This window comes from Ruegeria sp. E8 (assembly GCF_056533985.1).
Genome location: NZ_JBQFOY010000001.1, coordinates 168440 through 223268 on the forward strand (window position 1 = coordinate 168440; position 54829 = coordinate 223268).

The window sequence follows — 54829 nt, forward strand, 5'->3', positions numbered from 1 at the left end:
CACCACAAGGGTGACGGCATGCAGGTTCTGTTTCATGGGATGGTTAGCCCTTGGTCGGGTGACGGTCTGGAAGCTGGATATTTGCGACTTGTTCGGCAATCGGAGCGGCAGACAGGGGATGCTGTGACGAGCCGCAAAACGCGTTCGGGTCGCTGATCTTTTGCCACTGACCCTGCACATAAGCCTCAAGCCCCGAAAACTTGGCTTTGTAGCCCATCTTTGGGCTGCCGGGGACCCAGTAGCCCAGATAGATATAGGGCAGGCCGGCTTCGCGCGCGATGTCAATGTGATCCAGTATCATATAGGTGCCCAGAGAATTCTGAGGCTGATTTGGATCATAGAAGGAATAGACCATGCTCAGCCCATCATCGAGCACATCGGTCAGGCTGACAGCGATAAGGTCACCTGTTTCCGGGTCGGCATATTCCACGACGCGGCTTCGGATCGGAGTTTCTTCGATCATGGCCGCGAATTCGAACACGTCCATGTCGGCCATACCACCATCGGCGTGCCGGGTGTCGAGATAACGGCGGAACAACTCGTATTGCTCGTCCGTGGCCCAGGGCGAAGTTGCGCGGCGTTGCAGATACCCATTGCGTTTTACCGCGCGTTTCTGGCTTTTGGTCGGGCGGAAGGCCGAGACGTCGATCCGGGCTGACAAGCAGGCTGCGCAATCGGTACAAGAAGGGCGGTAGAGCACATTCTGGGATCGCCGAAATCCCTGTTGCGACAGGGAATTGTTCAACTGTTCCGCACCGTCGCCCTGCAGTGCGGTAAACAGCTTACGCTCCATCCTGCCGTCAAGATACGGGCAGGGTTGCGGGGCCGTGACATAGAATTGTGGCGCAATTGGCAGCGTGTGTCGCATGAAGATCCCATGTAGCCTCGGGACGGATGATAGCAACCGTTCCCGAGGCCGCCAAGTGATTCACGCAACTGCGCCTCAGGCTCTTTGATTGATCATGACCGTGCCCAGAAAACTGTCGGTCAGACCCTGGCCGCGGGCGCTGGTCAACATCATGATCACCGAGATGATCTGGATCACGGCGAAGGCCATGCTGACGAAATAACCGGCTGTGTGGGCGATCGCCTTGCCCATATCCATCCGCTCGCCAAACGCGTCACGAAGCTCGATCCCCATGAAGCGCATCCCCAGCGTGGCTGAGCCGTTGGTGATTGTCACCACGCGGTAGACGAAGCTGACAATTGCGTAGATCAGGGCCAGAAAGAACAGACCCAGGCCGGCCGTCAACAGGATCGCCACCGTGCAAAGCAGCGAGATAAAGGCGACATCGAACAGCCACGCTACAAAGCGCTTGGTCGTAACAGAATCGTAGAATTCCGGTTGGGTGTCCGGGTTAGGCAGGTGGTTCATACGTCAGGTCCGAAAAAAGGGTCAAATTACCCTGTCCCAGAATGCGGGGACAGGGCAAGGTCTGTCAGGCGGGTTCGCCTTTGCCGTCTTCTTCATGGTTGTCGCGGGCGCGTTCATCCATGAACTGGTCGAACTCGGCCTTGTCCTTGGCATCGCGAAGGCGGCGCAGGAAGGCTTCAAAGTCCTGCTGTTCGCGTTCCAGGCGGGCCAGGGTATCCGCTTTGTAAGCGTCAAAAGCGCTGTTGCCTGATGGCTTCATTGCGCTCATGTGGCTGTGCCAGGATTTGCGACGGCTGCAGGATTTGCTGAACATGCGTTTGCTCCAGATCATGTAAGCCAGAAGGGCAAGGCCCACGGGCCAGAAGAAGATGAAACCAAGGACCATTGCGGCGATCCAGGCCCCTTTGCCTTTGTCATCCAGCCAGGCCTCAATTCGGTAAAGCCATCCCGGATTTGCGGGGACGGCGGGGTCGGACAGTGCGGTCATGAAAGCTCTCCTGGGTTGATGTAAATTCGTTTCACATTGTCTAGATGGGGTGTCTGTTTGACGTTGCAAGGGGATAATGTGAAAAAGATTTACATTCCGAAATTCGGTTGACGACGAAGATCTTCAGCCGCAGGTTGCCGGAATGGATGTAGCGCGCCACGGTTTCTTTCAAATTTTGACACGGTTGTTTGCAGCAACTCGTTTTGGCGAATTTCGGTCTAGTAGCGCGCTGTTGGTATTTCCGGCCGGGTAGGGAAGCCGTCGGGGGCTGGGACGTTGTTCGCCGTCAGCCACTCTTTGATCCGAAGCCATCTGTCCTGCGATCCCGCTGTAAAACGGAAGCTTTCCAGAGTGGCCATCTCTCTTTTCAGATCCGCGAACCATAGGAGCTTCAGGTGGAGCTTGTGGGTTTTGGCCCAGGCACGTAGGGCGGACTGCCAGTCCATCGCATCGCGCGCCTGCATCTCGCATTCCAGGTCGTAAGGGATGGTATTGGGCCACTTGCGCACGTCTTAGTTTCCTTCATTCAGGCGGGCTTGGTGTTTAACTGGCGTCCGGTGCGACCGTTTCAACGATCTCTTTAAACGGTGCTTGTGGGGTCGAGGCGCAGGATTTAAACACATTCTCTTTAAACGTCGCCGCTGACAAACTCGCGCCCTGGGCGGTGCGGTAGCCTTCCAAAAAGCCGATCGCTGCGCCCAGATAGGCGATCCCGGAAACGGGGGATGACAGCCCGGTGTTGTCCATCGGGTTGTCAATTCGCTTCAGCACATCGGCGCATGTGGCCTCAGTGATCCACGCATCCGGTGCCGCGTCCTGTGCGGCAGTTTGGGTTGTGGTCAGAGCGAGTGCCAGAGCGGCCGATGTTGCCATTTTCATGAAACGGGGTTCCTTCGTTCAATCAGTCGAGTTTGAAATTGGAGGCACGCAGATCGCCTAGTTTGGCCTGTCCCAACGAAAGAAGTGGTCAGATTCCTGTAGCGAACGCTTCTGGAGCAAATTCTTGTTCTTAAGTTCTTTCAGGCCAAATTTAGCCTTTCCTTGGATCCTGCTCGGTCGCACCGATGCGTATGACGGTTGTGTGTGTCACTTGAGGAGCGGGCTTTGGATCGAACAGCTCCACATCACCTTGATCAATTTCTACGGTTTCGTCGTCAAAACGAAAAGGGCGTTCCGAATATACAGAATTCGGAGAACTTGGATGCGCAAACAAACGAACTTTTTGTTTCACCTGCGCGGAAATCCCGCCGTTACCATGGTCCACACGTTCCAAAAGTTGAACACCAGATTGAGGTACCCACGAACTAAAAATATGGAGGCCGTTCATTGAAAAGGCACTGATGTTTCCATCTCGAATGTCACACATTGAGAAACTTGTGTTATCCATTTTTTCCACGCGAAAATCGGCTTTGCGTGCCGTTACGGAAAACCGAGCATCCGACAGGTCAGAACCTGAAAAACTACTCCCAGAACACTCACTGCTAAAGAAGTGACAACCTTCCATGTGATGAATATTTGTTGCTGACCCTCCTTCAAAGTTGCAACAAAAAAAGTCTGTTCGTGTCAGCACGGCATTGTCGAGTTGAGCCCCTATCAACGAACAGAACTTAAATCTGACGCCTGTAAGATCGGAACCTTGGAAATTGGCTCCGTCAAGCTGACACTCTTCGAATGTCGCTTCGCACAAGTTAACTCCTGCAAAATCGACTTTCTGCAGATTGGCACCTGTAAACTTCATTGAGGATGTCACGAAAGCAGATTTCTGTCCGCTAAACCTTTCAACGCACCTATTGATAACGGAGATGGCCGCCTGTGTGTCAGGACGGGGTCTTTTCAGTTTCTGCGCCCAGGCACGAGTAGATTCTTGATTAAATGGATCAAAGCGTTTTGCAATCTCAGAGTCATCTTCGTCTGTATTGAACCTGACAAGTGGCGGATAAGGGAATTCGTCGGCTTTGTGAGAGTTGTTGTTTACATAGGTTACTAAAATTTCGAGTATCTGTGCGCGATCTGACGCGCTTTCCTTGGCAACTCGTTCAAGAGCATAGATAGAGCCGATACGTACTTCTAAATTGGGTTCAGTGATTTCATGAAAAATTGGGTTCTTGTAGTCAAGCTGACCTGCTCTGTCGGTGTCATAGAGCGGTATGCCTTTTTTGTTCGTTCTTTGGCGTCTTACGTTTTTTTCAGCACCAAGGCCCTGTACTGCCGTGTTTATTTGATCTGTGATGTGACCCTGTTGCGCAACATCAGCTTGACGCTTTGCGGTCCACGATCTCCATGCCACGAATGGTGCGCCGATTGCTGCCACAATAACCAAACCTATGTTTCGAATAGCCTCATCGGTAGGTTTCCCTTCATATGGGCCTAAGTTGAAAGCCGCCGCAAACAAGTTGTCGAGAATACCGAGGAAGGTAATTGCAAAATACAAACCCAAAATGAATATTAGAAACCCAAGAATCTGACCCAAAATCCGGGTCTTTTCAAAGCTGGTTTCAATGTAGGGCCACAGCCATTTTACGCCGTTCGGTCGGTTCTCTTCGGACATAAACACCTCAAAAATTTCACGTAATATTGCCGCTCGCGTTCAATTCAGCAAGTAAGGACAGCACAACTTTTCCGACGAGAAATTAGCCCGTAAGTACCTGTCGCAAGCTTGCATATCCGTCCCGGTACTCAAACGAACCGAATTGCCCGCCGATCCGCACGGCGACGTAGAACACGACCGACAGAACAAGAGCGGCCGGGATGGCGACCAGGGCGAAAGGCCAGCGTTGCGTCAGCGCGTCTTTGGTCATGGCAACAAAGAACTTCCAGTCACAACGGGCGCGATCCCAACGATCACCGCCGACCACATAGCCGAAGTCGTGGTGCCGCCAGCTTGCATCCTTGAAGAACCAACTGGCGGTGTGCGTGATCAGTTTCCGAATCCTGTCCGGCAGCCAGAACGGGCCGACGCCGTTGCCGAAATTCTGTTTTTGCTCTTCGGTCAGATCGTCAAAACTGGGTCGCTTCATGACTTTGCCTTTTCGTTGTCTCTTTCGGCTTCAAAACTGGTGGTCAGGGTGCTGGCCAAGCGGCGGGTAACACGGGTCACCAGCCATTCGCCTTCCAACTCGGGGTTTACCCCGCGCAAGTGGACCTTTGCCTCGGCCGACAAATCGCCACGGAATCCGGCGAGGGTCATGCTGATCTTACCTGACGCCCGCTTGGCCCGATCCAGCGCGGCCTGAGCGGCGCGGCGCGCTTCCTCGGCCGAGCTGTGAGGGTGACGCAGGGCCAATTGGGGTTGTTTGTCACCGACCTGCACTTTGCGAACCGCTGCCGAACCCAGTTCGGCCCACTCAGCCACGACGCTTCCGTAACGGCGGCGTCCGGTGATTGCGAACGTGCCCCGTGTGAAATCAGACAGGTGAAAGTTGAAGGCGGGCAGGGCGCTGCCATCGCCGGATTTGGCCTCGCCGCGTTTGACGAAGACCAGGGCACCACCCGCCGGTTTCGCAACCGCATCCAGATCCTGCGCAAGCCGCGTCAGGAAGTTCAGATCGCTTTCCGACGTTTGCGCCAGATACTTGAAGACCTGTGTCTTCAGGCTGTCGCTGATAACTGCCTTCAGGCCATGTTCCCCGGCGATCTGCGTTACGATGCGCTCGATCGAGAAACCCGGCCAGTCGCGCGTTTTTCGGGCGCGGATTGCGCCCAGCATGTCAGCCGCCTTTGCGTCGATCGAAATCGTGGCCGGGTTGAAATCGCCCGACAGCTCATCGACCACGAAACGGCCCATCGACACCAGATTGCCGGTAAAGCCCTTCGCTATTTCCAGCGCCGCTCCGGTCCGGGGCAGAGCCACTTGAAAGTTGCGGTTGTCCACGCTGATCCGCGCGGTGTCGGACTTGGACCCGGCTTCGTCCGTGATCGTCATACTGATCAGGCGATCCTGAAAAGCTGATGTGACGTCAGTGCCGTCTGCGAGGATGCGATAATCGACTTCCATGCGTCAGCCCCAGAGCCGCTTTGGCGTCCGAACCGGGTCTTGCTTAACAACCGGCAGGTTGATCACCAGCCCTTTCGGCAGGACAGGCCCCATGGCTGCCAAGCCGGGATTGGATTCGTAGACGACAACGGCAAAATCCTCGCGGCCGTAGTGGGCCTTGCAGATATCATCCACCATGTCACCGTCGATAGTTCGGTACGTTGTCACAGTAGCCTCCCAATCAAGCCTGTGAGGCCCTGAGCATCAGGACCGTAGGATTTCAGTGTCAGAGAAAACTCGATCTGGCGGGGCGCACCGTCAGCCATGAAGTAGCTTTTGCGCTCTTCAACCTGAACAATGACCCAGCGCTTCCAGACCCAGCCCAACCCGTCGACCATCATCAACGGCGTTTTCAACGCGGCCTGCGCACGCATCAATTCCACCTGCCGCAAGCCACCCTTGAAGTGCGGGTAAATGACCCCTTCAATGGTGATTTGCTGGGCGCTTTGGCCTGAGTATTGCAGGGCGGCTTCCCGGCCGATCCGGTTGACCTCGGTCCAGCGATACCCGGCACTGCGCGCCATCTTCTGATAGGCCCCGTTCGACATGCCAAACCGGAACACACCGAGGGCCATCATCACACCGCCAAACTGCATTAGTAATCCACCCCGTCATGAAGGTCTGCGTTGCGTTCCCGTTTCAGACGCTCCAACTCTTCCCGCACCATGCGGGCGATCTCGGCCGGGTCTGCTCCTGGCGGCGGCGCGATCGAGATGTTGAACGTGTCGCCACCTCTCGCGCCACGAAGGCCACCCGACAGGGTCGAAATTGGCGGCCGGGTGTCGATCATACCCGACAGATCGTTTGCGTTCGGTGCCACGCTTGCCACGGAACCGGCCAGAGCTGACGCCGCCAGAGCTGATTGAATGACACGGGTGGGCAAGATCGATCCCGAGACACCGGGCACGAACAGCTCACGACCGCGTTCTCCGACCATGTAAGGGACGCCCGCCCTTACCGGCCCGCCGCTGTCCCGGCCGGGAATGCTTTCTTCGTTGCCGCCACCGACCCAGCCCTGCAGATCGCTGAGCCATTGCGGTTTGAGCGCTGACAGCTTTTCCCCGATCGAGCCGACGAGCTGATCGATCAGGGAGAGCATGCCATCCCACAAGGATTGCATCCAACTGACACCCGTGTCCCACAGGCTGAATTCGTTGAAGCGGGCGATGATCTGTTCGGGAACACCGACCAGCTCCATCAGATAGCCGATCAGCCCCTGCGCGCCTTCGATCATCAGACGCCATGGGTTGAACTCGGCCAGCACCTGAAGAACACCGTTCAACAGCCCTTCGTCAAAGGCCGCGCGGACGCGATCGATCTTCTCGGTGACGTAGGAAACAATCTGGTCCCAGTTGTCATAGATGACATAGGCCAGACCGGCGATGGCTGTGATCAGCACCCCGATCGGGTTGAGACGCGCGATCGCCCCGAGGCGAAGCAAGGCTTTGCCAAGAAGCCCGGCACCCGCGATTGCCCATTTGATCGGCGCAACCGACAGCCACGCCAACAGTCGGCCGAAGCGTAGCAGGTGGCGTGAAAGAAATCCCGTCAATCGCAGAAGGCGGCTGAGCGGGCCAACCGTCAAAGTTGCCAGCAAGCGCCCCATGCGGGGCAGAATGGTCAACAACCAGCTTCCTGTCCGGATCACATGCAGGAGCGGACCCATCATCGATGTGAAGGCGAAGGCCGCAGCCAACGCGCCGAATTTCACGACCAACAGGCCACCCGCCACTTTGAACAAAAGGCTGATCAACTCAGGATGGGCCTGCGCCCAATCTGTGAACATGGTGACAAACGGGGCGACCGTGGCCATCAGCTCGTTAAGCTGGGGCAGGACAACCGTACCGATCACCACAGACAGCCCTTTGAGATACTCAAAGAACTGCTGGCGCTGCGCGTGTGTTGTTGCCGCCTGGCGCTGATATTCCGCTTCCATCAGGCCGACGAGCTGAGACGCATCGGCGGTCTTCAACAGCGCCTCGCGTAGCATCTGGGTGTTTTCGACCAGCGGTGTGATCGCGCCTTTTGCTTCTTCCCCGAACAGATCCCCGATAAGCGAGTTGCGCCGGTAGGGTTCGATGTCCTTGAAGGCTTCCAGCACGGACAGGATTGCCTCGCTGGCATCCTCCTGCATCAGCTTGGACGTAGCCGTCGCATCCAGCCCCAACGCCCGCCAGACTTCCTGCTGTCGCTTTGTGGCGCTTTCGCCTCGGGTCAGGGCGTTGGTGAAATTCTTCAAACCGGTTGCGGCAATCTCGGGCGGTGCCCCGGCCGCGAGCAACGTTGCGCTGAGTGCGGCGATTTCATCCGTCGCCAGACCGGCCGTCTTGGCGACCACGCCCTGGCGATTAATCACCTGAAGAATGTCGGCCTCGTTGGTGGCCATAGTGTTGCCCAGCAGGTTGACGGCATCCCCCAGCAGCATCGCCTGTTCATGGGACAATCCAAGGTTCTGGCGCCACCTAGCCAATGTCTCGCCCGACTCGTCGGCCGAGATCCCGAAGGCGATCGCCATCTTGCTGGCGTCGGCTGCAAACTTCAGCAGCTCGGCGCGCTTCTGGGCGTCGGGCAGGTTTTCGTCGACAACGCCCATGCGACCGGCGGCGGCAACAATGTCGGTGATCCCTTCGGCCGTTGCCCCGACCAGATCAGACGTGACCAGATCCCGGATATCGTCAGCAAGGAGCTGAAAGCCGTTCTCGCCTTTGAAATCGACAACCTTTGAAATCTCCGCCAACCGTCGCTCGGCCTGAATGGCCGGTTCTGTCAGGGCCAGAAGACTGCCGCCCAGGGCAATGACGCCAAGCGCCTCGCCCTGAAGGGCCTGTTGCCGCGCGCGGTTGGCTTCGAGCTGACGGTTTGACCAGTCCACACCGGCGCGGCCGATCTGTTCCGAGGCGTCACCGATCCGGCCCAGAGATCCCAAGACTGTTTTCGCAGGCTGTGTGACCTGGTCCACCAGTTTCAGGATCATCGCAATGTTCAGGTCAGCGGCCGCCATTTGCCATTCCAGTCAGTTGATTCAGAACACCAGGGTCCACCTCAGCCCGCGCTCGTGCCTTTTCACGCCACCGGGCCAGCTCCTCGATCGACATCTTGTCCATCACGTCTGGCGGCCAGTGGAAGATTGAGGCGATGTCAGCCATCGCCTCTTCCACGTCCTCGGGCAGCTTTAATCCGGCGTCTGAAGCTGACCGGGACGGGCGAAAAAAAGCGACGGTTTGACCTGCCAGTTGAGTGAAATCTTCAGTCTCGACCTCGGCCGACAATTGCTGTTCCGAGACAGGCGGCCGAGTGATGCGCGGCAGCAGCTTGAACATGGTAGTGATGTCCATCTGCAGGATGTTCACCATGTTCAGCCCGCGCAGCTCTCCCGCCTTGGGTTTGCGCAGGGTGATCTCGGTGACTTTCTCGCCATCGATCTCAAGTGGATTGGACAGGGTAACAGTGCGGGTTTGGACGGGTTTGGTCATTGTGCAGCTCCGGTTTAAACAGGTTTGAAAAGGGGTGTTTCAGGGCGGATTGAACCGCCCTGATCATGGGGTTCAGAAACCCATGGCTTTGCGCATCTCAGCCAGTTGATCGACGCCGCCGATCACGCGCTTGCCCGCTTCGACATCGATCTCGAACAGTTCTTCACCGTTGCGCAGCAGGCGGAAGTAATCGACCTCTTGCTTGAGTTTCAGAGGCGCGTCCGAACCGGGTTTCAGGTCTCCGAAATTGACCATCGACCAGCGCCCGCCAAGCGTTGCGACAAAGCTGTCGGCCGAGAAATCATGTTCGCCCATTGCGCCGGGTCGCAGAACCAATCGACGGCGGGTGCCAATGATTTTGATCAGTTCGGGTGGCCACTCCATCAAAGTGATTTCCGACTTCAACGCTTCCATGCCCATATCCACCGCGATCGGGGCGTCCATGCCGCCGCCGCGATGGTTGGCCAGTGTCAGGTTCAGTTCGGGATCAAGCCAACAGTTGAAGCCCAGCAAAGCACCCTGATTGACGAGCCCTTGACCAAACGCCTGAACGCTGTCGCGGATGTCCTGGAACAACTGGGCGGACATGGGACGATCCATTGCCCACAAAAGCGCGTTCTCGATGCTTTCGTAGATGATATCGGCAGTTCGGCGCACCGAAAGGAAAGCCCACTGCGGATCGCCCACGATGGTCTGCACGAAATGGACCAATACGATCACCCTTTGGCGGTTTACTCAGTTGTGACATTCGGCGGCAAAACCGTGGCTGGAGGCAGGGCGGTGAGTTGTTCAAGCGACTGGATGGGGTGGACATATATGCTCAATGACGCCCGATGACGGAAGCTGCCCCTCATCCCTGACAATCTGATGGATCATTACCCCGATCAGGACACTCATTGTGAATGCACCAGGCTCGTGATTGACAATGCCAGTCTCGACACTGAGGCGAGGGCACTGGCGTTGAAGGCCGTCGTGTTCGGGCTTTGCAACATTACAGGTCGCCATGGTGGTCAATGGCTTTTGTCCTAGTCGCCAGTCAGCTTTGGCCGCTTGCTGCGATCGATGGGGTACGATGCGATCCCCGTCGGAGAGAAGTACAGCGGCGTTGAAGACGGCCGAGCGTTTAGGGCTTTCAAGATGCTTGGTGACCCGAGCGTCAACAAGCAGTTGTGTAGCTCAATGATGGTCGATCGCAGAGCTGAAGTGGGAACGTCCACACTTTTGGAGCGGTTATTGGCGACTGCCGCATAGCCCAAAATCCGTTCCAAGAATAGCCGAGGGTTACGGCAGCCTCGAGATCAGGCAACCTGTTATTTACAAAGAATAAAACCGTTTTCTGGGAAGTTGCGGCCGAACCGGGTGGGAAATTTCCCGGTTCCGGGCGCTACAAACTCGACGAAAACACCTATGGCGTAACCGATAACTGCGCCTCGTACGCCTTGTTTATATAGGAATTGCCGCAACCTTAGGGTTTGCAGTTTTTGGTGTCACGTTTTTCAGCGCAAAGGCGTAAACGCCCATTTTAACGGCTTTTGAAAACCATTAAGCTTCAAGCCAATTTTGGGGAGGTACTTGGCGATGCGCCTTTATTTCAAACGCCCTTCCGGCAACTTCCGGTATCGTCTGGCCTCTTCCGAGTTCCTGAAATAATAAGTGTCACACAACAATGGATATGACAGAACCCAAAACGGCACCGACACTAACTGAAATTCTCGACCTGGAAACACAGGTCTGGAGGGCGCTGGTTGAGGGTAATGCAAGCGCGGACCGGGCTTTGCTGAGCGCTGATTTTCTGGGGGTTTATCCGACGGGGTTCGCCAATCGTGACGATCACGTTGGGCAATTCGCAGACGCGCCGACGATGGCGGAGTTTGATCTGAGCGACGCGCGGTTGCGCGTTTTGACATCGGAAATCGTATTGCTGTCCTATCGTGCCGATTACTTGCGCCCCGGTACGACAGAGCGCGAGGCGATGCTGATTTCGTCGCTCTGGGAGCGGCGAAACGACGTCTGGATCAACAGTTTCAGTCAGGACACGCCGGTTCAGAAAACCTGATCAGATTGCCCCATTGACGATCACGCGCCGCGATGCGCAGTTTGCGAGCATGACTGACGCTCTTGCCATTACCCGACTTCCACGTGCTTTTGATCCCTCTCTGGGGGATGAGGCGCGGGCTTTGATGCCAGAACTATCTCAGGAGTTAGGGGAGCTGGTGGCGGGCACTGCCGGGTCGAGCCCCTATCTGAAAGGTCTGATCGAGCGTGAAAAAGACTGGTTGCCTGAGGCGCTGATGCACCCGGATCAAGCGCTGGCCGAGGTCATGACCGCCGCGCGTGATCTGCCGCCGGATCAGTTGAAACCCGGCTTGCGGCAGGCCAAGCGACGTATGGCACTGCTTACGGCCTTGGCCGATATTGCAGGTGCCTGGCCATTGGAGAAGGTCACGGCGGCCCTGACTGATTTCGGGGCGCTTGCGGCGGATGTAGCGGCCAAAGCTGAGATCGCAACACTTATCCGGCGCAAAAAGCTGCCGGGGATGACCGAAGATGATGTCGAAACCGCTGCCGGTTTGGTCATCCTGGCGATGGGGAAAATGGGCGCGCATGAGCTGAACTACAGCTCGGATATCGATCTGATTGTCCTGTTTGATGAGACGCGCTTTGACCCCGACGATTTCTACGAGGCACGGCAGGGCATGGTGCGGGCCACTCGGAACTTCTGCGCCACGCTGAGCGAAAAGACGGCCGATGGCTATGTCTTCCGGACGGATTTGAGGCTGCGCCCCGATCCCGCCGTGACTCCGGTTTGCATGGCGATGGAGGCCGCTGAGCGGTATTACGAAAGTCTGGGCCGCACCTGGGAACGTGCCGCGTATATCAAGGCGCGGCCCTGTGCCGGGGATCTGTCCGCGGGTCAGCGGTTCCTTGACAGCCTTCGCCCTTTCGTCTGGCGACGCCATTTGGATTTTGCTGCCATTCAGGACGCCCACGATATGCGCCTGCGCATCCGGGAAAACAAAGGCACGGGCGGTGCGTTATCGATCCCCGGTCACGATATGAAGCTGGGGCAGGGCGGTATCCGCGAGATCGAGTTTTTTACTCAAACCCGTCAACTGATCGCCGGTGGTCGGGATGCCGACCTGCGGGTGCGTGGCACGGTTCCCGGGTTGGCGGCGCTGGCCTCAAAAGGGTGGGTCCCGCAAGACGTGGCCGACAAACTGACCGATCATTACCGCGCCCACCGTGAGGTCGAACACCGCATTCAGATGATCCATGACGCACAGACCCATAAGGTGCCGAAATCACCCGATGGGATCGAACGCGTCGCCTGTCTGATGGGGATCAGCAGCGCCAAGTTGACGCAAGACCTGACGAACCGTCTAACCGAAGTGCATGAGTTGACAGAAGGGTTCTTTGCCCCCGGCCCGGGTGCCGCGCCCGCACAGGTGCAGGATGTGGAGTTCGACAAAACCGTTCTGGCCCGCTGGACGACCTATCCGGCCCTGAGATCCCAGCGAGGCGCGCGGATTTTCGAACGTCTGCGGCCCGAGCTGCTGTCGCGCCTGGCCAAGACCGCCAAGCCTGATGAAGCCTTGATGGCTTTGGACGGGTTTCTGGCTGGTCTGCCAGCGGGGGTGCAGCTGTTTTCCTTGTTCGAGGCAAATCCGCAGCTGATCGACCTATTGACCGATATCGTTGGTACATCGCACGCTCTGGCCTCGCACCTGTCACGCAACGCGTCTGTTTTTGACGCGGTGATCGGAGGCAGTTTCTTTGCTGAATGGCCGGGTCAAGAGGAGCTGCAGGCTGAATTGGCACAGGCTTTGTCAGAAGAAACAGACTATGAAACCCAACTCGACCTTGCGCGGCGCTGGTGCAAAGAATGGCATTTCCGAATTGGTGTGCACCATCTGCGCGGCCTGATCGACGGGATCCAGGCGGGCCAGCAATATGCCGAGCTTGCTCAGTCGGTCATTGCCGCGATCCTGCCTCACGTCACCGAGAATTTCGCCCGCAAACACGGGCCTGCACCGGGTCGTGGGGCCGCTGTATTGGGTATGGGCTCATTGGGGGCAGGGCGGATCAACTCGCAATCCGATCTGGACATGATCGTGATCTATGACCCGCTGGATCAGGACATGTCGGATGGCCCGCGCCCTCTGGCCACACGCACCTACTACGCGCGGTTCACGCAAGCGCTGATCACGGCATTGTCCGCGCCGATGTCGCAGGGGCGGCTTTATGAAGTCGACATGCGGTTGCGCCCGTCGGGCAATCAGGGACCGGTGGCAACCAGTTGGGCCAGCTTTACCAACTACCAACAGAACGAAGCCTGGGTGTGGGAACATCTGGCCCTGACCCGCGCGCATGTTGTTGCCGGTGATGCCGGGCTAGCCGATGAAATTGAAACCTTCCGTACCGAGTTTCTGTCTCGTCCAAGAGATCACGGCAAAGTTTTGCAAGAAGTGGCCGAGATGCGGACACGTCTGGCCGCAGCCAAGGCTCCGGCCGGTATCTGGGATGCCAAGAACGGACCCGGCCGTTTGATGGATATCGAGTTGATGGCCGAAACCGGTGCCTTGCTGGCGGGGTCCGCGCAGCGCGACGTGGCGTCAGGATTGGAGGGTGCGGTCGCAGCCGGATTACTGGATGTCGCGCAGGCGCAATCCCTGAAAGTTTGCTATGACTTATGCTGGTCCGTGCAATGCGCGGCGCGGTTGCTGTCGGGCAAGGTCATCGAGGCCGACAAGATCGGCGAAGGCGGCGCGGCCTTTTTGTGCCGGGCGACCGGGTTCGAACAGGTCGAGGCGCTGCAGGCGGCATTGCAGGAGAGTTACACAACCGCAGCCGATCTGATCGGGGGCGTGATCAAAGGGGGCAAAGATGGCACGCAGCACTGATCCCAACGACCACAAGGGCCTGATCCTTGAAGCCTATCGTATTGATGGCATCACCCTGCCGGAATGCCGCAGCATCTTTCTGGACTGGGCGCTTAGCCTGCCAGCGGAACGCGACCAGAATACAGCGCTGGCGGAACTGCACGCGGGTTACGCAGAACAAAACCCCGATCACCCCATGACGCAGGTCCTGACCGAGGGGCTTCAGGCGGCTCAGGCTCCCAAACGCCGTGGTGGCTGGCGATCCCGTAACCGCTAGGGCTTTTCCACCGGCGCGTTCACGACTATGAGGGCGCCATGACCCAATCTGCTGACCGCCCCCGTATCCGTCTGAAACCCAAGGCCAACGCGCGCGGCCTGCGCCATGGCTTCCCCTGGGTCTACGCCAATGACATCGTCACTGACCGCCGCACCCGCAAGATCCCGGCGGGCGCATTGGCCGTGCTTGAAGACGACAAACGCGCACCCATCGCGCTGGTGGCTGTAAACCCCGAGTCCAAGATCATGTGCCGGGTGCTGGATCGCGATATCGACGCGCAGCTTGATGCGGCGTGGTTCGAGACCCGCTTGCAGCGCGCCCTTGAGATGCGCGAGCGCCTGTTTGACGCCCCATATTACCGCCTGATCCATGCCGAAGCGGACGGTTTTCCCGGTGTGATCATCGACCGCTTTGGCGAGGCCTGTGTCATCCAACCCAACGCGGCCTGGGCCGAGGCGCATCTGGACCTGCTGACCGAAGCTTTGGTCAAGGTCACGGACGTGACCACGGTGCTGAAAAATGCCTCGGGTCGCACGCGCGGGCTTGAGGGGTTGGACGACGTCAACCAAACCCTGCGCGGCACTGCGCCCGATGCGCCGCTGCCGGTGCCCATGAATGGTGCCACCTATATGGCCGATCTGACCGGCGGGCAAAAAACCGGCCTGTTCTATGACCAGCGCCCCAACCACGCCTTTGCCGCGCGGCTTGTGCATCCGGGCGCGCAGGTGCTGGACGTGTTCAGCCATGTGGGCGGCTTCGGTCTTGCGATGCTCGCGGGTGGAGCCGGTCAAGCGCTGAGCGTCGACGGCTCAGCCGCTGCACTGGAACTGGCCGCAAGTGGGGCCAAAGCTTCGGGCCTAGCCGACAAGTTCCAGACCCGACAAGGCGACGCTTTCGATGTGTTGACCCAATTGGGGGAAGAGGGTGCGCAGTTTGATGTGGTGATCTGCGATCCGCCCGCTTTTGCACCTTCGAAACAGGCGCTGGATGCAGGGTTGCGCGCTTATGAACGGATCGCCCGACTGGCCGCGCCTTTGGTCAAACCCGGTGGTTATCTGGGTCTTTGCTCATGCTCGCACGCCGCTGATCTGGGCCGTTTCCGCGACGCCTCGTCCCGAGGGATCGGTCGCGCCGGGCGACAGGCGCAACTGATCCACACCGGGTTTGCGGGCCCGGATCACCCGCAATTGCCGCAACTGGCGGAAAGCGGCTATCTCAAAGCGGTGTTTTACCGCCTATGAAAGCCGTGCTCGACACCTGCGTCATCTACCCCACGGTGATGCGCGAGATGCTATTGGGCGCTGCCCGCCTTGGCCATTTCACCCCGATCTGGTCCGGGCGGATACTCGAAGAATGGGCCCGTGCCGCCCGCAAGCTGGGTCCAACGGGTGAGGCGCAAGCCCGCGCCGAAATCGCGCTGACACAAGCCAATTGGCCAGAATCCAAGCGCGCTCCGAACGAAGGGCTGGAAAACCGCCTGTGGCTGCCCGATGCGGCCGATATCCATGTGCTGGCAACGGCTATCGTGGCGTCCGCCGATATGATCGTTACGGTTAACGCAAAGGATTTCCCCAAAAACATCCTCGCGGAAGAAGGGCTCGACCGCATCGACCCCGACGGCCTGCTGCTCGGCTTCTGGCAATCAAACCCAGAGGGCATGAGCACGCTGGGCACTCAGGTCCTTGCCGAGGCCAACCGTCTGTCAGGCGATCAATGGACCCTTCGCGCACTGATGAAAAAAGCCCGCCTCCCACGGCTCGGCAAAGCCCTCAGCGCCTAAACAGGATCCATCTTCATCTGGCTAAAAATACCTCGGAGAGCGCGAGAGGCTGGCCTCTCGCTGACCGACATCAGCCACGCGCCCAACGCTGTTCAAGCTTCTCAAGCGCCGCAATCCGTTCATCCGTCTTAGGGTGGCTCATCAACCACGCGGGAACAACACCAGCACGCTGCTGTGTCAGGTCTTCCAGCTTGTGAAACAGTGACTTCTGCGGTCCAATTCCGATGCCGGCCTTGGTCAGCAAGGCCGCCGCATATTCATCCGCCTCATATTCATCCCCGCGCGATAGACGAGAGGCCAAAAGGGCAGTCAGCGCGTTTGCGATCATCGCGCCGATGAAGGGGATGAAGCGGTTCAGAACCAAAATCAACGCTGTGCGCATCGCGTTTTGACCGGAAAAATCAATCATCCGCCGCCGCGCATGTCCTAGGGCCACGTGCCCCAGCTCATGCGCGATCACACTTGCCATTTCCTCGGCCGAAACCTCACCGTTGCGGAATTTACGATAAAACCCACGCGTGATGAAAATCCGCCCATCCGGGGCTGCCAGCCCGTTCACCGGGTCGATCTCATAGACATAGACCGGCACCCGATCGATACCCAAGGCCGCAGCCAGCCGGTCCGTCATCCGTTTCAGCGCCGGGTCGGCAAGTTCGGTCGACTTCGCGTCCAACTCGCGATGGGTGCGCCAGACGGATATCCTGTACATCGCCAGACCGTACAGTACAGCCAAAAGGATCGGGGTGAGTTTGATCATTGGCTAGATATGGGGCTGTGATCGTCTAAGGGCAACTGTAAACCTTTTAGTGTTCCGCATTTGGTGAAGGGCGCAACTCAAGACGTCGTGCATGACCTTCGAACAAGGATCAAGCCAACTGAACTAGGTTTCAACAAGGTCGTAATGCTTGATCGTTCTGCTCTCAACCAACTCGGCCTCGGCAGGATCAACATGCGGGTTTGTGTAGTCCTCGCCAACGAACGCTTTCAAGGCATCAAGGCTTTCCCAAACCATTACGAAACTGAATTCTCTGGGGCTTTCCTTACGTGCCGCGCCCGGTAGAACACTCACAATTCCTTTAGTGCCTTTCATCAGCGGAATGGCCGTTTCAAAGAAGAAACGGCTAAACTCCTCCTCTTTTCCAGGGTGCGTCACAACTTGGAAAATTCGGATGATCATCGCGGTAACCTCCCAATAGTGAGAAAGGCTTATGATACCACGATTACTTACCTGGCGCTGGAAGCTCCAGGTTTTCATGTAGGTCAGCCAGAGTTTCGGCGGTCAGCGTGGAACCTTTGGAGGCCTCAAAGAACGCGTGTTCAGCCTCTTTTTGTGCCACGAGGCTATCCGTCCTCAGATCTCTGACATCGGCACGCAGCTCGTCCTGAGCCTCCTCAAAGGTCTGCGCGTCCTGCAGCTCGTTTTCCAAAGTGTCGAGCTTGTCGTTGTAGTCCGGGTCTCCGGGGTCAAGCCTCGCAATATCATCGGCAATCTGATCGCTGCTTCGCCCGTCGTAATTTTCGTTCAGGTCCCGCAAGTCTTTCCGCGCGTCGTTTAACTGATCACGCAGGTCGTAATACTCCGCTGCGGCAGCTTGATAGGTGGCGATCTTGCCAACATTGCTGTTGGGTGCAGCGTTCTGGAAGGCCGGAACGGCCGCCTTTGATGCGTTCAGATTGCGCAGCTTGTCCGAGCCATAAGGATCGGTGATTGCTGCTGCCAGAGGGTCACGATGGCGGTGTTTCTTGCGACCATCCAAATCTGGGGTGCCATCATACCGGGCAACCGGACGCAACGAGCGTTCGATCGGTTTGATCGAGGCAGATTTGTAAGTGCGCGTCTTCTTTGCGGCCTTAGTGTTGGACGTCTTTACAGATTTACCATTGGTTTTCTTCGAAGGCTGTTTCCCAAACAGCTGTTGAACATCTTTCTTAAACTCTCGCCCGAAGTCGCCAAGCGAGACTCGCTTGGCTTTTTGGTTTCCGCCTACGCCAGATTTAGACTTCTTTGCCTTGGCAGCGTGTTGTTTCTTGGAACCAGAACTTTTCTGCGAAACTGAGACCTTGCCTTTGGCTTTGTTTTTGCCCCCACTATTGGCATGGGATCCTTTTGAGGAATTTCCCTTTCCTTTGTCGGCTTTTCCGGAATTCCCCTTACCACCGCCGTTGGCTTGGGATCCCCCTGAAGAGTTTCCTTTTCCCTTGGATCCGCCGCCATTATCGGCTTTTCCGGAATTCCCTTTGCCGTTTCCCTTGTCGTTCTTTGCAATTGCGGTATCCGGCGCGAGTGCAAAAGTCGCTGCTGCCCCAAACGTAACAATCAGTGATGTGGCGGTTGCCATAGATGCAAGAAGATTTCGCAGTTTGAGATTGGTCATGTCTGCCCCCAGCTTCGACCCGCTCGTACCTTATCACGAAACTGTAATTCGAGGAGTCTTAAGGTGTCTTTTGTCCATGTTTCGTGAACGCTGAGTGCTTTGGGAGGCTTAATTTTGATATTTGTTTGTAAATTGGAAACAGTAAGGCGACACTTGACGCCTCAAATTTGCTAACGGGTAAGATCCCTCATGCCCTGTTCCAGACCGGCCAGCGTCATGGGAACCATGCGATCTTCAAAGATTTCGCGGATCATGCCGATGGAGTGGGTGTATTCCCAATATTTCTCGGGCACCGGGTTGATCCAGAGGTTTGATGCCCACTGTTCACGCGCGCGTTCCAACCACACCTGACCGGCTTCCTGGTTCCAATGTTCATTCGCGCCGCCGGGATAGGCAATCTCGTAGGGGCTCATCGAGGCGTCACCGACGAAGATACACTTGTAATCACCGCCATAGGTGCGCAGAACCTCGTGCGTTGGGGTCTGCTGATCCCAGCGGCGGCGATTGTCGCGCCACACGCCTTCATAGAGGCAATTGTGGAAGTAGTAATATTCCAAGTGTTTGAACTCGGTCCGTGCGGCCGAGAAAAGCTCCTCGACCACCTTGATATGCGGGTCCATTGATCCGCCGACATCCAGAAACAGCAGCACCTTGACTGCGTTGTGACGCTCGGGGCGCGTTTTGACATCCAGGTAGCCATGTTCGGCGGTGGCGCGAATGGTGCCGTCCAGATCCAGCTCCTCGGCGGCCCCTTCACGCGCCCAGCGACGCAGGCGTTTCAAGGCAACCTTGATGTTGCGGGTGCCCAGTTCAACTGTGTCGTCTAAGTTCTTGAATTCCCGCTTATCCCAGACCTTGACTGCACGCTGGTGTCGGCTTTCTTTCTGGCCGATGCGTACGCCTTCCGGGTTGTAGCCATAAGCCCCGAACGGAGAGGTTCCGGCAGTGCCGATCCACTTGTTGCCGCCCTGATGGCGGCCCTGCTGCTCCTTGAGACGCTCGCGCAACGTTTCCATGAGCTTGTCGAAGCCGCCAAGCGCTTCGATTTCGGCTTTTTCTTCTTCGGACAGGTGCTTTTCAGCCATTTTGGCCAACCAGTCGCCGGGGATGTCGACGGCCTCCAGCACCTGTTCGAAACTGATCTCGTTCAGCCCTTCGAAACTGGCGGCAAAGGCACGGTCGAATTTGTCGATGTTGCGTTCGTCCTTCACCATCGACACACGGGCGAGGTAATAAAACGCCTCGACATCATAGGTGGCCAAACCCTTTTTCATGCCCTCCAGAAACGTCAGATACTCCCGGAGCGATACCGGGATGCCTGCTTTGCGGAGGTTCTCGAAGAAGGGCAGGAACATCGCGTCAGGCCACCAGCCGGACCAGAACCAGTGAAATCACCAGCCCGACCAAGGCGAAAGCGATTCCGTACCCGGCAGCGTATTGAGCCATATCGGCCCGGTCGCCATTGCGTTTTTTAGCGGTCAGGGCGCCCAGGATTGCACCCAGTATCGCCATTCCCAGAACTACCACCATATGTGTGTCATCCGTCTTTCGTGCTGTCAGAGCTCTGGCGGCCACCACCTTGTACCAGCGATTGAACCACCAGATCCGAGCCAAACCCGTATCGCGCCCATCCTATGCTGTCCAGCCTGACGGCACGTGCCTGCTGCATCTGCCCCGCTTGCTTCAGCGCTTCTGATTTCAGCAACAACAGCGTGGCCAGCAGCGAGGCGTTTTCGGCGCGGGTCATGACATCGATGGCTTTGTCCAACTCCGGCAGAACACTTGGCCCCTGATCCTGCGCCAGTGCAAACGCAGCGGTTTGGGTGGTGACGTAGGCCTGATGTACTTCTGTTCCAGGGGTGGCTTTCAGGAACTGTTGTGCAATCTGAAACTGGCGTTGGGCCTCTTGCGGGTCCTGAAACTGCTCCATCCGGCCCATCAGATAATGGGGATAGGCGCGGCGGTGATCCGTCCACCCCAGTTGTTGACCGATCCGCGCCGCCTTTTGCGCAGCCCGCATCTGCTTGGGTGAACCGGGGCCCGGTCCCAGTGATTTCTGAATCGCGTCGATCCATTGGCGCGGCGTTTCTGTGAACGGTTGCGCGGGCAGGCTGTCGCCGCGCGGGTTCAGGCGGCTGAGAACGCCGGGGATAACGGTGGCGACCTGGTCGCGAGTCATACCGGTGCGCAGTTCCGGCGCATAGGCGGCGCGCAGGATCAGCATGTCAAAGCCGGTCAGTACGGTATGAATATTGTCGTCGTTGAATACTGAATCCGGCAGATGGTAGAGGTCGTTCAGCGGCCCAAGCGCTTGTGCAAGTTCTTCATGCAGACAGTCGCGCATTTCCTGTGGACTGACGTCATAAGGAATGAAAATTCCCAGCCGTTCACGCTTTCGCAGTTCGGTCCAACTGCTTTTGATTTTACGGCGGTCGCGACGGTACTCTTCCAGGCTTGAGGCATTCGGCACCACGAAACAGGCCGCATTAGGCAAAATGCGCAGAATGTCTTTCTGGCTGACCGCTTCGATGGTGATATTGGCCTGACCTTCGTTGACCTGCCGTATATCGATACCGGCTTCGCGCTTCAGCCGATCAAGCAGGCGGGTCAGATCCTGCTGCATGCTTGCCGTCGGTGAACCGGTCAGGCGCACCGTGACCGGCGTCTCAAACCGTGTGAAAACGGGCAGGGCCGCACCGCTTTCCAGCTCGAAATGCAAGGACACGAAATCCGAGGCGATGTTTTTGTTGGACCGGGCAGGTGGCGAGGGGCGGGCCGACGAAAACGACTTGGCCGGCGGCAAGGCCACTTCGACAGTTTTGATCTTGTCCGGAAGCTCGATTGTCTCAACCGTAGCGCAGCCAGCGACACCCAGCGCCAGCAATAGGACACCAAATCGCTTCATGAGCGGGCGTATTTGATGAACGGTGTCAGCGTGCCGATGCGATCATACAAGTGTCGCGCTGTGTGGTTGAACTCCTGTGTCAGCCAATAGACCGCTGGGGCACCCTGACGGTCGGCCTCATCGTAAACCGCCTGAATCAGCGCGCGACCTACGCCTGTTCCCCGTGCTTCGGGCCGTGCGAACAAGTCCTGCAGGTAGCAGACATTTTCCGCCTTCCAGGCATGCCGGTGAAACAGATAGTGCGTCAGACCGACCAAGGCACCATCCTGTTCCGCAACAAAACAGGAAAAATCCTGAGGGTCCTCACCGAGCAATCTGGAAAACGTGGTTTCGTAGATGTCATCGGGCAGGGCGGTTTCATAAAACGCCAGATAGTCCCGCCACATATCGGCCCATTGGTCTTTGTCCTCGGCACGCAGGGTGCGGATTTTCAGTGCGTTTGCCAAGCGATGCATCCAGTTCTGTGGGGTTGAAACTCTGTCACGTCAGATAGCCCGATGCTGACATTCGGGTAGGCCCAAGGCAAGCCATGATCACCAACTGTTCACATACCGGCTAGCGTTTGCCGCGCGCCATGAAAGCCAGACGCTCGAACAAATGCACATCCTGCTCATTCTTCAGCAGCGCACCATGCAGTTTTGGTAACGCGCTGGCACCGTCACGCTTCAGATCCTCGGCCGTCAAATCTTCGGCGAGCAACAGTTTCAGCCAGTCCAGCACTTCCGAGGTCGACGGCTTTTTCTTCAGACCCTGCGTTTCGCGGATTTCATAGAATTGTGTCAGGGCGGTGGTCAGCAGTGCATCCTTGATGCCGGGATGATGTACTTCGACGATCCGGCGCATCGTGGCCTCGTCAGGAAAGCGGATATAGTGGAAAAAGCAACGGCGCAGGAAAGCGTCGGGCAATTCCTTTTCATTGTTAGACGTGATGATGACGATCGGACGGTTCTTGGCCCGGATCGTTTCACCTGTCTCGTAGACGTGGAACTCCATCTTGTCGAGCTCCTGCAACAGGTCGTTGGGAAACTCGATGTCCGCCTTGTCGATCTCGTCGATCAGCAGAACGACCTTTTCATCAGCCTCGAACGCCTGCCAGAGCTTGCCCTTGCGGATGTAGTTCGACACGTCGTGCACACGTTCTTCGCCCAGCTGGCTGTCCCGCAGGCGGCTGACTGCGTCATATTCGTAAAGACCCTGCTGGGCACGGGTTGTGGATTTCACATTCCACTCGATCATCCGCAGACCCAGCGCACCGGCCACCTGTTTGGCCAGTTCGGTCTTGCCCGTGCCGGGTTCGCCCTTGACCAGCAGAGGACGCTCCAGTGTGACGGCGGCGTTCACGGCAATGGTCAGATCGTCGGTGGCGACATATTCGGCTGTACCTTGAAAACGTGCGGTCATGGGCCTCTCGTGTGGTTTTTCGTGATCTGCGGGCTGTATGTGTTTTCCGGGTTACAGAGGGGCAACGATTTTGACAACCCGCGTCCCTGCGTCGGCCGAGGCGATTTTTGTAACAACTCCAAGCCCTTTTGGTTGATTCGGGCGCCGAGACTTTTTCTGCGGTTTAATGTCCGCCCTAAAAAGGCCTGTTAAATTTCACAGAAAAACAAGGTTTTGCTGTTGTTTGTCTCATATTTAGACAAAACAACATGGCGGTGTGCTGATGGAACGTTTGTGTAGTGACAATCCATCGCCCGTCGGCTAAACGCTGCGCAGAAGGGGGTGCCAAATGTCAGGTGATACTACCGCGACCGACGTTTCTGGCCATACCGAGGGAGCAAATATGAAGCAGGAAGTTTTTCTGCCGGAAGATTACCGTCCGGCTGAAGATGAACCTTTCATGAATGACCGTCAGCTTGAATATTTTCGCCGTAAGCTGTTGGATTGGAAGAATGAACTTTTGGCGGGCAGCCGCGATACGATCGAAGGGCTGCAGGACAACACTCGTAACATTCCGGATGTTGCCGACCGCGCAAGCGAGGAAACAGATCGCGCGCTGGAACTGCGCACCCGCGATCGCCAGCGCAAGCTGGTCGCCAAGATCGACTCGGCCCTGCGCCGGATTGATGAGGGCGAATACGGGTATTGCGAAAAGACCGGCGACCCGATCTCGCTGAAGCGTCTGGACGCACGTCCGATTGCGACAATGACGCTAGAGGCGCAGGAGCGTCACGAGCGCCGCGAAAAGGTTCACCGCGACGATTGATCGCCGGTTTGACCTGAAAATTCTGAACGCCGGGGCCTGTGGCTCCGGCGTTTTTGCGTTAAGCGGGTGCCATGAATATTGACGGGTTGAAATTCTGCGTGATTGGCGGTGGCATCGGTGGCCTGGCCTCGGCCTTGGCGCTACGGCAGCGCGGGGCGCAGGTCACGGTGCTTGAACAAGCCCCGGCATTGACCGAGGTCGGCGCCGGATTGCAGATCAGCGAAAACGGCATGTGCGTTTTGCGAGCGCTTGAGGTGGCAGATCAGCCAGTCGGGCAGAAATCCGATGGTACGATCCTGCGCGATTACCGAAAGGGCCGCGTCGTCAGCCGGTTACCGGGGCCTGGGGCCGGCCCGACCTTTTACTATCACCGTGCCGATCTGGTGGATCTGCTGCACTTGGCCGCCCGGAAAGCCGGTGTGGATATCCGTTTGGGTACCCAAGTGACCGGCGTGCTAAAGCACCCCAATGAGGCTGAAATCGTTTTGCAGACCGGTGAGCGGGTGCCTGCCGAATGCGTCATTGCAGCCGATGGTGGTCGGAGCACGATCCGCCCTGTTCTGAACGGGCCTGAGACGCCGAAGTTCACGCATCAGGTGGCATGGCGCGCTACGATTCCCTGGCGACCGGGTTCTGAGGCGGCCACGGCCTCCTTGACGATGGGACCGGGTCGGCATGTCGTGACCTATCCATTGCGCGACCAAAGCATGATGAACATCGTCGCGGTCGAAGAGCGTTCGGATTGGCGGGAAGAAGGGTGGAAACTGAAGGGTGAACCACACGAGTTGCGGGGACGCTTTGCCGATTTCGGAGGTCCGGTGCGAGACGTTTTGTCAAAGGTGACCGAGGTGAATCTGTGGGCCTTGTTCCTTCGCCCCGTTGCGCAAAACTGGCAGAATGGCCGTCTGGCCTTGTTGGGGGACGCAGCGCATCCGACCTTGCCCTTCATGGCGCAAGGCGCTTGCCTTGCGCTGGAAGATGCCTGGACACTTGCGCGATCATTCGATGAACAATCGGGTGTGGCCAGCGCGCTTGCAGCCTACGAAGCCACGCGCCGCCCGAGAGCGCAACAGGTGGTCGCGGCCGCCGGTGCCAATGCACGTAACTTTCACCTTTCAGGACCAGCCCGCTTGGCAGCTCAAAGCGTGCTTATGGTCGCTGGTGGGAAACTGTCTCGGCGCTACGAATGGATCTACAGCCATGACGTCACGGCCTGATGCATCATAGGTCGAGATCAACCCAAACAGGTACGTGATCAGACGGTTTTTCATGCCCGCGCACGGCCGCATCGATCTGGCAATCGCGCGTAAGGTCTGCGGCTTGTGGTGTCAGCAGGAAGTGATCGATCCGAATACCGTCATTCCGGTTCCATGCACCGGCCTGATAATCCCAGAATGAATAATGTTCGGGCCCTTGGGTCGTGGCACGGAACGCCTCGGTAAATCCAAGGTTTAGGATCTTACGAAATGCGGCGCGACTTTCGGGGCGGAACAGCGCGTCCTCGCGCCATGCATCCGGGCGTTTGGCGTCTTCCGCCTGCGGAATGATGTTGTAATCCCCCGCCATAAGCGCGGGTTCTTCTGACGCCATCAGGTCCCGTGCGCGGTCGTAGAGCCGTTCCATCCAGGCCAGTTTATAGTCATACTTGGGGCCGGGTACCGGATTGCCGTTGGGCAAATACAACCCACAGATCCGCAGAGCTTTCCTGCCTACAACCGTAGCTTCGATCCAACGGGCCTGTTCATCCTCATCATCGCCGGGAAGACCGCGTGAGACATCTTCCAAAGGCAGTTTCGACAGGATGGCAACGCCGTTGAAACTTTTCTGCCCATGGGTTTCCACGTTGTATCCACGCTCTTCGAACATCTCGCGCGGGAAGTTCTCGTCGACGGATTTGATCTCTTGCAACAGAACCACATCAGGCTGGGCTTCGTCCAGCCAGCGTGGCAGGGCCTCGGCTCGCGCCTTGATGCCATTGATGTTGAACGTGGCGATTTTCATGCGCGATCCTCCGAAATCTTGGGGCAATCTATCGCGCAGATCCAGCCCAACGGCAAGTCGGAGATCGGGCTGGCGAGGCTCTGCCTCGCGCTCCGGGATATTTTTAGCCAGATGAAGAAGCGGATCCTTAACCAATTTTCTTGAAATTGAAGAGGCGGTACAGGCGGGGGCACCGATGACCGCGCCAGATGAAGCTCCCCGACATTTCGGTCAGAGAGCGGATCCCTGCTTCACCTGGTTAAAAGTATTCTGGGGGTGTGGGGGCAAAGCCCCCACCGGTTACATCGAAAACGAAGTGCCACAACCGCAGGACGAGGTGGCGTTGGGGTTATCGATCACAAATCGCGCGCCGATCAGTTCCTGGGTGAAATCAATAACCGCGTTTTCCAGAAATGGCAGAGAAATCGCGTCAACAATAACTTTCTGACCTTTACCTTCAAGAACCAGGTCATCGTCTTTTGGCGTGTCCAACGCGATTTCGTATTGAAAGCCCGAACAACCGCCGCCTTCCACTGCGACGCGCAGGGCCTGACCCTGATCCGCAGCGCCGATCTCGGCCAGACGTTCGAAGGCGCGTTCAGTGACTGTTGGGGGCAGATTCATGCCGCTCTCCAAAGGTTTATTTCCTCAGCAACCTACAATATATGAAACCCAAGGACAGGCCACAAGGACAAGACCTTTGGACAGAGCAGGTTTTGCCTCGGATCCGGCGCGCGCAAGAGGGCGGCTGGTGCCAGAGGATGAGAGCAGTTTCCGGTCGTGCTTTCAGCGTGACCGGGACAGGATCATTCATGCCAGCGCGTTTCGGCGGCTCAAGCACAAGACGCAAGTGTTTGTTGAACATGAAGGCGATAGCTATCGCACCCGCCTGACCCATTCCATTGAAGTGGCGCAAGTGGCGCGAACCATTGCCGGGGCGCTGGGCCTGAACCCGGAACTGACCGAGGCAGTGGCCCTGGCCCACGATCTGGGGCATACGCCGTTCGGCCATACCGGCGAGGACGCCCTGCACGCGTTGATGGAGCCCTACGGTGGCTTTGATCATAACGCTCAAGCCATCCGGATCGTTACCAAGCTGGAGCGCCACTACGCAGGGTTCGATGGTTGCAACCTGACCTGGGAATGTTTGGAAGGCATTGCCAAACACAACGGTCCGGTTGTGGGAGACTTGCCGTGGGCATTGGCCGAGTGCAATCAGAGTTTCGATCTGGAGTTGCACACTCATGCCAGTGCAGAAGCTCAGGTTGCGGCCCTGTCCGACGATATTGCCTATAACAACCACGATCTTTTGGACGGCTTGCGCGCGGGGTTGTTCTCGGATGATGATTTGCGAGACCTGCCGATTGTCGGTGCCTGTTACGCAGAGGTGGATGCGAAATACCCAAATCTGGATCCGTATCGTCGTCGTCACGAAGCGTTAAGGCGGGTGTTCGGGGTCATGGTGGCCGATGTCATCAACACATCCCACGATCTCATTGCCGGGTCCGAGGCGCAGTCGGTCGAAGATATCCGCCATCTCGGCTATCCCGTCATTCAGTTTTCGGATCACATCTGGGCGCAACTACGCGAAATCCGCGCGTTTTTGTTCACTCGCATGTACCGCGCGCGCAGCGTGATGAAAGTGCGCGAAGAGGTCGCAAAGGTCGTGGATGACCTGTTCCCGATCTACCTGAACGACCCCAAACAAATGCCATCGCGTTGGCACGGTGACATTGAAGCCGCCAGGGATGAGACCGCTTTGGCCCGCATTGTATCGGATTACATCGCGGGTATGACCGACCGTTTTGCCCTCCAGGATCATGCGCGTCTGACGGGCTGATCACTCCACAGCGATATAGGCGATGGCCCAGACTTGCTGACCAGCCTGTTTTGCGGATTGGTCGGCATCATCGGTAGGTGGGAACACGATCATCGTCGGGCCATACCCTCCAATCCCCATAGGCGCACCATCGGCATGCGTGGCGACGATTGGTTTGTGCGTGGCAATGCTATCCCACTCGATTTCGGCCTGATATCCATCCAGCGCCATGGGCAGGGCCTTTTTCCCTTCGGCCCCGGCCATACTCATAACTTCGGACAGCAGAGGGCCGGAAAAGGCGTAGTCCCGTTGATTGCCCGGAGGTCCGTAGGGGATATTGATCTCAAACTGCTGCAACCCGTCCAGCATTGCGGCATCAAACCCGGCTGCTCCGTCATGGGTGACTTCCAGGTAGCCCAGCAATCCGCCGTCATTCTCGCCCCGTGCGGGCAGGTTGGTTTCGCTGACAACGCCGCCAAGCGTCAGCAACACGTGGCCCTGAGGTTCCGGCATCTCTGCCAGAACAGGAAAAGCGGTGGTCAACAGCAATGCTAAGGGAAGGGTGCGGCGCATAAGAGGTCTCCGGATGCTCGATTCATGCCGAGATTAGCGTGCCGTGCGTCTAAACCAAGCTTAAACATTAGGCGTCCATTGACCTTGCTGCTTTGCGTGGTAAACCGCCGGGCAAGCAAAAGGACATCCGAAATGAACCTGTTTTCCGAGATCCGCGGCCTGGTATTGGACGCGCTGGCACAGATGCAGTCCGAAGGCGCGTTGCCCGATGGGTTGAGCTTTGACAATGTGGCGGTTGAACCGCCGCGTGATGCGGCGCATGGAGATATGGCAACCAACGCGGCAATGGTGCTGGCGAAACCGGCCAAGATGAAGCCGCGCGACATTGCCGATGTGCTGGCCGGAAAGCTGGCAGCGGATGACCGGATCACCAGTGCAGAGGTGGCCGGGCCGGGATTCTTGAACCTGCGGCTGGCAGCTTCGGTGTGGCAAGGGGTTCTAGCTTCAGTGCTGGAAAAGGGCACTGATTATGGCCGCTCAAGCATGGGGCATGGCCAGAAAGTCAATGTGGAATACGTGTCCGCGAACCCTACAGGACCGCTGCATGTGGGTCATACGCGGGGCGCCGTGTTTGGGGATGCTCTGGCCAGCCTATTGGCCTATTCCGGTCATGACGTGACCCGTGAGTACTACATCAACGATGGTGGCGCGCAGGTGGATGTGCTGGCGCGGTCAGCGTACGAACGGTATCGTGAGGCCAACGGGCTGAGCCCTGAGATTGCCGAAGGTCTCTATCCCGGCGACTACCTGATCCCAATCGGTGAGGCGCTGAAAGAAAAGTACGGCGACAGCCTGATCGACAAGCCCGAGGCCGAATGGCTTGAAGACCTGCGCAATTTCGCAACTGACGCGATGATGGACCTGATCCGCGCCGACCTGAAGGCGCTGGGCGTCGAGATGGACGTGTTTTTCTCGGAAAAATCGCTCTATGGCACGGGACGGATCGAGGCCGCGCTGCAATCGCTGACCGACAAGGGCCTGATCTATGAAGGCGTGCTTGAGCCGCCCAAGGGCAAAAAACCCGAGGATTGGGAGCCGCGCGAACAGACCTTGTTCAAGTCGACCGAACACGGGGATGACGTTGACCGCCCGGTCAAGAAATCGGATGGTTCGTGGACCTATTTCGCTCCCGATATCGCCTATCACTATGACAAGGTGACACGTGGTTTTGACGCGCTGATCGATGTGTTTGGTGCGGACCATGGCGGCTACGTCAAACGGATGAAGGCGGCGGTTTCTGCGCTGTCTGACGGCAAGGTGTCGCTGGATATCAAGCTGACGCAACTGGTGAAGCTGTGGAAGAATGGCGAGCCGTTCAAGATGTCCAAACGGGCAGGGAACTTTGTCACCCTGCGCGATGTGGTTGATCAGGTCGGGCCCGATGTGACCCGATTTGTCATGCTGACCCGCAAGAACGACGCGCCGCTGGATTTCGATTTCGACAAGGTGCTGGAACAAAGCCGCGAGAACCCCGTGTTCTACGTGCAATACGCCCATGCCCGCGTCATGAGCGTGCTGCGCCGCGCGGCTGAGGCCGGGATTGCCGCCGATGATGCAACCCTCGCGGGCGCTGATCTGAGTAAAAACGACCATGCTTCGGAATTGACCGTCGCCAAGAAGCTGGCCGAATGGCCGCGTCTGGTTGAGATCGCCGCACGGACCAACGAACCGCACCGTGTTGCTTTCTATCTCTATGAACTCGCCGGGGATTTCCACGCGCTGTGGAACAAAGGCAACGAAGAAACCCAGCTGCGTTTCATACAGGATGGCGATGTTGCCACAAGCCAGTCAAAAATCGCATTGGCCCGGGCCGTTTCTGTTGTGATTTCAGCGGGCTTGGGTATTCTTGGCGTCACTCCGGCGCAGGAGATGCGGTAACAAATATCGCCCGAACCGCCGGTACGAGGTAGGCAAGAAATGACCCGCGCGCCTTATTTTCAGGCGCGATACGGGCAGTGAGGCGGACATGGCGAGTTACGATTACTCGGGGCACCAAAGCCCCGGGCAGATGCATTACCCGAATCAAGCGCATTCTGAGGATGCGTATGATTATCCCGAAGATATGCCGGACTATGACGCGCCACGCGGTGCCTTTGGGCTGGGTCGGGCGGTCAATTTTCTCGGTGCCATTGCATCGCTGGCGCTGGTCGCCGGTGTCGGAGTTTGGGGATACAAACTTGTCATGCGCGATGTCAGCGGCGTGCCGGTTGTGCGCGCGGCTGAAGGGCCGATGCGGGTGCAGCCCGAAAATCCCGGCGGAACACCCGCCGATCATCAGGGCCTTGCCGTCAATGCCGTCGCCGCCGAAGGCAGCGCAGCCGCTCCGGCTGATCGTCTGATCCTCGCGCCGCGGCCTGTTTCGCTGACAGATGAAGACGTGCCCGCCGCTGATCTGAATCCAACCCCTGCGCTGCATGTGGTGGAAGAACCGATCTCAACCCAGGAAGCCGCACGACTGCGTCAGAATGCGGTGGACGCGCTGGTTGCGGAACTGGCCGGTGAGGCCGCCAAATCGCAGCAAGAGTTCGAAGATGGCGTGCAGCTGGCGTCCTTGTCTACACCCGAGGAAGAGCCTGCAATTGACCCGGCCGACTTTGCGGCTGCCTTGCCGGACCCGGCCATTGCGGAATTGCCGGGCGTGCGCCGGTCTTTGCGTCCCCTGACGCGTCCGGCCCGTGCCGCGCGCAGCCAGGTCTCGCCCAGCGAAAGCTCCGAAGGCGCAATCAATGCGGCTGTGAAAGCTGCGGTTGGGTTGGACGTTGACCCGGACACCCTGGCCAAAGGCACCCGTCTGGCGCAGCTTGGGGCTTATGACAGCACGCAGGTGGCGCAGGTCGAGTGGGACCGTCTGAACGGTAAGTTCGGGGAATATATGTCTGGAAAGCAACGCGTTATCCAGAAAACCTCAAGTGGTGGCCGTACCTTCTATCGCCTGCGCGTGCTGGGATTTGAGGACCTGAGCGACTCGCGCCAGTTCTGTGCGGCGCTGGTTGCGCAAGGGGCCGATTGTATCCCGGTGGCCGTGCGGTGAAATTCGGTGCCACGATCACCGACGCCGAAGGCCTGCGTCTGACGCAGAAGGAAAGAGACCTGTTTCGCCAGATGAACCCGTTCGGGTTCATCCTGTTTGCCCGCAATATCGAAAGCGCCGATCAGGTGCGTGCCTTGTGCGACGATTTCCGCGAGGCCGTTGGGCGCAATTGCCTCATCACCATTGATCAGGAGGGCGGACGTGTGCAGCGCCTGCGCGCCCCGCTGGCCCGCGAATGGTTGCCGCCGCTGGATCATGTGGCAAATGCTGGCGAGCAGGCGGAGCGCGCCATGTACCTAAGGTACCGTCTGATCGCTGATGAACTGTTCGGGCTGGGCATCGACAGCAATTGCGCGCCCATGGTGGATGTCGCGCGGGCTGAGACTCACGCGTTTCTGAAAAACCGCTGCTATGCTTCTGATCCTGAACTGATTTCCCGGATCGGAAAAGCGGTGGCACAGGGTCATCTGGACGGGGGCGTTCTGCCGGTGATCAAGCATATGCCCGGTCATGGTCGCGCGACGCTGGACAGTCATCACGACCTGCCGCATGTCGATTTGCCCTTGGACGAGCTGGAACGCAGCGATTTCGCGCCTTTCCGTGCTTTGAAAGACCTGCCGATGGGGATGACGGCACATCTGGTCTATGATCAGATCGATCCGCAGCCTGCCACGATTTCCAGGACGATGATGGGCGTGATCCGCGAAAAGATCGGGTTTGACGGTCTGATCATGACCGATGACATCGGGATGAAAGCGCTCAGCGGAACACCGGCGGATGTGTCGCGGCAGGCCATAAGCGCAGGTTGTGATGTTGTCCTGCATTGCAACGGCAGTTTTGCGGACCGCGCCGAGGTCATGGAAGCGGCCGGAGAGATGACCGATGTGGCACAAGCCCGCGCAGATCGGGCGCTGGCGATGCGCAAACCTCCGCAGGAACTTGACATCCCCGCCGCCGAGGCGGAACTATCTGCCCTAATGGGCGGGCAGGTATATGAACGATAACCTCTTTAACGAAGACCCTGTCTCGGTCGCGGATCGTCTTGCGGCCGAAGCGCTGATCGTTGACGTCGATGGGTTCGAAGGCCCATTGGATGTGCTGCTGACGCTGTCGCGCACGCAGAAGGTGGATCTGAGGAAAATCTCGGTTCTGGCGCTGGCTCAGCAATATCTGGCCTTTGTCGAAAAGGCCCGCGCACTGCGGATCGAACTGGCCGCCGACTATCTGGTCATGGCCGCCTGGCTGGCCTTTCTCAAATCTCGTTTACTGCTGCCGCCCGACCCCGATGACGAGGGGCCGTCGGGTGAGGAACTGGCGGCACATCTTGCGTTTCAATTGGAACGCCTTCAGGCCATGCGGGACGCTGCCGCGCGGTTGATGGCACGCGATCAGTTGGGTCGCGACTTTTTCAAACGCGGGCAGGGCGAGGATATCACCCGCATCCGAACCGTGACCTATTCCGCCACGCTGCTGGATCTGATGCAGGGTTATGCCCGCATTCGCACCCGTGACGAATTCCGCCCCTTTGTGATGGATCGCGACTCGGTCTTTACGATGGAACAGGCGCTCGAGCGGATGCGCCCGCTGATCGGCTTTGCCGGAACGTGGACCGATATGGAGACGTACCTGCCCGATGGTTGGGACGCCGACCCGGTGCGCCGCAGGTCTGCAACGGCGGCGACCTTCGCGGCCTCGCTGGAATTGGTGAAAGAGGGACATATGGAGATGAAGCAGAGCGAAACTTTCGCTCCGATCCATTTGCGCAAGAGGACCGAAACACGTGACTGACGCCCCTGAAGAGACCGGTACTCTGTTCGAAGCTCCTCCGCTGGCGGAACAAGAGCGCATGGTGGAGGCTGTGCTGTTTGCCAGCGCCGAGCCGGTGACAATCGCGGATCTGGAAGCACGGATGCCCCATGGCAGTGACGCGGCGCAAGCGGTTGAATTGCTTCAGAAACGCTATGAGGGCCGTGGCGTGCGCGTGGTGCGTGTGGGCGAAGCCTGGGCCATCCGAACGGCCCCAGATCTGGGTTTTCTGATGCAGAAAGAAACGGTCGAGACCCGCAAGCTTAGCCGGGCGGCGATCGAGACTCTGGCCATCGTGGCCTATCATCAGCCTTGCACGCGGGCCGAGATCGAGGAAATCCGTGGGGTGTCGGTTTCACGCGGCACCATCGACCAATTGCTCGAGATGGAGTGGATCAAGCTGGGCCGCCGTCGCATGACACCGGGTCGTCCAGTGACCTTTGTTGTAACGCCTGAATTCCTGGACCACTTCGGCCTTGAAAACGCGCGTGACTTGCCAGGCCTGAAAGAACTGCGGGCGGCGGGGTTGTTGGAGAATCGGCCTCCTCCGGGTGCCATTCCGCTGGGCGAAGGGCGCGAGGACGACGCCGACGAAGACCAGACCGAACTGTTCGAGGAAGAGTGATCGCGCAGCCCTTTTGTTGCCGCATAAATCGCCTATCTTTGACGCAAGGACAGGGAGTTGAGCAATGAATGCAAACCGGATCATCGATATGATTGTGCGTCAGGTCATGCGTCGCCTGGTCAACAAGGGCATCGACAAGGGTATTGATATGGCCAGCCGTAAGGGCGGCAGCTCGGGTACAACAAACGGGCCGGGTCAAGCCAGCGCACCCCGTCATGCGCAGAACCTGCGGCAGGCGCAACGCCTGTCCCGGCAAATGCGCCGCTTCATGAAGTTCTGAGGGTCAGCCTACCGCCTTGAAGTGCTTTGACAGTTTCAGACCTTGCCCCTGATAGTTCGAAGCAATCCCCGCACCATAGAGCTGCGTCGGCATCTCGGCCATTTTTTCGTAAACCAGACGCCCCACAACCTGCCCATGCTCAAGCACGAAGGGGGCTTCGTGGCAGCGCACTTCAAGGACGCCGCGTGATCCGGCGCCACCGGCGGCTGCATGACCAAAGCCGGGGTCGAAGAACCCGGCATAATGCACCCGGAACTCGCCAACCATCGCCAGATAGGGCGCCATTTCGGCGGCATACATCGGCGGGATATGCACCGCCTCGCGGCTGACAAGGATATAGAACGCGCCGGGATCGAGGATGATGCAACCATCCTTAGTGCGCACTTCCTCCCAATAGTCCTGCGGGTCGTATTCGCCGATTCGATCCAGATCGATAACGCCGGTATGGGGTTTGGCGCGATAGCCGACCAGGTCGGTATCGGGAAGTTGCAGGTCGACCGAAAAGCCCAGACCATCCTGGATCACAGCGGGGCCATCGACCAGCGGAGACTCGGCGTGCAATGCCTTTAACTCGGTATCCGACAACACGGCCTGACCCTGACGGAACCGGATCTGGTTCAGGCGCATCCCGGGGCGCACCAGAACCGAGAAGGAACGCGGGCAAATCTCGGCATAGAGCGGACCGGTGTATCCCGCAGGCACCCGGTCAAACTCGGTCCCGCCATCAGTGATGGTGCGCGTCAGAAGGTCCAGCCGCCCGGTCGAGCTTTTGGCGTTCGCCACCGCGCTCATGTCTGCGGGCAGGGCGAGCGATTCCATCAGGGGTACCAGATAGACGCAGCCTTTTTCCAGAACAGCGCCTTCCGAGATATCGATGCGATGCATCTCAAACTCGGCCAAACGATCCGTGACGGTCCGACCTTCACCTGCCAGGAACGAGGCGCGTACCCGGTAAGCGACTGTTCCCAGACGTAAATCAAGACTGGCGGGCTGTATTTGTGCAGACAGAACCTCTGGGCTGGCGGCGATCTCATCGCGCGCGATCATCGCCTCTAGTTGCTGGTTTGGGCATACACCTGTCATCTCGATCCCCTCTGGTGCCAGAGTGGGATCTGGCCTGTGTGCCATAAACGTCGGTGTGATTTGGTCGGGCTAGCAGGACTCGAACCTGCGACCTTCCGTCCCCCAGACGGACGCGCTACCAGGCTGCGCCATAGCCCGACGTTGGGGTGTTCATAAAGGTTTTCCCGGCAGGAGCAAGAGGAAAACAATGCCTTTTTTCCTAACCCGTCGCCTGTGTTTCGACGCGATCCAGCCAGCGGCGCAGGTCTTTTGCAACCGGCGCGATGCGGCGTAGCAAATCGTCGTCAAACTCGGCCCGGTTCCACGCCAGTGAGGTGATTCCACCCATCAGCGGCGCGGTATCCAGTTCGGGTTCGGGATGTGCTGCCGCTGCGGGTTGGGCGTCGATCTGCGCCTTTTCCTTCACCTGCGGCTTGGACGGTTCACCCAGATCCATACGAATCTGTTCTGTGCTGGGTGCCGGTTTTGGTTCGAACGGTACTACGGTGTCCTGAACGGGCTCGACCGGGGCAGGGCCCGGTTCGTCCAGAGACGGGGACAGCGAAGCGACATGCGCGACGCCCTGTTCCCGTAGAATGCGTTGAACGCCCTTGATCGTGATACCGTCTTCGTGCAGCAGTTTCTTGATGCCGCCCAGCAGACGCATGTCATTGGGTCGATAATACCGACGCCCACCGGCGCGTTTCACCGGCTTCACCTGCGTGAACCGGCTTTCCCAGAAACGCAGCACATGGGCCTGAACGCCAAGCCAATCCGCAACTTCGCTGATGGTGCGAAACGCGTCGGGAGACTTGCTCATATCCGCGTAACCTCGGGCTTACTTGCGATTCCCGGCTGCGACGCGATCCTTCATCAGATGCGACGGGCGGAAGGTCAGCACGCGGCGCGGCTGAATCGGAACTTCTTCGCCGGTTTTGGGGTTGCGGCCGACACGGGCGGTCTTGTCACGAACACTGAATGTACCGAAGGACGAGATCTTGACCTGCTCTCCGCGCACAAGAGCGTCGGACATGTGGTTCAGAACGCTTTCAACCAGCTGTGCGCTTTCGTTCCGTGATAATCCTACTTCACGAAAGACCGCTTCGCTCAGATCCATTCGAGTCAGTGTTTTGTCGCCCATGCTATTTCCCCTGTTGCTGTTGAAGCATATGGGTATGGCAAATTCGCTGTCAATATCAATGAATTGCGGGCGGCTGTGTAAGCTGGATTGCGCCGGTTACCAGCGCAGAACCACAGCGCCCCAGGCCAGACCGCCGCCAATGGCCTCGGTTACGATCAGATCGCCGGGTTTGATCTGACCGCGTTGCTTGCCCACAGACAGAGCCAGGGGAATCGATGCTGCCGAGGTGTTGCCGTGATCCTGAACGGTCACCACAACGTTTTCCATCGGCAGGCCCATTTTCTTGGCGGTGCCCTGGATGATGCGGATATTGGCCTGATGCGGCACGATCCAGTCTACGTCCGAACTGTTCAGCCCCGCGTGACCCAAAGCCGTTTCGGCTGTTTTGGCAAGTTTTTCAACGGCATGGCGGAATACCTGATTGCCCTGCATGCGCAAATGGCCTGTGGACTGGGTTGAAACGCCGCCATCGACATAGAGAAGGTCTTTATAGCGCCCGTCCGAATTCAGATCGGTTGCCAGAATGCCCCGATCCTCGGCGGTGCCATTGCCGTCCTGACCTTCCAGTATCAATGCGCCGGCTCCGTCGCCGAACAGCACGCAGGTGGATCGATCGGTCCAGTCCATGATCCGAGAGAAAGTTTCGGCCCCGATCACAAGCACACGTTTGGCCTGACCCGAAACAATCAGGGCGTTTGCGTTGGACAGGGCAAAAACGAATCCCGCGCAAACGGCCTGCACATCAAAGGCAAAGCCCTTGGTCATGCCCAACCGGGCCTGAACCATGGTGGCTGCAGAAGGAAAGGTCAGGTCCGCCGTCGAGGTCGCCAGAACAATCGCATCGATATCGTCCGCCGTCAGGCTCGCATCGGCCAGCGCGGCTTCGGCGGCTTTGGTCGCCAGATCGGATGTTGTTTCGTCATCGGCAGCAAAATGGCGGCGTTCGATCCCCGAGCGGGTTCTGATCCACTCATCGGTCGTATCGAGCGACTTTTCAAACTCGGCGTTCGGAACAACACGCTCAGGCAAATAGTGCCCAACACCAACTACAACGGAACGGCCTGCCATTTTGGGTTACTGCCTTTTTTGTTATTTGTCTGTTTGCGGCGCTGTTTGCGCGGCATCTTGTGCAAGCTGGGCAGTGGATGCAACCCGTGCGGCCAATTTTTCGGAAAAGCCGGATTGCGCCAGAGTGAAGGCCAGTTTTATCGCAGCCGAAACACCAGTCGCATCTGCGCCGCCGTGGGATTTCACCACTGTGCCGTTCAACCCAAGAAACACACCGCCATTTACACGCCGCGGGTCGATCCGCTTTTTCAAACGGTTCAGCGACGTGATGGCCAGGATCGAAGCCAGCCGGGACAGGGGAGAGTACTTGAAGGCCTGACGCAGCAGGTCGCCGATCAGGCTGGCTGTGCCTTCGCCGGTTTTGATCGCGACGTTGCCGGTAAAGCCATCGGTTACAATGACATCCGCCTTGTCGCCGGGAATGTCGCTGCCTTCGACAAAACCCACAAAATCGAAATTCGCCTGCTCTGCGAATTCCGCGATCATCGAGTGCGCCTCTTTCAGTTCCGCGCGCCCTTTGTGTTCTTCGGTGCCGACATTCAGCAACCCGATCCGGGGGCGGCTCTGCGCCATGCCGTTGCGCGCGTAGGACGCGCCCATCAGGGCGTATTGCAGCAAATCCTTGGCGTCGGCGCGCACGTCCGCGCCCACGTCCAGCATCACGTTGAACCCCTGCGGGTTGCGTGAAGGCCACAGTATCGCAATGGCCGGTCGGTTCACGCCCGGCAGTTTGCGCAGGCGCATCATCGACAGAGCCATCAACGCACCGGTGTTGCCGCAGGAAACTGCGCCATGGGCTTCGCCCTGGCGTACCGCTTCCAATGTGGACCACATCGAGGTCTGCTTACCGTTGCGCACAACCTGACTAGGCTTGTCCTCCATCGTGACTACGTCGGGGCAATCACGAAAAACGACGCGCCCCTCAAGGACACGCCGTTTGGCGACTAGCTTGCGCAAAACCTGTTCGGGCCCGTGCAGCAAGAACCCGATATCCGGGTTCTTGTCCGCTGATTTCGCAAGACCTGCAACAACGGCTGAGGGACCTGCGTCCCCACCCATAGCGTCGACCGAGATGGTGATCCGTCCGGCGTGCGTGGGCTGTTCAGTCATGCCTTGGTCTGCGCTCGATCAGGCTTAGGCTGCGTCTTCGTCCAGATCGATTTCGTCGGCCTGTGCGACGACTTCGCGATCATCATAGTGGCCGCAGGATGCGCAAACGTGGTGCGGGCGCTTCAGCTCGCCGCAGTTCGGGCATTCGTTCGGGTTTGCAGCAACCAGAGCGTCGTGTGCGCGACGGTTGTTGCGACGCGACTTGGAAACTTTGTTCTGTTGGACGGCCATGGTCTCAACCTTTGTCTGACTGGGGGCCGCAGATTCGCTGCCGACCCGGGTTTCGTAGTTCGTTTTATCGTGGTTTGACGCGCGTTTAGGCGACGAGCCCCGCAATGTCCAACCCAAAATCCGATGAGCGCGCGAAAATACTGCGATTCTCGACATGTTCAAGCGATTTTTCTGACCGCCTGCTATGACAGGAAATCACCCCTCTGTCACTCGTCTTTTTTCAGCGCATCGCGCAATCCCGCCAATCCGGCAAAGGGTTTGACATCTTCGTCCGTCATCGCCTGCTTTCCGGGTTCGGTATAGTCCGCCTGGCCCAGCTCCGCCCCGTCCTTGCGGGGGTATTGCGGCAGGGCCAGCGACAATGCCTCGATCATCACTAAGGCCGGGTCGATTTCAGGTCCCAGGGGCTCGGATTCGTCATCTTCCGGAATTTCGAACTCGGGTTCATCGGGATCGGCCCAATCGGCCAGAAATGTGCGATGAACCGGAACGTCGATCCGGGTTGTGACGGGTTCCAGCGTTACGACACACGGTTGGATGACGGTCGCACCAAGTTTGCCATTCAAAACCCAGTCCCGCTTGCCCTGCGCACGAACCTCGCCTGAAAAGCTGAGTTTGCGCAGCCCCTGCAAACCCAGGTCCTGCCTGATCTCGTCCAAAGCGGCGGTCGTGGGGCGCAGTTCAAAGGGTGTCGGGGCGTTTTGGGGCAAGTCCGCTACCCGAAGTGATGTAACGTTGCTCATTCGTGAGCCTTTCCTGTGTTGAACCGTGGCTGCGGTTTCTGTAATCGGATAGAAGCCGCAAGAGGCCAAGGCAAGAGGGTGCGTATGTTGAAGGTAGTAAACCGGTTGAAACCAGCGACCAAATCGCTTGTGTTTGTTGCCTGTCTGGCCGCGGCCGGGGCTTGTACGCCGATCTTCAAGAATCACGGCTATGTGCCACCGGCCGAGGATTTGGCGGCAATCAAAGTTGGTGTAGACACCCGCGACAGTGTGGAAGAGGCCATCGGTGCGCCGGGCGTTTCGGGTGTTGTGCAGGATTCGGGCTATTACTATGTCCGTTCGCGGATTCGCCATTACGGCCCGAAACGGCCCGAGGTGGTATCCCGCGAACTGGTCGCCATCAGCTTTGATCAGCGCGGTGTCGTCAGAAACATCGAGCGATTTGGCCTGGAAGATGGGGTCGTGGTTGAACTGGAACGCCGCGTGACCGATTCCAACGTTCAGGACAAAGGCTTCCTGCGCCAGTTGCTGGGCAATATTGGCAACTTCAATCCGGCCAATATTCCAGGTGTGAACAACTAATTTGCGCTTGAGCCGTGCGGTGGTCACAAGACAGTCACATGTCTTGTGCTAATGGTGTTGCGACGACAACAATGGGTCAGCAACCGTGGAGGATGCGACCGTGGCGACGGCAGTTTTGTTGAGCAAAGGGCGCTATCGCGCCCGACTGGCGCAGTCGGCCGAGGATATCGCTGCCGCGCGGCGTCTGCGAACGCTGACTTTCGCCACCCGGCACCTGGACGGCGACGACTTTGACGCACGATGCAATCATATTCTGGTGGAGGATATGCAAGCAGCGGAGCGGCTGGTCTGTTGTTTTCGGATGCTGACCATGGATCATGGTGGCGAGATCGGAGACAGCTATTCGGCTCAGTTTTACGACCTGAGCTCGCTGGAGGATTTCAGTGGACGCATGGTGGAAATGGGCCGGTTTTGCATTCACCCGGATCACAGCGATCCCGATATCCTGCGCGTGGCGTGGGGTGCGATGACGGCCTATGTGGATCGGAACGGTGTCGAGATGCTGTTCGGATGTTCCTCGTTTGCCGGAACCGAGACCGGGCAGTATCTGGATGCCTTTGCGATGCTCAAGCATCGTCATTTGGCGCCGAAACGGTGGTTGCCGCAGGTAAAGGCGCCGCACGTGTTTCGTTTTGCGTCGCGACTGCGGCGCAGGCCGGATGTGAAAAAGGCAATGTTGCGGATGCCGCCATTGCTGCGGAGCTATCTGATGATGGGCGGCTGGGTCAGTGATCACGCGGTTGTGGATCGCGACATGAATACGCTGCATGTATTTACCGGTTTGGAAATCCGGGCGATCCCCCCGGCGCGGAAACGTCTGCTACGGGCGGTGGCCGGGTAGATTGAGTATTTCCGAAAAGGTGAAGCAGAGGCGTTGACGCGTTGTGCCAGCCGGTTTAGCTGGCGGGCATGGCGAGAATTCCTTTGTTGCAGATGTCCGGCATATCCCTGACCTTCGGGGGTGATCCGGTGTTTTCCGAGCTTGATCTGGTGGTTCAGCCCGGCGACCGCGTAGCGCTGGTTGGGCGCAACGGGTCGGGTAAGTCTACCTTGATGAAAGTGATGGCCGGATTGGTCGAGGCGGATCGGGGTGAGATTGTCATCCCGCCCGGGAAGTCTGTGGGATACATGGAGCAGGACCCTACGATGCAAGGGTTTGCGACGCTGGGTGATTATGCGTCCAGCGGGTTGGAGCCAGGCGAGCTCTACAAAGTTGAACGTGCGGGAGAAGGGCTGAAGTTCGATCCGTCACGCGCGGTCGAAACGGCCTCGGGTGGAGAGCGGCGGCGGGCCGCGCTGGCCAAGTTGATGGCCGAAGCGCCGGATCTGATGTTGTTGGACGAGCCGACCAACCATCTGGATATCGAGGCCATTGCGTGGCTGGAGCGGGAGCTTGGGGCGACTCGTGCGGCGTTTGTGTTGATCTCGCACGACAGGGCCTTTTTGCGCGCGCTGACAAAGGCGACTCTTTGGATCGATCGGGGGGCCGTACGTCGGCAAGAGCAGGGTTTTGAAGCGTTTGAAACCTGGCGGGACAAAGTTTGGGAGGAAGAAGACCAGCAACGCCACAAGTTGAACCGCCTTATCAAATCCGAAGCGAAATGGGCGGTTGAGGGCATCAGCGCCCGACGCAAGCGCAACCAGGGCCGGGTACGGGCCTTGCAGGCTTTGCGGGCTGAAAAGGCGGCGCAGATCAAGCGGCAGGGCTCGGCTGCGATGACGCTGGAGGCCGGGCCGAAATCGGGCCGAAAAGTGATTGAAGCCAAAGGGTTGGCCAAGGGATTCGGCGACAAGCAGATCGTTCGGAACTTTGATCTGCTGGTGCAGCGCGGTGACCGAGTGGCCTTTGTCGGGCCCAACGGAGTGGGTAAGACAACGCTGCTGAAAATGCTGCTGGGACAGGTGGAGCCGGATGAGGGTTCGGTGTCGTTGGGGACGAACCTTGAGATTGCGGTCTTCGATCAGACCCGTGCCCAATTGGATCCTGAAATGACCCTGTGGGACAGCCTGACCGGCGACCCAGAGATGCGCGTCTCGGGCAAGGCGGATCAGGTGATGGTGGGTGGGCAACCCAAGCATGTTGTCGGCTATCTCAAGGAGTTTCTGTTCGACGAACGACAGGCAAGAGCGGCCGTTAAGTCCTTGTCTGGTGGGGAAAAAGCGCGGTTGCTGCTGGCGAAACTTATGGCGAAATCCTCGAACCTTTTGGTGTTGGACGAACCGACCAACGATCTGGATGTCGAGACGCTGGACCTGTTGCAGGAGCTTCTGGACGATTACGACGGCACGGTTTTGCTGGTCAGCCACGACCGGGATTTTCTGGATCGAGTGGCCACAACGACGATTGCGATGGAAGGGAATGGCCGCGCTACGGTTTATGCCGGAGGGTGGTCGGACTATATCGCGCAACGTGGTGATGTGGCCGGGAAAAAAGAAGAAAAAGCAAAAGCTTCAAAGCCAAAGATAAAGCAGGAAGCGAAGCCGAAAACTGGCCTTTCCTTCTCGGAAAAGCATCGGCTGGAAAAGCTGCCTGCCGAGATTGCACGCCTTGAGGCCGAGATTGCCAAATTGGAAGAGCTGATGTCCGACCCCGAGCTATTCACCCGCGAGCCGGTGAAGTTCCAGAAAGCGACCGATGCGTTGGTGGAGCGGCAGGAGAAACTCTCTGCCGCTGAAGAGGAATGGCTGATGCTCGAGGAAAAGGCAGAAAGCGCTTAAGTTTGTTTTGTACCCGTCGCCACTGGGGCAGTGCTGGGTTTGTACAAAAGAACAGCAGCGGTTTTACGTCCCTCAACGCATCCGCAGGGCACCGTCGATGCGGATGACTTCGCCGTTCAGATAACCCATCTCGACAATGAAACCGGCCAGTCGCCCGTATTCTTTCGGGTCACCCAAACGGGCCGGATTCGGAACGTCAGCGGCCAGCTGTTGCTGAATCTCTTCGGGCAAACCTGCCAGCATCGGGGTCATGAAGATGCCGGGCGCAATGGTCATGACTCGAATTCCGGTCGAGGCTAGGTCGCGCGCCATTGGTAAGGTCATGCCAACGACGCCGCCTTTGGAGGCCGCATAGGCCGCCTGACCTTTTTGCCCGTCATAGGCCGCAATGGAGGCGGTGTTGATGATCACGCCGCGCGCGCCGTCCGGTTCAGGGTCATTTTTTGCCATCTCGGCAGCGGCCAGCCGAGACACGTTGAAGGTGCCGACCAGATTGATGTCGATCGTTCGCTGGAACGCATCCAGAGGGTGGGGACCGTCCTTGCCGACTGTTTTGATGCCGTAAGCGATGCCTGCGCAATTCACCGTCGCGGTGATCTTTCCCATCTTGTCCATGCCGTGACGCACGGCGGCGGCCACCGAGTCTTCGTCTGTCACATCAGTCTGTGCGAAATGCCCGCCGATCTCGGAGGCGACCTGTGCACCGCGATCCGCATCGCGATCCAGAATAGTGACCTGCGCACCTTCTGAGGCGAAGTGGCGGGCCGTGGCTTCGCCCAGACCGGACGCGCCACCGGTAACAAGGGCGGCTGTGGTGGACAGGTGCATGGTGGACTCCTTCCAGAGATATGAACACTTGTTCAATAACGGTTTGGCAGGGGGTGTGTCCATATCTTTGAGGCTGTGGGCGGCAGGTTACCGCAGAAGGTAGAAAAACAGCGGTTCATACGCGGAGTTTCAAGACAACTTAATCCCCGCTTCACGAAAACGCGCCTGTTCGTGAGCGAAGAACCCAGAGCCTTTGTGTGTTTGTTCGCCAGGAGGATCTGTGATGGTAAAGAGTAAGAAACAATTGCTGGGCGTAGTTATTGCTGGTCCCGTTTTGGGAATGGTGATGGTTGGCAGTGCCGCTGCTGCACCGGAAACCTGCAACTGGAAAACGGCGCGAAATCTGGCCAATGCAGGGGATTATGCCGGGTTGTGTGATTGTGTGCAGGTGACGCCGAGTTTTCTGGACAGGCTTCAAAAGCGGTCCGACTTTGCCACGACGCTAAGTGTTACCGGGGCGCAATGCCCGGGGCTGGCCGCGTTGTTGACGGATTTGCCAACGGCAAACTTGACCGGCGCGGCAGAAAATTGGGGCGAAAGCCGAGGTTCTGAACCCGGTGAGTCTGGATTTGCGGATGCGGGTGCTGCTGCTGGTGGTGGAGCCGCTGGTGGTGGCGGCGAGACCGGCGGTGGTGGAGGTGCGTCTGGTGGTGGCGGCGAAACCGGCGGCGGCGAATCCGCTGGCGGTGGAAGTGAGTCCGGCAGCGGCGGCGGTGAATCTGGCGGTGGAGGCGAATCCGGCGGTGGCGGTGAAGCTGGCGGTGGTGGTGAGTCCGGTGGCGGCGGTGAATCCGGCGGAGGTGGTGAATCCGGTGGAGGTGGCGAGTCCGGTGGAGGTGGCGAGTCCGGCGGTGGTGAAGGTGAATCCGGCGGCGGTAAAGGCAAAGGCGAAGGTAAAGGCGGTAAGGGTAAAGGCGGTGGCAAGGGTAACAACGGCCACGGCAATGGCGGTGAAGGCAGTAGCCCGGGCCGCGGCAATAACGCCAACGATGATGAAAGCGGCGACCGGCCCGGTCGCGGCGGCGGAAAAGAACGCAGATAAGCGTGACATTCCAGAAGAAAAACGGCCACCCGCTTGGGTGGCCGTTATTCCTAGACACTATGAGAAATGTTAGCTCAGCTTAACTACAGCGTGACGTTTTTTGCCCGCAGATAACTTCAACTGCAGGTCTTTCGTCGTCTTCAAAATTTGCCCATTTGATCCAACAACACGTGCATGAAATTCACCGGTTGCCGTTTGATAAACCTCAAATTTTGAACCCGAATCTGTTAGCGGTGCGTCGTCCAGTTTGGCGCCGTTTTCCGCGATCAGACGCTTGGCCTCTTTGCCAGATTTTGCCAGCCCGGATTTCACGATTAGCTGCACGATAGATATCCCGTCGCCAATTTCATCGGGTGTAAGCGTAAGCGTTGGCAGTCCGGCCAAAAACTCAGGCGGAAGGTACTCACCGTCGCCTGCGGCGACTTTTTCGAAAACTCCCCTAGCAGTTTTTTCGGCATTTGCTGCCGCTTCGGCGCCGTGCAGCAGGGTGGTCACCTCATTGGCAAGGCGGATCTTGGCCTCGTTGATTTCCGATCCTTCAAGCGCGGCCAGACGGTCGCATTCGTCGACGGGCAGTTCAGTGAAGATTTTCAGGAACCGGCCCACATCCGCATCGGTGGTGTTGCGCCAGAACTGCCAGAACTCATAGGCGCTGAGCATATCTCCGTTCAGCCAGACCGCGCCGCCCTGGCTTTTGCCCATCTTGCGGCCGTCGCTGGTGGTCAGCAGTGGTGTGGTCAGGCCATAGATTTCCTGATCCAGCACGCGGCGGGTCAGGTCGATCCCGTTGACGATATTGCCCCACTGGTCCGATCCGCCCATCTGCAGAACACAGCCATAGCGGCGGTTCAGTTCCAGGAAGTCATAGGCCTGCAGGATCATGTAGTTGAATTCGAGGAAGGACAGCGATTGTTCCCGATCCAGACGCGATTTCACCGATTCAAAGCTCAGCATCCGGTTGACCGAGAAATGCCGCCCGATATCGCGCAGGAAATCGAGGTAGTTCAGGTTGTCCAGCCACTCGGCATTGTTCAGCATCAGCGCGCCGGTGTCACTGTCGTCGTAGGACAGGTATTTCGAGAACACCTGCTTCATGCCCGCGATATTGGCGTCGATCTGTTCGGGGCCCAGCAGCGGGCGTTCATCCGAGCGGAACGAGGGGTCGCCCACCTTGGTGGTGCCGCCACCCATCAGGGTGATCGGCTTGTGCCCGGTCTTTTGCAACCAGCGCAGCACCATGATGTTCATCAGGTGACCCACATGCAGCGACTGCGCTGTGGCATCATAGCCGATATAAGCCGTCTGCACCCCAGAGATCAGCGCGTCGTCAAGGCCCTGATAATCGGTGCAGTCGGCGAGAAAGCCGCGCTCGATCATCGTGGCGATGAAATCCGATTTGGGGTGGTAGGTCATATCGTGCCCTTTGGGTTACTATTGCGGGGCACTGTATAGGCGGCAGCGCGGGTGAGGAAAAGCCACCTTTTCATCTGAGGCGCGGGGTGGGATCAAGGGTGTCGATCCAGACACGCGTCCTGAGAAAAAAGCCTGGTAGCCAGATCAGAACGCTTGCCTTTGTCGCCCAACAGAATGCAGGTTGACTGGGCTGCAACCCAGAGGTGAAACCCCAGACCCGGATGCGGCGGACGATACAGCCAATTCAGGAGGCGGGCTTGGGCCAGACCATCAAAAAACACGGAGCGGTCCGGGCATTGGGCGCGATGTCCGGCACGTCGATGGACGGGGTGGACGCTGCGGTGGTGGAAACCGATGGGCATTCGATCTTTGGCTTTGGGGAGAGCGGGTATCGCGCCTATTCGGATGCCGAGCGAGATGTACTGCGAGCAGCGCTAGGGCGGTGGCATGGTCCCGAGGTCGATACAGCGGCAGAGATGGTGACCTTTGCCCATGCCGAAGCGCTGTCTGAGTTTGAAGACATAGACCTGATCGGCTTTCACGGCCAGACGCTGGCACATGAGCCGCGCGGGCGGGGGACCTTGCAAGTGGGCGATGGCCTCGGGCTGGCGCAGGCGCTTGGGCGTCCCGTCGTCTGGGATTTCCGCAGCGATGACGTTGCGATGGGGGGCGAGGGCGCGCCGCTGGCGCCGTTCTTTCACTTTGCCTGCGCCAAATGGTTCTGTGCCGACCGGCCCTTGTGTTTCCTGAATCTGGGCGGGGTCGGCAACCTGACCTATGTCGACCCGACCTTTGATGGCCCCGAAGCACCCGGCGCGCTGCTCGCCTTTGATACAGGGCCGGCCAATGCGCCGGTTGACGATCTGATGCAGGCCCGGCTGGGGCTGCCTATGGACCGCGACGGGGCGCTTGCGCGGGATGGTACCGTTGAGATGGGCGCGCTGGAGCTGTTTCTGGCCGAGCCTTATTTTGCCCGGATGCCGCCGAAATCGCTGGACCGGAACGATTTTGCGGAAATGATCGGTCTGGTGCAGGAACTGAACGACGCCGATGCGGTGGCCACCCTGACCGGGATGTGTGCCGCAGGTGTGGTGCAGGGGATGGAGCATTGTCCCAAACCACCGTCTTGCCTGCTGGTCACAGGGGGCGGCAGAAAGAACCCCGTGTTGATGGAGATGCTGCGTGTGTCGCTTGACTGTCCGGTCGAGCCGGTTGAAACGGTGGGGCTGGACGGGGACATGCTAGAAGCGCAGGCCTTTGCCTATCTGGCGGTGCGCGTCGCCCGCGGCTTGCCGACATCGTGCCCCGGAACCACCGGCGTTCAGGCGCTGGTCGGCGGCGGGGTTGTCAGTTCGGTGAGCGTGCAGCAGGCGGTTTGATAGCTTGCTCTAAAGCAACGCCGAGGACTACCTGCAAACCGGGCCGCTGCTGCGGCGGGCAGTATCGAAGTGGAAATGCCCTTTGTGATAGCGATCCGCGTCGGGGCCAAGCACGGTTCCGAACACGCCGCAGGCTCCGCTGTGCAGCTCTCGCAAAACGGCGCTTTGGTCGCTGTCGTTCCAGCCATCCTGGACGGTGATCTGCCTTCCGTCCTTTAGAACGAAGGTCGAGATATCGATCGCCTTTCCGCGCGCATGTTCCGAAATGCGCGCGCGCGGCTGGTTGTTCTGGCTCTTACAGGCATAGTGGCCGACGATCCGCATCCCTTTCAGCCCACCGCCCATATCGGCAAAGGCGGGTTTGGCGGTGTTTTCGATCCACGTTTTCAGCGTGACCGCAGTCTGACAGTCCATCAACGAAAATTGGCTGAGCGCGATATCCGCGACCTTGTAAACCCGAACCGGATTGGCGATCCCGCAGCCGCGGACCTTTCCGGCAAGGGGTTTGCGTACCTCCCCCAGAATGGTCCAGTCACCACAAACTGCGCCACGTTCAACCATGCGGGCGCGGCCCACTTCAAATTGCCGGAACTTGCAGGGCCGCAAGGCCGGACGTCTTGAGACCAGCACCGCAGGTTCTATGGCCTCAGCGGCGTCGAGATCCTCGGCGGCGTCTTCCCCGGTCAGTTCCGGTGCGGTCAGATCGGATGCAATTCGGGTTTCAGCGCAGGTGGGCTCGGCGCTTGCGAAAGCAGCGCTTTGACAAAGGAACAGGACAGACAGAAAGACCTGTTTCATTCTCACTCGTTACTCCGGTGCCTGTGACCACGGGTCCAGAATGATCAATAGGCAACTATCTGTAAACTCACCTTTTCAGAGGTCGCTCTGTGACCGGCTATACTTTGGGGATATCGAAACCCGGAGCGGCCAGTTCAAATCCTTCGAACTGAAATCCGGGGGATACCGTGCAGCTGACCAGAGTGTAGCCGCCCGTGCTGCGGGCGGCTTGCCAATGGCCTTGCGGGACGATCAATTGTGGCGCACCTGCGGACAGATCGGGTGTCAGCAAGTGTTCAGAGGCGGGGCCTTCGTCAGTCGCGCTGAGGGACAGCACAAGCGGCGCGCCTGCGTGATACAGCCAGATCTCGGTCGCATCGACACGGTGCCAGTGACTGCTTTCACCTGCTTGCAGCAGGAAATAGATGCAGGTTCCCGTGGGGCGGCCATCGTTTTCGGCGCGCCAGGTCTCGGCATACCAACCGCCTTCGGGGTGTTGTTGCAGGTTCAGGCGGTCGATAATCTCTTGTGCGGTCATGCTGTCCCTCTTGTTTGGGCGCGATTATGCACGGGCAGGCGCGATCCGCTATGGTATTCGTGCGCCCGAGGAATATGTTTGCGACATGACACTGACGATCCCTTTCGATAACACCTATGCCCGTCTGCCCAACGCGTTCTTTGCGCGACAGGCACCGGTTCCTGTACGCGCGCCGAAGATGATTGTGTTCAACGATGATCTGGCGCGGTTGCTGGGGATTTCCCCCGGAGAGGTGCAGGACATGGCCGAAGCCTTTGCGGGGAATAGTATTCCGACGGGGGCTGAACCCATCGCGCAGCTATATTCCGGGCATCAGTTCGGTCAGTACAACCCGCAGCTTGGCGACGGGCGCGCGGTGTTGCTGGGTGAGACTGTCGGCACGGACGGTGTGCGCCGGGACATACAGCTGAAAGGCTCGGGTCCCACGCCGTTTTCCCGACGAGGCGATGGCCGGGCGTGGCTGGGGCCGGTGCTGCGCGAATATGTGGTGTCCGAGGCGATGCATGCGCTGGGCATCCCGACCACCCGTGCGTTGGCTGCCGTGGAGACAGGCGAGACCGTGTTTCGCGAAAGGCCGATGCCCGGTGCGGTGCTGACGCGGGTTGCGACCAGCCACCTTCGGGTCGGTACGTTTCAGGTTTTTGCCGCGCGCGGCCAATTGGACAGCCTGAAACGCCTGACGGATTACGCCATCGCGCGCCACTACCCCGAGGCGGAAGGTCCAATGGGCCTGTTGCGGTCGGTGCGGGATGCGCAGGCCAGCCTGATTGCGCAATGGATGAGCGTTGGGTTCATTCATGGGGTGATGAACACTGACAATTGCTCGATCGCGGGGGAGACCATTGATTATGGTCCATGCGCGTTCATGGACGCGTACCATCCCAACACGGTCTACAGCTCGATTGACCGGATGGGGCGTTATGCCTATTCAAGCCAACCCGACATTGCGGTCTGGAACCTTGCGCAATTGGCGACGGCGCTGATCCAGCAGATGGACGCCAAGGAGGCCGCCGTGGAAGAGGCGACCGAGATCGTCCATGCGATGCCGGACCTCTTGCAGCAAAACTGGATGGCCCGATTCCGTGCGAAAATCGGTCTGACAACCGCCGAAGAGGGCGATCTGGAGCTGGTCACCGACCTGCTGAAGCTCATGGCCGAGGGGCAGGCTGATTTCACCAATACCTTCCGGGCGCTGGGCAGTGACGCGGCGCGGGATCAGTTTCTTGACCCGGCGGGTTTTGACAATTGGGAAGAGGGCTGGCGCGCGCGGTTAACGCGCGAAGAGGCACCACAGGGCGTGATGGCCGCTGCGAACCCAGCGTTCATTCCGCGCAATCACCGGGTCGAGCAGATGATCCAGGCCGCAGTAGCGGGGGATTATGGGCCGTTCCACCGGTTGAACGCTGTTCTGGCGCGGTCTTTTGACGATCAGGGCGATGCGGCAGATCTGAAGCGTCCCCCGGCAGAGAGTGAAGTTGTCCACGCGACGTTCTGCGGGACGTGACGATAGCACCGATCTATTTGCGTACGATTTCAAGTACAGCGGCGCTGACGATCAGGGTGGCGCCCAGAAATTCGCGCAGGCCAAAAGGTTCGCCTGACAGGGCGGCGGCCGAGGCGATGCCGACGACAACCTCGCTCATCAACAGCAGGCCGACCCGCGCAGGGGACAGTTTTGTTGCTGGCCAGATCGTCATGAAAACCATGGGCAGGACATAGAAGGCCGACAACAGGGCATAACCCAAGACGCGGGTCATTTCACCCTGGGCGATGTTCGGCAGGGCTTGGCCTCCAAGCACCGCAAGGCTGAGGAGTGACAGCAAAAGTGCGCCGATGATAAAGGCAAAGACCTGACCCGAGATGGTGACGCTGCCGGCCTTGTACAGACCCAGTGTGCCCAAGGCCCAGCAGATGCCCGACGCCAGTGCAAGCCAGTCGCCTGTATTCTGTGGCCAAGGCACAAATCCAGCGTCACCCAGCACAACAAACAGCCCACCGATCCCGCAAACAAGACCAGCAAGGCGCATCAGGCTGAGACGCTCGCCCAGAAACACGACGCCCAGAAGTGTGCCCCAGATCGGGGTGAGGTAGAACAGCAGGATCGACCGGATCACATCGGTGTAGACAAGGCTGATGGAATACAGGCTGAACGCCGCCCCCGTGAACATGCCACTGAGCATCAGGTCGCGCCATTGACGCACGAGGATACGCCTGTCGGTCCAGATAAAGGGGATCAACGCAATCAGGGCCGCGCAATACATCGCGATGCCGGGCCAGGGGCCGGTGAGCCCCTGATCAAGAAAGAACCGAACCGGGATCCAATACAGCCCCCATAATGCGCCGCCCATCACCAGAACCAGACTGGCGCGGGTGACGTTGTCCGACCGTGTTTGATGCACTTCCATCTCAGGCCCATTTAACCTGCTACGCTACTGCTTCCGGATAGAGCACGGGGTCACCCGGAACAATCCCTGCACAATCTGCCCAGGGTCTTTTGAGGACTTTTTGTGCGTTCTGTGTGGATGCGGGGGATTCACGCGCTTCCTGCCAGCTGAAAGAGAACAGAGGGGTTGCACCCCGCGTCAGGCATGGCACTTTGGGGGCAACCTGTTTTATCGGCTTACCATGCACATTTCGTCCACCCTGCGTATCGCAAGCTATAACATTCAAAAATGCGTCGGGCTGGATTTCCGGCGTCAGCCGCAACGCATTTTGCAGGTCATCGAAAACATGCAAGCGGACATCGTGGTTTTGCAGGAGGCCGACAAACGCCTGCCGCCGCGCCCGGCGGCCCTGCCGCATTTCATGCTGGATGAAGCGGGGTGGCAGATCGTTGATCTGGGGGGCGCTGGTAGTCTGGGTTGGCACGGCAATGCGGTGATCTGGCGGGGCGAGGGCATATCGGTTCGCCAAAAAGGGCACCACGAATTGCCGGGGCTCGAGCCGCGCGGGGCGGTACGTGTCGAGTTCGACACCCCCATCGGGCCGCTGCGTGTAATGGGGATGCATCTGGGGCTTTTGCCCGCATCCCGTCGGCAGCAGATTCTGCACATTCGGCGAAATGACGGTCATTTGGTCCAGATGCCGACGGTTTGGGCCGGGGATTTCAACGAATGGTCGCGTCAGCCGGTTCTGGATCATCTGGCGCCTGAGATGCGCTTTCTGCCCCCCAGACCCAGCTTTCCCGCCGCGCAGCCGCTGGGGGCGCTGGACCGGATCGCGCTGGGCACCGGGGTGCAGGCCGTTGCGCACGGGGTTCACAACGCGCGGCCCGCGCATATCGCCTCAGACCATCTGCCGGTCTGGGCCGATCTGTCACGTGCGGCCTGACGCGCCTGAAAAAGAACAAATCCCTGTAGCGAAACGCGCGCAGACATACTAAGACAGACACCCGAGCAATTCTGAGGGGCAGCATGTCGGAAACGATTATTGGGCGTTGTGAAGCCAAAGGGCTGCGCATGACCGGTCAAAGAAGGATCATCGCGCAGGTACTGGAGCAGAGCGCCGACCATCCGGATGTCGAAGAGTTGTATGCGCGTGCCTCTGCCGTGGACAAAGGCATTTCCATCGCGACGGTGTATCGCACGGTCAAACTGTTCGAAGAGGCCGGGATACTGGAACGCCTGGAATTCGGTGACGGACGGGCGCGATATGAGGATGCCGAGCGTGATCATCATGACCATCTGATCGACATGCAATCGGGTGAGGTGATCGAATTCGTCGACCCCGAGATCGAAGCCCTTCAGGAAAAAATCGCGGCAAAGCTTGGATATAAGCTGAAAGGGCACCGTCTGGAGCTGTATGGCGTTCCACTGGAGCAGGACTGATCCATCACAAAACGCGATTGATCCCCTCACGTTAATTCATCAAGCGTGACGGGAAATGTCTTGCCAGATGCCCTGTGTTGAGGTTGTTGTGCGTGAATAGGCACCAGACGTGCCCCTTTTCCTACGGACGCGCAAATGAACAACGTAAACGGCATTCTGCTGCTCATCGGGTCGATGGCTGCTTTCGCTCTTGAGGACATGTTCATCAAGGTTCTGTCGGGCTCTGTGCCGACAGGCCAGATCATGGTGTTTCTGGGTGTGTTTTGCGGGATGGTCTTCGCGACCATGTCAGTGGTCACGCGCAAGCGGATCTTTGATCCGGTCGCATGGAAGTTATTGCCGATGCTGCGCGCAGGGGCAGAAGGTTTAGGTGCGGTAAGCTTTGTGACCGCTCTGTCGCTGATCGATCTGTCGACGGTTGCTGCCGTGTTTCAGGCCTTGCCGCTGGCTGTCACCATGGGGGCAGCCCTGTTTCTGGGCGAGCAGGTCGGCTGGCGTCGGTGGAGCGCCATCGGTGTCGGATTTATCGGCGTTCTGATGATCATTCGCCCCGGTCTGGACGGGTTCGAGCCGGATTCCTTGTTCGTGGTCCTGACCGTCTTTGCAATTGCCGCGCGCGACCTGATCACGCGCAAACTGGATGCGCGGGTCGCCTCGTCCGTTGTGGCGATGCAGGCCTATATCGCGGTTGCTGCGGCTGGCCTGCTGCTGATGGTGATGTCCGGAGCGTCCTTCGTGCCGCTGCAAGGCGGCCAGACGGGTCCGTATCTGGGGGCCATCGGTTTTGGCGTTTTAGGGTATTACGGCATTGTCACCGCCATGCGGGTGGGAGAAGCCTCGGCATTGATGCCCTTCCGGTATACCCGTCTGGTGTTCTCGATCATCGCCGGGATGCTGATGTTCGGCGAACGTCCCGATTGGGTGATGCTGGTGGGTGCGACGCTGATCATCGGATCGGGTATGTACACCTTTATCCGTGAACGCAGGCTGGCACGCGAGATGGCAATCGCCGCAGCCTGACGGATCGTCGCACGTTGGCGCAAACACCGGTCGGAATGCGTGTTAGCGGTAACAATGACGGTTTACTTTTTGCCGCGTGCTGGTATGAGGCATGCAACTGATTGCATCCACAGGGACCGGCCTCATGAGCACCATCATCGACATTCACGCACGCGAAATTCTGGACAGCCGGGGCAACCCGACGGTTGAGGTGGACGTGATTCTGGAAGACGGCACCATGGGCCGCGCTGCTGTGCCCTCGGGCGCATCGACCGGCGCCTACGAGGCGGTGGAAAAGCGCGACGGTGACAAGGCGCGTTACATGGGCAAGGGCGTGCTTGAGGCTGTTGCTGCCGTGAACGGTGAAATTGCCGAGGAACTGGTGGGGTTCGACGCGACCGAGCAGGTGGCCATCGACCAGGCAATGATCGAACTGGACGGGACCGAGAACAAGGGTCGACTGGGTGCAAACGCCATTCTGGGTGTGTCGCTGGCGACCGCGAAGGCGGCGGCGGACTTCACCACGCAGCCGTTGTATCGCTATGTCGGTGGCACCTCGGCCCGGGTTCTGCCGGTGCCGATGATGAACATCATCAACGGCGGTGAGCACGCCGACAACCCGATCGACATTCAGGAATTCATGATCATGCCGACCGCGGCCGCGAATATCCGCGAAGCCGTTCGCATGGGCTCCGAAGTGTTCCACACGCTGAAACGCGAGCTGTCAGCTGCTGGCCTTGCCACTGGTGTCGGCGATGAGGGTGGTTTTGCACCCAATATCGCATCCACCCGTGAAGCACTGGATTTCATCCTCCAGTCCATTGAAAAAGCGGGCTACAAGCCGGGTGAGGAAATTCATCTGGCGCTGGATTGCGCGGCAACCGAATACTACAGGGACGGCAAGTATGTCCTGTCGGGTGAGAACATCTCGCTGACGTCCGAGGAAAACGCCGAATATCTGGCGGCGCTGGTCAAAGACTACCCGATCATCTCGATCGAGGACGGCATGTCCGAGGATGACTGGGACGGCTGGAAAGCCCTGACCGACGCCATCGGCGACAAGGTGCAGCTGGTGGGTGACGACCTGTTCGTGACCAACCCCGCGCGTCTGGCCGAGGGGATCGAGCGTGGCTGCGCCAACTCGATGCTGGTCAAGGTGAACCAGATCGGATCGCTGACCGAGACCCTGCGTGCTGTCGATATGGCCCACCGCGCGCGGTATACCAACGTGATGTCGCACCGTTCGGGCGAGACCGAGGATGCCACGATCGCCGATCTGGCTGTGGCGACGAACTGCGGACAGATCAAAACCGGCTCGCTGGCGCGGTCGGACCGGTTGGCCAAGTACAACCAACTGATCCGCATCGAGGAATCGCTGGGTGAGGTGGCGGAATACGCGGGCGCGTCGATCCTCAAGCGGTGACCAACGTCGCATAGTGATAGAACACTCCAAGGAACCCTCTTTCATCGAAAGAGGGTTCTTTTTT

General features: G+C 58.6%; 61 protein-coding genes and 1 tRNA gene (1 of these 62 only partly in view). 24 read left to right on the top strand and 38 right to left on the bottom strand.

Translation table 11 applies throughout. The features are described 5' to 3' along the window. The 14 genes from ACR0LF_RS00835 to ACR0LF_RS00900 all read right to left on the bottom strand — a co-directional run. Positions 1–36, bottom strand: the 5' end (the start) of a protein-coding gene (locus tag ACR0LF_RS00835; RefSeq protein ID WP_480573558.1) for a VOC family protein. The gene continues 354 nt to the left of window position 1, outside the view; 36 of the gene's 390 nt are visible here — the first part of the coding sequence; its start codon is at positions 34–36; the stop codon falls past the left edge of the window. A gap of 7 nt (positions 37–43) precedes the next feature. After that, positions 44–868, bottom strand: coding sequence for an arginyltransferase (locus tag ACR0LF_RS00840; RefSeq protein ID WP_480573561.1), 825 nt, complete (start codon positions 866–868; stop codon positions 44–46). Between the two features lie 75 nt (positions 869–943). Continuing rightward, positions 944–1375 (bottom strand): RDD family protein, encoded by a 432-nt coding sequence (locus tag ACR0LF_RS00845; protein WP_480573564.1) that lies wholly within the window; start codon positions 1373–1375, stop codon positions 944–946. A 64-nt stretch (positions 1376–1439) separates the two neighbouring features. After that, positions 1440–1862, bottom strand: coding sequence for a DUF2852 domain-containing protein (locus tag ACR0LF_RS00850; RefSeq protein WP_480573567.1), 423 nt, complete (start codon positions 1860–1862; stop codon positions 1440–1442). Positions 1863–2080: 218 nt separating this feature from the next. Then, a complete protein-coding gene (locus tag ACR0LF_RS00855) occupies positions 2081–2371 on the bottom strand; it encodes a hypothetical protein (protein ID WP_480573570.1) in 291 nt (96 codons plus the stop codon). A 34-nt stretch (positions 2372–2405) separates the two neighbouring features. Next, complete coding sequence (locus ACR0LF_RS00860; RefSeq protein WP_480573572.1) at positions 2406–2741, bottom strand: hypothetical protein; 336 nt, start codon at positions 2739–2741, stop codon at positions 2406–2408. A gap of 151 nt (positions 2742–2892) precedes the next feature. Continuing rightward, positions 2893–4410 (bottom strand): pentapeptide repeat-containing protein, encoded by a 1518-nt coding sequence (locus tag ACR0LF_RS00865; RefSeq protein ID WP_480573575.1) that lies wholly within the window; start codon positions 4408–4410, stop codon positions 2893–2895. Positions 4411–4492: 82 nt separating this feature from the next. Beyond that, a complete protein-coding gene (locus tag ACR0LF_RS00870; protein WP_480573578.1) occupies positions 4493–4879 on the bottom strand; it encodes a hypothetical protein in 387 nt (128 codons plus the stop codon). Beyond that, positions 4876–5856, bottom strand: coding sequence for a contractile injection system protein, VgrG/Pvc8 family (locus ACR0LF_RS00875; RefSeq protein WP_480573580.1), 981 nt, complete (start codon positions 5854–5856; stop codon positions 4876–4878). Before ACR0LF_RS00875 ends, ACR0LF_RS00870 begins: the two co-directional genes overlap by 4 nt. 3 nt (positions 5857–5859) lie before the next feature. Beyond that, a complete protein-coding gene (locus ACR0LF_RS00880) occupies positions 5860–6063 on the bottom strand; it encodes a tail protein X (protein WP_480573583.1) in 204 nt (67 codons plus the stop codon). Beyond that, on the bottom strand, positions 6060–6491 hold the full coding sequence (locus ACR0LF_RS00885; protein ID WP_480573586.1) for a phage tail protein: 432 nt from the start codon (positions 6489–6491) through the stop codon (positions 6060–6062). Before ACR0LF_RS00885 ends, ACR0LF_RS00880 begins: the two co-directional genes overlap by 4 nt. Beyond that, positions 6491–8896, bottom strand: a complete 2406-nt coding sequence (locus ACR0LF_RS00890; protein WP_480573589.1) for a phage tail tape measure protein — start codon at positions 8894–8896, stop codon at positions 6491–6493. The genes ACR0LF_RS00885 and ACR0LF_RS00890 overlap by 1 nt, the downstream gene beginning before the upstream one ends. Further along, on the bottom strand, positions 8883–9368 hold the full coding sequence (locus ACR0LF_RS00895) for a GpE family phage tail protein (RefSeq protein WP_480573592.1): 486 nt from the start codon (positions 9366–9368) through the stop codon (positions 8883–8885). The genes ACR0LF_RS00890 and ACR0LF_RS00895 overlap by 14 nt, the downstream gene beginning before the upstream one ends. A 72-nt stretch (positions 9369–9440) precedes the next feature. Further along, positions 9441–10079, bottom strand: coding sequence for a phage major tail tube protein (locus ACR0LF_RS00900; RefSeq protein WP_480855959.1), 639 nt, complete (start codon positions 10077–10079; stop codon positions 9441–9443). Positions 10080–11040: 961 nt separating this feature from the next. Here ACR0LF_RS00900 and ACR0LF_RS00905 point away from each other — a divergent pair. The 5 genes from ACR0LF_RS00905 to ACR0LF_RS00925 are packed head-to-tail and all read left to right on the top strand — an operon-like array spanning position 11041 to position 16305. Continuing rightward, the gene (locus ACR0LF_RS00905) at positions 11041–11424 is read left to right on the top strand and encodes a DUF4440 domain-containing protein (RefSeq protein WP_480573598.1); all 384 of its coding nucleotides are present in this window, start codon (positions 11041–11043) and stop codon (positions 11422–11424) included. A gap of 49 nt (positions 11425–11473) precedes the next feature. Next, positions 11474–14269, top strand: coding sequence for a [protein-PII] uridylyltransferase family protein (locus ACR0LF_RS00910; RefSeq protein ID WP_480573601.1), 2796 nt, complete (start codon positions 11474–11476; stop codon positions 14267–14269). Then, a complete protein-coding gene (locus ACR0LF_RS00915; protein WP_480573604.1) occupies positions 14253–14525 on the top strand; it encodes a hypothetical protein in 273 nt (90 codons plus the stop codon). The genes ACR0LF_RS00910 and ACR0LF_RS00915 overlap by 17 nt, the downstream gene beginning before the upstream one ends. Before the next feature lie 38 nt (positions 14526–14563). Next, entirely contained in the window at positions 14564–15766 is a 1203-nt protein-coding gene (locus tag ACR0LF_RS00920; protein WP_480573607.1) for an RSP_2647 family RNA methyltransferase, read from the top strand. After that, positions 15763–16305, top strand: coding sequence for an RSP_2648 family PIN domain-containing protein (locus tag ACR0LF_RS00925; protein ID WP_480573610.1), 543 nt, complete (start codon positions 15763–15765; stop codon positions 16303–16305). The genes ACR0LF_RS00920 and ACR0LF_RS00925 overlap by 4 nt, the downstream gene beginning before the upstream one ends. A gap of 70 nt (positions 16306–16375) precedes the next feature. Here ACR0LF_RS00925 and ACR0LF_RS00930 read toward each other — a convergent pair whose 3' ends face one another. The 8 genes from ACR0LF_RS00930 to ACR0LF_RS00965 all read right to left on the bottom strand — a co-directional run bounded on the left by ACR0LF_RS00930 (position 16376) and on the right by ACR0LF_RS00965 (position 22986). Beyond that, complete coding sequence (locus ACR0LF_RS00930; RefSeq protein WP_480573613.1) at positions 16376–17062, bottom strand: M48 family metallopeptidase; 687 nt, start codon at positions 17060–17062, stop codon at positions 16376–16378. A gap of 123 nt (positions 17063–17185) precedes the next feature. Next, complete coding sequence (locus ACR0LF_RS00935; protein WP_480576128.1) at positions 17186–17482, bottom strand: antibiotic biosynthesis monooxygenase; 297 nt, start codon at positions 17480–17482, stop codon at positions 17186–17188. A gap of 43 nt (positions 17483–17525) precedes the next feature. Beyond that, positions 17526–18680, bottom strand: coding sequence for a hypothetical protein (locus ACR0LF_RS00940; protein WP_480573616.1), 1155 nt, complete (start codon positions 18678–18680; stop codon positions 17526–17528). A 170-nt stretch (positions 18681–18850) separates the two neighbouring features. Then, positions 18851–20035 carry a vWA domain-containing protein gene (locus ACR0LF_RS00945; RefSeq protein WP_480573619.1) on the bottom strand — a complete coding sequence of 395 codons (1185 nt, stop codon included), beginning with the start codon at positions 20033–20035 and terminating at the stop codon, positions 18851–18853. A 4-nt stretch (positions 20036–20039) separates the two neighbouring features. After that, positions 20040–20210 carry a hypothetical protein gene (locus ACR0LF_RS00950; protein ID WP_480573622.1) on the bottom strand — a complete coding sequence of 57 codons (171 nt, stop codon included), beginning with the start codon at positions 20208–20210 and terminating at the stop codon, positions 20040–20042. Between the two features lie 7 nt (positions 20211–20217). After that, on the bottom strand, positions 20218–21585 hold the full coding sequence (locus ACR0LF_RS00955; RefSeq protein ID WP_480573625.1) for a DUF2927 domain-containing protein: 1368 nt from the start codon (positions 21583–21585) through the stop codon (positions 20218–20220). Continuing rightward, entirely contained in the window at positions 21582–22031 is a 450-nt protein-coding gene (locus ACR0LF_RS00960) for an N-acetyltransferase family protein (protein WP_480573628.1), read from the bottom strand. The genes ACR0LF_RS00955 and ACR0LF_RS00960 overlap by 4 nt, the downstream gene beginning before the upstream one ends. 109 nt (positions 22032–22140) lie before the next feature. After that, positions 22141–22986, bottom strand: coding sequence for an AAA family ATPase (locus tag ACR0LF_RS00965; protein ID WP_480573631.1), 846 nt, complete (start codon positions 22984–22986; stop codon positions 22141–22143). Positions 22987–23368: 382 nt separating this feature from the next. Here ACR0LF_RS00965 and dksA point away from each other — a divergent pair, with 382 nt between their 5' ends. Both dksA and ACR0LF_RS00975 read left to right on the top strand, forming a co-directional pair. Next, positions 23369–23791 carry an RNA polymerase-binding protein DksA gene (gene dksA, locus ACR0LF_RS00970; RefSeq protein WP_170432517.1) on the top strand — a complete coding sequence of 141 codons (423 nt, stop codon included), beginning with the start codon at positions 23369–23371 and terminating at the stop codon, positions 23789–23791. A gap of 71 nt (positions 23792–23862) precedes the next feature. Continuing rightward, positions 23863–25008 carry an FAD-dependent oxidoreductase gene (locus tag ACR0LF_RS00975; RefSeq protein WP_480573634.1) on the top strand — a complete coding sequence of 382 codons (1146 nt, stop codon included), beginning with the start codon at positions 23863–23865 and terminating at the stop codon, positions 25006–25008. A 4-nt stretch (positions 25009–25012) separates the two neighbouring features. Here the strand turns inward: ACR0LF_RS00975 and xth are convergent, their stop codons facing one another. Beyond that, positions 25013–25792 carry an exodeoxyribonuclease III gene (gene xth / locus ACR0LF_RS00980; protein WP_480573637.1) on the bottom strand — a complete coding sequence of 260 codons (780 nt, stop codon included), beginning with the start codon at positions 25790–25792 and terminating at the stop codon, positions 25013–25015. Between the two features lie 279 nt (positions 25793–26071). Beyond that, positions 26072–26395, bottom strand: a complete 324-nt coding sequence (locus tag ACR0LF_RS00985) for a HesB/IscA family protein (protein WP_170344003.1) — start codon at positions 26393–26395, stop codon at positions 26072–26074. 76 nt (positions 26396–26471) lie between these two features. Here ACR0LF_RS00985 and ACR0LF_RS00990 point away from each other — a divergent pair, with 76 nt between their 5' ends. Next, positions 26472–27611 carry a deoxyguanosinetriphosphate triphosphohydrolase gene (locus ACR0LF_RS00990; RefSeq protein ID WP_480573641.1) on the top strand — a complete coding sequence of 380 codons (1140 nt, stop codon included), beginning with the start codon at positions 26472–26474 and terminating at the stop codon, positions 27609–27611. On the opposite strand, the gene ACR0LF_RS00995 is transcribed toward ACR0LF_RS00990, so the two are convergent. Then, a complete protein-coding gene (locus ACR0LF_RS00995; RefSeq protein WP_480573644.1) occupies positions 27612–28163 on the bottom strand; it encodes a putative pterin-binding protein in 552 nt (183 codons plus the stop codon). A gap of 132 nt (positions 28164–28295) precedes the next feature. Here ACR0LF_RS00995 and argS point away from each other — a divergent pair, with 132 nt between their 5' ends. The 6 genes from argS to ACR0LF_RS01025 all read left to right on the top strand — a co-directional run bounded on the left by argS (position 28296) and on the right by ACR0LF_RS01025 (position 33905). Beyond that, the gene (gene argS / locus ACR0LF_RS01000) at positions 28296–30041 is read left to right on the top strand and encodes an arginine--tRNA ligase (protein ID WP_480573647.1); all 1746 of its coding nucleotides are present in this window, start codon (positions 28296–28298) and stop codon (positions 30039–30041) included. A gap of 88 nt (positions 30042–30129) precedes the next feature. Beyond that, positions 30130–31194: an SPOR domain-containing protein gene (locus tag ACR0LF_RS01005; RefSeq protein WP_480573650.1), complete on the top strand. Its 1065-nt coding sequence runs from the start codon at positions 30130–30132 to the stop codon at positions 31192–31194. Continuing rightward, complete coding sequence (gene nagZ / locus ACR0LF_RS01010) at positions 31191–32198, top strand: beta-N-acetylhexosaminidase (RefSeq protein WP_480573653.1); 1008 nt, start codon at positions 31191–31193, stop codon at positions 32196–32198. Before ACR0LF_RS01005 ends, nagZ begins: the two co-directional genes overlap by 4 nt. Next, positions 32188–32982: a segregation and condensation protein A gene (locus ACR0LF_RS01015; RefSeq protein ID WP_480573656.1), complete on the top strand. Its 795-nt coding sequence runs from the start codon at positions 32188–32190 to the stop codon at positions 32980–32982. The genes nagZ and ACR0LF_RS01015 overlap by 11 nt, the downstream gene beginning before the upstream one ends. Then, positions 32975–33625 carry an SMC-Scp complex subunit ScpB gene (scpB, locus tag ACR0LF_RS01020; RefSeq protein WP_480573659.1) on the top strand — a complete coding sequence of 217 codons (651 nt, stop codon included), beginning with the start codon at positions 32975–32977 and terminating at the stop codon, positions 33623–33625. Before ACR0LF_RS01015 ends, scpB begins: the two co-directional genes overlap by 8 nt. Before the next feature lie 64 nt (positions 33626–33689). After that, positions 33690–33905, top strand: a complete 216-nt coding sequence (locus tag ACR0LF_RS01025) for a hypothetical protein (protein ID WP_480573662.1) — start codon at positions 33690–33692, stop codon at positions 33903–33905. A gap of 3 nt (positions 33906–33908) precedes the next feature. Here the strand turns inward: ACR0LF_RS01025 and ACR0LF_RS01030 are convergent, their stop codons facing one another. From ACR0LF_RS01030 to ACR0LF_RS01065, 8 genes are all read right to left on the bottom strand, one after another. Then, positions 33909–34988, bottom strand: coding sequence for a 2'-deoxycytidine 5'-triphosphate deaminase (locus ACR0LF_RS01030; RefSeq protein WP_480576131.1), 1080 nt, complete (start codon positions 34986–34988; stop codon positions 33909–33911). Between the two features lie 61 nt (positions 34989–35049). Next, positions 35050–35126 (bottom strand) — tRNA-Pro (locus ACR0LF_RS01035). A 61-nt stretch (positions 35127–35187) separates the two neighbouring features. Then, on the bottom strand, positions 35188–35787 hold the full coding sequence (locus tag ACR0LF_RS01040; RefSeq protein ID WP_480573666.1) for a MerR family transcriptional regulator: 600 nt from the start codon (positions 35785–35787) through the stop codon (positions 35188–35190). Between the two features lie 18 nt (positions 35788–35805). After that, positions 35806–36108: an integration host factor subunit alpha gene (gene ihfA / locus ACR0LF_RS01045; RefSeq protein ID WP_152458234.1), complete on the bottom strand. Its 303-nt coding sequence runs from the start codon at positions 36106–36108 to the stop codon at positions 35806–35808. A gap of 96 nt (positions 36109–36204) precedes the next feature. Continuing rightward, positions 36205–37176, bottom strand: a complete 972-nt coding sequence (locus ACR0LF_RS01050) for a beta-ketoacyl-ACP synthase III (RefSeq protein WP_480573669.1) — start codon at positions 37174–37176, stop codon at positions 36205–36207. Between the two features lie 21 nt (positions 37177–37197). Then, complete coding sequence (gene plsX, locus ACR0LF_RS01055) at positions 37198–38286, bottom strand: phosphate acyltransferase PlsX (protein WP_480573672.1); 1089 nt, start codon at positions 38284–38286, stop codon at positions 37198–37200. Between the two features lie 24 nt (positions 38287–38310). Continuing rightward, positions 38311–38517 carry a 50S ribosomal protein L32 gene (rpmF, locus tag ACR0LF_RS01060; RefSeq protein ID WP_008756996.1) on the bottom strand — a complete coding sequence of 69 codons (207 nt, stop codon included), beginning with the start codon at positions 38515–38517 and terminating at the stop codon, positions 38311–38313. 206 nt (positions 38518–38723) lie between these two features. After that, positions 38724–39260, bottom strand: coding sequence for a YceD family protein (locus ACR0LF_RS01065; RefSeq protein ID WP_480573675.1), 537 nt, complete (start codon positions 39258–39260; stop codon positions 38724–38726). An 84-nt stretch (positions 39261–39344) separates the two neighbouring features. Between ACR0LF_RS01065 and ACR0LF_RS01070 the strand changes: the two genes are divergently transcribed. From ACR0LF_RS01070 to ACR0LF_RS01080, 3 genes are all read left to right on the top strand, one after another. After that, complete coding sequence (locus ACR0LF_RS01070) at positions 39345–39821, top strand: outer membrane protein assembly factor BamE (protein ID WP_480573679.1); 477 nt, start codon at positions 39345–39347, stop codon at positions 39819–39821. A gap of 100 nt (positions 39822–39921) precedes the next feature. Further along, complete coding sequence (locus ACR0LF_RS01075; RefSeq protein WP_480573682.1) at positions 39922–40662, top strand: GNAT family N-acetyltransferase; 741 nt, start codon at positions 39922–39924, stop codon at positions 40660–40662. Between the two features lie 68 nt (positions 40663–40730). After that, positions 40731–42539, top strand: a complete 1809-nt coding sequence (locus ACR0LF_RS01080; RefSeq protein ID WP_480573686.1) for an ABC-F family ATP-binding cassette domain-containing protein — start codon at positions 40731–40733, stop codon at positions 42537–42539. Between the two features lie 72 nt (positions 42540–42611). Here ACR0LF_RS01080 and ACR0LF_RS01085 read toward each other — a convergent pair whose 3' ends face one another. Further along, positions 42612–43367 carry a 3-hydroxyacyl-CoA dehydrogenase gene (locus tag ACR0LF_RS01085; RefSeq protein WP_480573689.1) on the bottom strand — a complete coding sequence of 252 codons (756 nt, stop codon included), beginning with the start codon at positions 43365–43367 and terminating at the stop codon, positions 42612–42614. A 223-nt stretch (positions 43368–43590) separates the two neighbouring features. Between ACR0LF_RS01085 and ACR0LF_RS01090 the strand changes: the two genes are divergently transcribed. Beyond that, the gene (locus ACR0LF_RS01090; RefSeq protein WP_480573693.1) at positions 43591–44409 is read left to right on the top strand and encodes a hypothetical protein; all 819 of its coding nucleotides are present in this window, start codon (positions 43591–43593) and stop codon (positions 44407–44409) included. Positions 44410–44478: 69 nt separating this feature from the next. Here the strand turns inward: ACR0LF_RS01090 and tyrS are convergent, their stop codons facing one another. Next, positions 44479–45822: a tyrosine--tRNA ligase gene (tyrS, locus tag ACR0LF_RS01095; protein WP_480573696.1), complete on the bottom strand. Its 1344-nt coding sequence runs from the start codon at positions 45820–45822 to the stop codon at positions 44479–44481. A gap of 305 nt (positions 45823–46127) precedes the next feature. On the opposite strand from tyrS, the gene ACR0LF_RS01100 reads away from it, so the two are divergent. Then, positions 46128–47201 carry an anhydro-N-acetylmuramic acid kinase gene (locus tag ACR0LF_RS01100; protein ID WP_480576133.1) on the top strand — a complete coding sequence of 358 codons (1074 nt, stop codon included), beginning with the start codon at positions 46128–46130 and terminating at the stop codon, positions 47199–47201. 27 nt (positions 47202–47228) lie between these two features. Here ACR0LF_RS01100 and ACR0LF_RS01105 read toward each other — a convergent pair whose 3' ends face one another. Both ACR0LF_RS01105 and ACR0LF_RS01110 read right to left on the bottom strand, forming a co-directional pair. Further along, positions 47229–47999, bottom strand: coding sequence for an extensin-like domain-containing protein (locus ACR0LF_RS01105; RefSeq protein ID WP_480573699.1), 771 nt, complete (start codon positions 47997–47999; stop codon positions 47229–47231). Positions 48000–48096: 97 nt separating this feature from the next. Then, complete coding sequence (locus tag ACR0LF_RS01110; protein WP_480573702.1) at positions 48097–48516, bottom strand: cupin domain-containing protein; 420 nt, start codon at positions 48514–48516, stop codon at positions 48097–48099. Between the two features lie 85 nt (positions 48517–48601). Between ACR0LF_RS01110 and ACR0LF_RS01115 the strand changes: the two genes are divergently transcribed. Further along, positions 48602–50020 (top strand): protein adenylyltransferase SelO, encoded by a 1419-nt coding sequence (locus ACR0LF_RS01115; RefSeq protein ID WP_480576136.1) that lies wholly within the window; start codon positions 48602–48604, stop codon positions 50018–50020. 13 nt (positions 50021–50033) lie between these two features. On the opposite strand, the gene ACR0LF_RS01120 is transcribed toward ACR0LF_RS01115, so the two are convergent. After that, on the bottom strand, positions 50034–50921 hold the full coding sequence (locus tag ACR0LF_RS01120) for a DMT family transporter (protein WP_480573705.1): 888 nt from the start codon (positions 50919–50921) through the stop codon (positions 50034–50036). 220 nt (positions 50922–51141) lie between these two features. Here ACR0LF_RS01120 and ACR0LF_RS01125 point away from each other — a divergent pair, with 220 nt between their 5' ends. The 4 genes from ACR0LF_RS01125 to eno all read left to right on the top strand — a co-directional run bounded on the left by ACR0LF_RS01125 (position 51142) and on the right by eno (position 54765). After that, positions 51142–51846, top strand: coding sequence for an endonuclease/exonuclease/phosphatase family protein (locus tag ACR0LF_RS01125; protein ID WP_480573708.1), 705 nt, complete (start codon positions 51142–51144; stop codon positions 51844–51846). An 83-nt stretch (positions 51847–51929) separates the two neighbouring features. Then, positions 51930–52343: a Fur family transcriptional regulator gene (locus ACR0LF_RS01130; RefSeq protein WP_480573711.1), complete on the top strand. Its 414-nt coding sequence runs from the start codon at positions 51930–51932 to the stop codon at positions 52341–52343. Positions 52344–52478: 135 nt separating this feature from the next. Further along, entirely contained in the window at positions 52479–53363 is an 885-nt protein-coding gene (locus tag ACR0LF_RS01135; protein WP_480573714.1) for a DMT family transporter, read from the top strand. A gap of 124 nt (positions 53364–53487) precedes the next feature. Continuing rightward, positions 53488–54765 carry a phosphopyruvate hydratase gene (eno, locus tag ACR0LF_RS01140; RefSeq protein WP_480573717.1) on the top strand — a complete coding sequence of 426 codons (1278 nt, stop codon included), beginning with the start codon at positions 53488–53490 and terminating at the stop codon, positions 54763–54765. Positions 54766–54829 lie beyond the last annotated feature (64 nt).

Excerpts from the sequence above, each read along its gene's own strand:
- ACR0LF_RS00840 (WP_480573561.1), bottom strand. The coding sequence starts at position 868 with ATGCGACACACGCTGCCAATTGCGCCACAATTCTATGTCACGGCCCCG.
- ACR0LF_RS00845 (WP_480573564.1), bottom strand. The coding sequence starts at position 1,375 with ATGAACCACCTGCCTAACCCGGACACCCAACCGGAATTCTACGATTCT.
- ACR0LF_RS00850 (WP_480573567.1), bottom strand. The coding sequence starts at position 1,862 with ATGACCGCACTGTCCGACCCCGCCGTCCCCGCAAATCCGGGATGGCTT.
- ACR0LF_RS00860 (WP_480573572.1), bottom strand. The coding sequence starts at position 2,741 with ATGAAAATGGCAACATCGGCCGCTCTGGCACTCGCTCTGACCACAACC.
- ACR0LF_RS00865 (WP_480573575.1), bottom strand. The coding sequence starts at position 4,410 with ATGTCCGAAGAGAACCGACCGAACGGCGTAAAATGGCTGTGGCCCTAC.
- ACR0LF_RS00870 (WP_480573578.1), bottom strand. The coding sequence starts at position 4,879 with ATGAAGCGACCCAGTTTTGACGATCTGACCGAAGAGCAAAAACAGAAT.
- ACR0LF_RS00875 (WP_480573580.1), bottom strand. The coding sequence starts at position 5,856 with ATGGAAGTCGATTATCGCATCCTCGCAGACGGCACTGACGTCACATCA.
- ACR0LF_RS00885 (WP_480573586.1), bottom strand. The coding sequence starts at position 6,491 with ATGCAGTTTGGCGGTGTGATGATGGCCCTCGGTGTGTTCCGGTTTGGC.
- ACR0LF_RS00890 (WP_480573589.1), bottom strand. The coding sequence starts at position 8,896 with ATGGCGGCCGCTGACCTGAACATTGCGATGATCCTGAAACTGGTGGAC.
- ACR0LF_RS00895 (WP_480573592.1), bottom strand. The coding sequence starts at position 9,368 with ATGACCAAACCCGTCCAAACCCGCACTGTTACCCTGTCCAATCCACTT.
- ACR0LF_RS00905 (WP_480573598.1), top strand. The coding sequence starts at position 11,041 with ATGACAGAACCCAAAACGGCACCGACACTAACTGAAATTCTCGACCTG.
- ACR0LF_RS00910 (WP_480573601.1), top strand. The coding sequence starts at position 11,474 with ATGACTGACGCTCTTGCCATTACCCGACTTCCACGTGCTTTTGATCCC.
- ACR0LF_RS00915 (WP_480573604.1), top strand. The coding sequence starts at position 14,253 with ATGGCACGCAGCACTGATCCCAACGACCACAAGGGCCTGATCCTTGAA.
- ACR0LF_RS00920 (WP_480573607.1), top strand. The coding sequence starts at position 14,564 with ATGACCCAATCTGCTGACCGCCCCCGTATCCGTCTGAAACCCAAGGCC.
- ACR0LF_RS00925 (WP_480573610.1), top strand. The coding sequence starts at position 15,763 with ATGAAAGCCGTGCTCGACACCTGCGTCATCTACCCCACGGTGATGCGC.
- ACR0LF_RS00930 (WP_480573613.1), bottom strand. The coding sequence starts at position 17,062 with ATGATCAAACTCACCCCGATCCTTTTGGCTGTACTGTACGGTCTGGCG.
- ACR0LF_RS00935 (WP_480576128.1), bottom strand. The coding sequence starts at position 17,482 with ATGATCATCCGAATTTTCCAAGTTGTGACGCACCCTGGAAAAGAGGAG.
- ACR0LF_RS00940 (WP_480573616.1), bottom strand. The coding sequence starts at position 18,680 with ATGACCAATCTCAAACTGCGAAATCTTCTTGCATCTATGGCAACCGCC.
- ACR0LF_RS00945 (WP_480573619.1), bottom strand. The coding sequence starts at position 20,035 with ATGTTCCTGCCCTTCTTCGAGAACCTCCGCAAAGCAGGCATCCCGGTA.
- ACR0LF_RS00950 (WP_480573622.1), bottom strand. The coding sequence starts at position 20,210 with ATGGTGGTAGTTCTGGGAATGGCGATACTGGGTGCAATCCTGGGCGCC.
- ACR0LF_RS00955 (WP_480573625.1), bottom strand. The coding sequence starts at position 21,585 with ATGAAGCGATTTGGTGTCCTATTGCTGGCGCTGGGTGTCGCTGGCTGC.
- ACR0LF_RS00965 (WP_480573631.1), bottom strand. The coding sequence starts at position 22,986 with ATGACCGCACGTTTTCAAGGTACAGCCGAATATGTCGCCACCGACGAT.
- dksA (WP_170432517.1), top strand. The coding sequence starts at position 23,369 with ATGAAGCAGGAAGTTTTTCTGCCGGAAGATTACCGTCCGGCTGAAGAT.
- ACR0LF_RS00975 (WP_480573634.1), top strand. The coding sequence starts at position 23,863 with ATGAATATTGACGGGTTGAAATTCTGCGTGATTGGCGGTGGCATCGGT.
- xth (WP_480573637.1), bottom strand. The coding sequence starts at position 25,792 with ATGAAAATCGCCACGTTCAACATCAATGGCATCAAGGCGCGAGCCGAG.
- ACR0LF_RS00985 (WP_170344003.1), bottom strand. The coding sequence starts at position 26,395 with ATGAATCTGCCCCCAACAGTCACTGAACGCGCCTTCGAACGTCTGGCC.
- ACR0LF_RS00995 (WP_480573644.1), bottom strand. The coding sequence starts at position 28,163 with ATGCGCCGCACCCTTCCCTTAGCATTGCTGTTGACCACCGCTTTTCCT.
- argS (WP_480573647.1), top strand. The coding sequence starts at position 28,296 with ATGAACCTGTTTTCCGAGATCCGCGGCCTGGTATTGGACGCGCTGGCA.
- ACR0LF_RS01005 (WP_480573650.1), top strand. The coding sequence starts at position 30,130 with ATGGCGAGTTACGATTACTCGGGGCACCAAAGCCCCGGGCAGATGCAT.
- ACR0LF_RS01015 (WP_480573656.1), top strand. The coding sequence starts at position 32,188 with ATGAACGATAACCTCTTTAACGAAGACCCTGTCTCGGTCGCGGATCGT.
- ACR0LF_RS01025 (WP_480573662.1), top strand. The coding sequence starts at position 33,690 with ATGAATGCAAACCGGATCATCGATATGATTGTGCGTCAGGTCATGCGT.
- ACR0LF_RS01030 (WP_480576131.1), bottom strand. The coding sequence starts at position 34,988 with ATGACAGGTGTATGCCCAAACCAGCAACTAGAGGCGATGATCGCGCGC.
- ACR0LF_RS01040 (WP_480573666.1), bottom strand. The coding sequence starts at position 35,787 with ATGAGCAAGTCTCCCGACGCGTTTCGCACCATCAGCGAAGTTGCGGAT.
- ihfA (WP_152458234.1), bottom strand. The coding sequence starts at position 36,108 with ATGGGCGACAAAACACTGACTCGAATGGATCTGAGCGAAGCGGTCTTT.
- ACR0LF_RS01050 (WP_480573669.1), bottom strand. The coding sequence starts at position 37,176 with ATGGCAGGCCGTTCCGTTGTAGTTGGTGTTGGGCACTATTTGCCTGAG.
- plsX (WP_480573672.1), bottom strand. The coding sequence starts at position 38,286 with ATGACTGAACAGCCCACGCACGCCGGACGGATCACCATCTCGGTCGAC.
- rpmF (WP_008756996.1), bottom strand. The coding sequence starts at position 38,517 with ATGGCCGTCCAACAGAACAAAGTTTCCAAGTCGCGTCGCAACAACCGT.
- ACR0LF_RS01065 (WP_480573675.1), bottom strand. The coding sequence starts at position 39,260 with ATGAGCAACGTTACATCACTTCGGGTAGCGGACTTGCCCCAAAACGCC.
- ACR0LF_RS01070 (WP_480573679.1), top strand. The coding sequence starts at position 39,345 with ATGTTGAAGGTAGTAAACCGGTTGAAACCAGCGACCAAATCGCTTGTG.
- ACR0LF_RS01080 (WP_480573686.1), top strand. The coding sequence starts at position 40,731 with ATGGCGAGAATTCCTTTGTTGCAGATGTCCGGCATATCCCTGACCTTC.
- ACR0LF_RS01085 (WP_480573689.1), bottom strand. The coding sequence starts at position 43,367 with ATGCACCTGTCCACCACAGCCGCCCTTGTTACCGGTGGCGCGTCCGGT.
- ACR0LF_RS01090 (WP_480573693.1), top strand. The coding sequence starts at position 43,591 with ATGGTAAAGAGTAAGAAACAATTGCTGGGCGTAGTTATTGCTGGTCCC.
- tyrS (WP_480573696.1), bottom strand. The coding sequence starts at position 45,822 with ATGACCTACCACCCCAAATCGGATTTCATCGCCACGATGATCGAGCGC.
- ACR0LF_RS01100 (WP_480576133.1), top strand. The coding sequence starts at position 46,128 with ATGTCCGGCACGTCGATGGACGGGGTGGACGCTGCGGTGGTGGAAACC.
- ACR0LF_RS01105 (WP_480573699.1), bottom strand. The coding sequence starts at position 47,999 with ATGAAACAGGTCTTTCTGTCTGTCCTGTTCCTTTGTCAAAGCGCTGCT.
- ACR0LF_RS01110 (WP_480573702.1), bottom strand. The coding sequence starts at position 48,516 with ATGACCGCACAAGAGATTATCGACCGCCTGAACCTGCAACAACACCCC.
- ACR0LF_RS01115 (WP_480576136.1), top strand. The coding sequence starts at position 48,602 with ATGACACTGACGATCCCTTTCGATAACACCTATGCCCGTCTGCCCAAC.
- ACR0LF_RS01120 (WP_480573705.1), bottom strand. The coding sequence starts at position 50,921 with ATGGAAGTGCATCAAACACGGTCGGACAACGTCACCCGCGCCAGTCTG.
- ACR0LF_RS01125 (WP_480573708.1), top strand. The coding sequence starts at position 51,142 with ATGCACATTTCGTCCACCCTGCGTATCGCAAGCTATAACATTCAAAAA.
- ACR0LF_RS01130 (WP_480573711.1), top strand. The coding sequence starts at position 51,930 with ATGTCGGAAACGATTATTGGGCGTTGTGAAGCCAAAGGGCTGCGCATG.
- ACR0LF_RS01135 (WP_480573714.1), top strand. The coding sequence starts at position 52,479 with ATGAACAACGTAAACGGCATTCTGCTGCTCATCGGGTCGATGGCTGCT.
- eno (WP_480573717.1), top strand. The coding sequence starts at position 53,488 with ATGAGCACCATCATCGACATTCACGCACGCGAAATTCTGGACAGCCGG.